This window comes from Desulfovibrio sp. Fe33 (genome assembly GCF_028532725.1).
GTDB lineage: Bacteria > Desulfobacterota > Desulfovibrionia > Desulfovibrionales > Desulfovibrionaceae > Pseudodesulfovibrio.
Genome location: NZ_JAQKGU010000006.1, coordinates 1 through 56,144 on the forward strand (window position 1 = coordinate 1; position 56,144 = coordinate 56,144).

52 protein-coding genes (1 of these 52 running past the window's edge) are annotated in these 56,144 nt (G+C 61.4%); 19 read left to right on the forward strand and 33 right to left on the reverse strand.

The genetic code is table 11. The annotated features are described in order from the left end of the window. Positions 1-208: 208 nt before the first annotated feature. The 4 genes from PSN43_RS09285 to icd all read right to left on the reverse strand — a co-directional run bounded on the left by PSN43_RS09285 (position 209) and on the right by icd (position 4,160). Positions 209-466, reverse strand: coding sequence for a HypC/HybG/HupF family hydrogenase formation chaperone (locus tag PSN43_RS09285; protein ID WP_272700440.1), 258 nt, complete (start codon positions 464-466; stop codon positions 209-211). Continuing rightward, positions 435-989: a HyaD/HybD family hydrogenase maturation endopeptidase gene (locus tag PSN43_RS09290; protein WP_272700441.1), complete on the reverse strand. Its 555-nt coding sequence runs from the start codon at positions 987-989 to the stop codon at positions 435-437. Before PSN43_RS09290 ends, PSN43_RS09285 begins: the two co-directional genes overlap by 32 nt. Positions 990-1,145: 156 nt before the next feature. Next, positions 1,146-2,735, reverse strand: coding sequence for an acetolactate synthase large subunit (locus tag PSN43_RS09295; RefSeq protein WP_272700442.1), 1,590 nt, complete (start codon positions 2,733-2,735; stop codon positions 1,146-1,148). Between the two features lie 282 nt (positions 2,736-3,017). After that, the gene (gene icd, locus PSN43_RS09300) at positions 3,018-4,160 is read right to left on the reverse strand and encodes an NADP-dependent isocitrate dehydrogenase (protein ID WP_272700443.1); all 1,143 of its coding nucleotides are present in this window, start codon (positions 4,158-4,160) and stop codon (positions 3,018-3,020) included. A 164-nt stretch (positions 4,161-4,324) separates the two neighbouring features. Between icd and PSN43_RS09305 the strand changes: the two genes are divergently transcribed. The 3 genes from PSN43_RS09305 (at position 4,325) to PSN43_RS09315 (ending at position 7,302) form a co-directional block, all read left to right on the forward strand. Beyond that, a complete protein-coding gene (locus PSN43_RS09305) occupies positions 4,325-5,056 on the forward strand; it encodes an SIR2 family NAD-dependent protein deacylase (RefSeq protein WP_272700444.1) in 732 nt (243 codons plus the stop codon). A gap of 301 nt (positions 5,057-5,357) precedes the next feature. Next, complete coding sequence (locus PSN43_RS09310; protein ID WP_272700445.1) at positions 5,358-6,704, forward strand: TrpB-like pyridoxal phosphate-dependent enzyme; 1,347 nt, start codon at positions 5,358-5,360, stop codon at positions 6,702-6,704. Positions 6,705-6,831: 127 nt separating this feature from the next. Beyond that, on the forward strand, positions 6,832-7,302 hold the full coding sequence (locus tag PSN43_RS09315; protein WP_272700446.1) for an META domain-containing protein: 471 nt from the start codon (positions 6,832-6,834) through the stop codon (positions 7,300-7,302). Positions 7,303-7,359: 57 nt separating this feature from the next. Here PSN43_RS09315 and PSN43_RS09320 read toward each other — a convergent pair whose 3' ends face one another. Continuing rightward, entirely contained in the window at positions 7,360-8,454 is a 1,095-nt protein-coding gene (locus PSN43_RS09320) for a glycoside hydrolase family 3 N-terminal domain-containing protein (protein ID WP_272700447.1), read from the reverse strand. 115 nt (positions 8,455-8,569) lie between these two features. On the opposite strand from PSN43_RS09320, the gene PSN43_RS09325 reads away from it, so the two are divergent. From PSN43_RS09325 to PSN43_RS09345, 5 genes are all read left to right on the forward strand, one after another. Continuing rightward, positions 8,570-9,595, forward strand: a complete 1,026-nt coding sequence (locus PSN43_RS09325; RefSeq protein WP_272700448.1) for a rhomboid family intramembrane serine protease — start codon at positions 8,570-8,572, stop codon at positions 9,593-9,595. Positions 9,596-9,666: 71 nt separating this feature from the next. After that, a complete protein-coding gene (locus PSN43_RS09330; RefSeq protein ID WP_272700449.1) occupies positions 9,667-10,491 on the forward strand; it encodes a metal ABC transporter ATP-binding protein in 825 nt (274 codons plus the stop codon). Further along, complete coding sequence (locus PSN43_RS09335) at positions 10,491-11,291, forward strand: metal ABC transporter permease (RefSeq protein WP_272700450.1); 801 nt, start codon at positions 10,491-10,493, stop codon at positions 11,289-11,291. Before PSN43_RS09330 ends, PSN43_RS09335 begins: the two co-directional genes overlap by 1 nt. A gap of 100 nt (positions 11,292-11,391) precedes the next feature. Then, on the forward strand, positions 11,392-11,604 hold the full coding sequence (locus PSN43_RS09340) for a DNA-binding protein (RefSeq protein WP_272700451.1): 213 nt from the start codon (positions 11,392-11,394) through the stop codon (positions 11,602-11,604). Positions 11,605-11,622: 18 nt separating this feature from the next. Next, positions 11,623-12,171 carry a hypothetical protein gene (locus tag PSN43_RS09345; RefSeq protein ID WP_272700452.1) on the forward strand — a complete coding sequence of 183 codons (549 nt, stop codon included), beginning with the start codon at positions 11,623-11,625 and terminating at the stop codon, positions 12,169-12,171. 108 nt (positions 12,172-12,279) lie between these two features. Here PSN43_RS09345 and PSN43_RS09350 read toward each other — a convergent pair whose 3' ends face one another. The 9 genes from PSN43_RS09350 to PSN43_RS09390 form a co-directional block, all read right to left on the reverse strand. Beyond that, positions 12,280-12,933 carry a GntR family transcriptional regulator gene (locus tag PSN43_RS09350; protein ID WP_272700453.1) on the reverse strand — a complete coding sequence of 218 codons (654 nt, stop codon included), beginning with the start codon at positions 12,931-12,933 and terminating at the stop codon, positions 12,280-12,282. Position 12,934: 1 nt separating this feature from the next. After that, positions 12,935-13,930 (reverse strand): asparaginase, encoded by a 996-nt coding sequence (locus tag PSN43_RS09355; protein WP_272700454.1) that lies wholly within the window; start codon positions 13,928-13,930, stop codon positions 12,935-12,937. Beyond that, the gene (locus tag PSN43_RS09360; RefSeq protein WP_272700455.1) at positions 13,914-14,666 is read right to left on the reverse strand and encodes a creatininase family protein; all 753 of its coding nucleotides are present in this window, start codon (positions 14,664-14,666) and stop codon (positions 13,914-13,916) included. Before PSN43_RS09360 ends, PSN43_RS09355 begins: the two co-directional genes overlap by 17 nt. 102 nt (positions 14,667-14,768) lie before the next feature. Beyond that, a complete protein-coding gene (locus PSN43_RS09365) occupies positions 14,769-15,917 on the reverse strand; it encodes an ABC transporter substrate-binding protein (protein WP_272700456.1) in 1,149 nt (382 codons plus the stop codon). Positions 15,918-15,927: 10 nt separating this feature from the next. Then, a complete protein-coding gene (locus PSN43_RS09370) occupies positions 15,928-16,917 on the reverse strand; it encodes a branched-chain amino acid ABC transporter permease (protein WP_272700457.1) in 990 nt (329 codons plus the stop codon). Continuing rightward, a complete protein-coding gene (locus tag PSN43_RS09375; RefSeq protein WP_272700458.1) occupies positions 16,917-17,813 on the reverse strand; it encodes a branched-chain amino acid ABC transporter permease in 897 nt (298 codons plus the stop codon). The genes PSN43_RS09370 and PSN43_RS09375 overlap by 1 nt, the downstream gene beginning before the upstream one ends. A gap of 2 nt (positions 17,814-17,815) precedes the next feature. Continuing rightward, positions 17,816-18,538 carry an ABC transporter ATP-binding protein gene (locus PSN43_RS09380; protein WP_272700608.1) on the reverse strand — a complete coding sequence of 241 codons (723 nt, stop codon included), beginning with the start codon at positions 18,536-18,538 and terminating at the stop codon, positions 17,816-17,818. 11 nt (positions 18,539-18,549) lie between these two features. Continuing rightward, entirely contained in the window at positions 18,550-19,341 is a 792-nt protein-coding gene (locus PSN43_RS09385; RefSeq protein WP_272700459.1) for an ABC transporter ATP-binding protein, read from the reverse strand. Positions 19,342-19,965: 624 nt separating this feature from the next. Further along, positions 19,966-20,277 carry a zinc ribbon domain-containing protein gene (locus PSN43_RS09390; RefSeq protein WP_272700460.1) on the reverse strand — a complete coding sequence of 104 codons (312 nt, stop codon included), beginning with the start codon at positions 20,275-20,277 and terminating at the stop codon, positions 19,966-19,968. 150 nt (positions 20,278-20,427) lie between these two features. On the opposite strand from PSN43_RS09390, the gene PSN43_RS09395 reads away from it, so the two are divergent. Further along, the gene (locus PSN43_RS09395) at positions 20,428-21,975 is read left to right on the forward strand and encodes a hypothetical protein (RefSeq protein ID WP_272700461.1); all 1,548 of its coding nucleotides are present in this window, start codon (positions 20,428-20,430) and stop codon (positions 21,973-21,975) included. A 53-nt stretch (positions 21,976-22,028) separates the two neighbouring features. Here the strand turns inward: PSN43_RS09395 and purU are convergent, their stop codons facing one another. Continuing rightward, on the reverse strand, positions 22,029-22,910 hold the full coding sequence (gene purU / locus PSN43_RS09400; protein ID WP_272700462.1) for a formyltetrahydrofolate deformylase: 882 nt from the start codon (positions 22,908-22,910) through the stop codon (positions 22,029-22,031). A gap of 206 nt (positions 22,911-23,116) precedes the next feature. Between purU and PSN43_RS09405 the strand changes: the two genes are divergently transcribed. Continuing rightward, on the forward strand, positions 23,117-23,740 hold the full coding sequence (locus PSN43_RS09405; RefSeq protein WP_272700463.1) for a D-sedoheptulose 7-phosphate isomerase: 624 nt from the start codon (positions 23,117-23,119) through the stop codon (positions 23,738-23,740). Positions 23,741-24,263: 523 nt separating this feature from the next. On the opposite strand, the gene PSN43_RS09410 is transcribed toward PSN43_RS09405, so the two are convergent. After that, on the reverse strand, positions 24,264-24,644 hold the full coding sequence (locus tag PSN43_RS09410) for a hypothetical protein (RefSeq protein WP_272700464.1): 381 nt from the start codon (positions 24,642-24,644) through the stop codon (positions 24,264-24,266). Between the two features lie 148 nt (positions 24,645-24,792). On the opposite strand from PSN43_RS09410, the gene PSN43_RS09415 reads away from it, so the two are divergent. Then, the gene (locus PSN43_RS09415) at positions 24,793-25,215 is read left to right on the forward strand and encodes a hypothetical protein (RefSeq protein ID WP_272700465.1); all 423 of its coding nucleotides are present in this window, start codon (positions 24,793-24,795) and stop codon (positions 25,213-25,215) included. 3 nt (positions 25,216-25,218) lie between these two features. Here the strand turns inward: PSN43_RS09415 and PSN43_RS09420 are convergent, their stop codons facing one another. From PSN43_RS09420 to PSN43_RS09435, 4 genes are all read right to left on the reverse strand, one after another. Next, a complete protein-coding gene (locus PSN43_RS09420) occupies positions 25,219-25,815 on the reverse strand; it encodes a hypothetical protein (RefSeq protein ID WP_272700466.1) in 597 nt (198 codons plus the stop codon). Between the two features lie 427 nt (positions 25,816-26,242). Continuing rightward, entirely contained in the window at positions 26,243-28,300 is a 2,058-nt protein-coding gene (locus PSN43_RS09425) for a ribonucleoside triphosphate reductase (protein ID WP_272700467.1), read from the reverse strand. Beyond that, positions 28,248-28,931 (reverse strand): anaerobic ribonucleoside-triphosphate reductase activating protein, encoded by a 684-nt coding sequence (locus PSN43_RS09430; protein WP_272700468.1) that lies wholly within the window; start codon positions 28,929-28,931, stop codon positions 28,248-28,250. Before PSN43_RS09430 ends, PSN43_RS09425 begins: the two co-directional genes overlap by 53 nt. Positions 28,932-29,625: 694 nt before the next feature. Beyond that, the gene (locus tag PSN43_RS09435; RefSeq protein ID WP_272700469.1) at positions 29,626-30,852 is read right to left on the reverse strand and encodes a mechanosensitive ion channel family protein; all 1,227 of its coding nucleotides are present in this window, start codon (positions 30,850-30,852) and stop codon (positions 29,626-29,628) included. 146 nt (positions 30,853-30,998) lie between these two features. On the opposite strand from PSN43_RS09435, the gene PSN43_RS09440 reads away from it, so the two are divergent. Beyond that, positions 30,999-32,192 (forward strand): metallophosphoesterase, encoded by a 1,194-nt coding sequence (locus tag PSN43_RS09440; protein WP_272700470.1) that lies wholly within the window; start codon positions 30,999-31,001, stop codon positions 32,190-32,192. 558 nt (positions 32,193-32,750) lie between these two features. Here the strand turns inward: PSN43_RS09440 and PSN43_RS09445 are convergent. Next, on the reverse strand, positions 32,751-34,100 hold the full coding sequence (locus PSN43_RS09445; protein WP_272700471.1) for an APC family permease: 1,350 nt from the start codon (positions 34,098-34,100) through the stop codon (positions 32,751-32,753). Positions 34,101-34,341: 241 nt separating this feature from the next. On the opposite strand from PSN43_RS09445, the gene PSN43_RS09450 reads away from it, so the two are divergent. The 3 genes from PSN43_RS09450 to PSN43_RS09460 are packed head-to-tail and all read left to right on the forward strand — an operon-like array spanning position 34,342 to position 36,890. Continuing rightward, positions 34,342-35,055, forward strand: a complete 714-nt coding sequence (locus tag PSN43_RS09450; RefSeq protein ID WP_272700472.1) for a FadR/GntR family transcriptional regulator — start codon at positions 34,342-34,344, stop codon at positions 35,053-35,055. Between the two features lie 2 nt (positions 35,056-35,057). Then, a complete protein-coding gene (locus PSN43_RS09455) occupies positions 35,058-36,074 on the forward strand; it encodes an alpha-hydroxy-acid oxidizing protein (RefSeq protein ID WP_272700473.1) in 1,017 nt (338 codons plus the stop codon). A 15-nt stretch (positions 36,075-36,089) separates the two neighbouring features. Further along, complete coding sequence (locus tag PSN43_RS09460) at positions 36,090-36,890, forward strand: sulfite exporter TauE/SafE family protein (protein WP_272700474.1); 801 nt, start codon at positions 36,090-36,092, stop codon at positions 36,888-36,890. A 105-nt stretch (positions 36,891-36,995) separates the two neighbouring features. On the opposite strand, the gene PSN43_RS09465 is transcribed toward PSN43_RS09460, so the two are convergent. The 3 genes from PSN43_RS09465 to lpxB are packed head-to-tail and all read right to left on the reverse strand — an operon-like array spanning position 36,996 to position 40,231. After that, a complete protein-coding gene (locus PSN43_RS09465) occupies positions 36,996-37,319 on the reverse strand; it encodes a hypothetical protein (RefSeq protein WP_272700475.1) in 324 nt (107 codons plus the stop codon). A gap of 35 nt (positions 37,320-37,354) precedes the next feature. After that, complete coding sequence (locus PSN43_RS09470) at positions 37,355-39,043, reverse strand: glycosyltransferase (RefSeq protein WP_272700476.1); 1,689 nt, start codon at positions 39,041-39,043, stop codon at positions 37,355-37,357. 39 nt (positions 39,044-39,082) lie between these two features. Further along, on the reverse strand, positions 39,083-40,231 hold the full coding sequence (lpxB, locus tag PSN43_RS09475; RefSeq protein WP_272700477.1) for a lipid-A-disaccharide synthase: 1,149 nt from the start codon (positions 40,229-40,231) through the stop codon (positions 39,083-39,085). 131 nt (positions 40,232-40,362) lie between these two features. Between lpxB and PSN43_RS09480 the strand changes: the two genes are divergently transcribed. Next, on the forward strand, positions 40,363-41,286 hold the full coding sequence (locus tag PSN43_RS09480) for a Gfo/Idh/MocA family protein (RefSeq protein ID WP_272700478.1): 924 nt from the start codon (positions 40,363-40,365) through the stop codon (positions 41,284-41,286). 128 nt (positions 41,287-41,414) lie between these two features. Here PSN43_RS09480 and PSN43_RS09485 read toward each other — a convergent pair whose 3' ends face one another. The 5 genes from PSN43_RS09485 to PSN43_RS09505 form a co-directional block, all read right to left on the reverse strand. Next, a complete protein-coding gene (locus PSN43_RS09485; RefSeq protein WP_272700479.1) occupies positions 41,415-42,077 on the reverse strand; it encodes a BON domain-containing protein in 663 nt (220 codons plus the stop codon). A gap of 53 nt (positions 42,078-42,130) precedes the next feature. Next, a complete protein-coding gene (locus PSN43_RS09490; RefSeq protein ID WP_272700480.1) occupies positions 42,131-43,750 on the reverse strand; it encodes a glycosyltransferase family 39 protein in 1,620 nt (539 codons plus the stop codon). A 1-nt stretch (position 43,751) separates the two neighbouring features. Then, on the reverse strand, positions 43,752-44,372 hold the full coding sequence (locus tag PSN43_RS09495) for a phosphatase PAP2 family protein (protein ID WP_272700481.1): 621 nt from the start codon (positions 44,370-44,372) through the stop codon (positions 43,752-43,754). Positions 44,373-44,422: 50 nt separating this feature from the next. Further along, positions 44,423-44,620 (reverse strand): hypothetical protein, encoded by a 198-nt coding sequence (locus PSN43_RS09500; RefSeq protein ID WP_272700482.1) that lies wholly within the window; start codon positions 44,618-44,620, stop codon positions 44,423-44,425. Positions 44,621-44,708: 88 nt separating this feature from the next. Next, positions 44,709-46,550, reverse strand: coding sequence for a motility associated factor glycosyltransferase family protein (locus tag PSN43_RS09505; protein WP_336314029.1), 1,842 nt, complete (start codon positions 46,548-46,550; stop codon positions 44,709-44,711). 67 nt (positions 46,551-46,617) lie between these two features. Here PSN43_RS09505 and PSN43_RS09510 point away from each other — a divergent pair, with 67 nt between their 5' ends. Together PSN43_RS09510 and PSN43_RS09515 are read left to right on the forward strand one after the other, a co-directional pair. After that, positions 46,618-48,897 carry a cysteine synthase gene (locus PSN43_RS09510; RefSeq protein WP_272700483.1) on the forward strand — a complete coding sequence of 760 codons (2,280 nt, stop codon included), beginning with the start codon at positions 46,618-46,620 and terminating at the stop codon, positions 48,895-48,897. A gap of 89 nt (positions 48,898-48,986) precedes the next feature. Further along, positions 48,987-50,861, forward strand: a complete 1,875-nt coding sequence (locus tag PSN43_RS09515; protein WP_272700484.1) for an acyltransferase family protein — start codon at positions 48,987-48,989, stop codon at positions 50,859-50,861. Between the two features lie 21 nt (positions 50,862-50,882). Here PSN43_RS09515 and catA read toward each other — a convergent pair whose 3' ends face one another. After that, complete coding sequence (gene catA / locus PSN43_RS09520) at positions 50,883-51,773, reverse strand: type A chloramphenicol O-acetyltransferase (protein WP_336314030.1); 891 nt, start codon at positions 51,771-51,773, stop codon at positions 50,883-50,885. Between the two features lie 112 nt (positions 51,774-51,885). Beyond that, on the reverse strand, positions 51,886-53,022 hold the full coding sequence (gene msrB / locus PSN43_RS09525; RefSeq protein WP_442874871.1) for a peptide-methionine (R)-S-oxide reductase MsrB: 1,137 nt from the start codon (positions 53,020-53,022) through the stop codon (positions 51,886-51,888). A 253-nt stretch (positions 53,023-53,275) separates the two neighbouring features. Here msrB and PSN43_RS09530 point away from each other — a divergent pair, with 253 nt between their 5' ends. Beyond that, complete coding sequence (locus tag PSN43_RS09530; protein WP_272700487.1) at positions 53,276-53,824, forward strand: hypothetical protein; 549 nt, start codon at positions 53,276-53,278, stop codon at positions 53,822-53,824. Positions 53,825-54,095: 271 nt separating this feature from the next. Here PSN43_RS09530 and PSN43_RS09535 read toward each other — a convergent pair whose 3' ends face one another. After that, complete coding sequence (locus PSN43_RS09535; protein WP_272700488.1) at positions 54,096-55,676, reverse strand: sigma-54-dependent Fis family transcriptional regulator; 1,581 nt, start codon at positions 55,674-55,676, stop codon at positions 54,096-54,098. 9 nt (positions 55,677-55,685) lie between these two features. Beyond that, positions 55,686-56,144: the 3' portion of an indolepyruvate oxidoreductase subunit beta gene (locus tag PSN43_RS09540; RefSeq protein ID WP_272700489.1), read on the reverse strand. Its footprint extends 138 nt past the window's final position; 459 of the gene's 597 nt are visible here — the last part of the coding sequence; its start codon lies beyond the right edge, outside the window; it ends in the stop codon at positions 55,686-55,688.

The following is a 56,144-nucleotide window of genomic DNA, read 5'->3' on the forward strand; positions in this document are numbered from 1 at the left end:
TTCACCTCTTTCCAGGGCATGTGCACCTCCAGGCTTCCATGCCCAAAGTGTTACCCATGTTCCCGGACTAATGTGTTACCTATGTACCCGGACTGTACCCTTTACAAAGGGTTCCCCTCTTCCCTTTCCCCCGGCCGCCGGAGGCAAAACAAAAACACGGCCCGAACGCAGTGCGCTACGGGCCGTGTTTGTTTGTCGGGCGAGAAGGCTAAAGCATCTCGTGCTGATAATTCTCGCCGCCGAGGAGGTCGACCATGTCGCGGAGAATTTTGAGTGTCTCCTGGGCCTCCTTGGGGTCGAGCTTGCGAAGGGCGAATCCGGCGTGGATGATGATATAGTCGCCGATGGCGGCTTCTTCGTCGAGGAGCATGATGGACGCCTGGACCGTGGTGTCGCCTTCACCCACTTTGCAGGTGGCGACGCCGTCATTTATTTCAAGAATTTCTGCAGGAATCGCGAGGCACATAAATCTTCTCCGTTGCGGGGTTTTTGTCCGTCCGAAGGGTATAGGAGCCGCCGGCAGCCTTCACTTCCTCAAGAACCAGAGCCTCCATTTGCGGGAGCCGAATTTCCAGTTCCGGGGACAGGGCGGCGGACATGTCCTTGAAGTTGACCGGCTCTATGCCGAAAAGGATGACGTTATCCGGCACGCTGCCAATGATGCTACACTGGGCAAGCGTGTCGAGCAAGTCCGTCTGGTGCATGGAATTCTTGAAGGCGCACGCCTTGTTCAGGTCTTCGCCCAGGAGACGGAAAATTTCGCCCGGCGTGCCGTCGTTGAGGACGATGTCCACAATGATGAGGTAGTCCGACTCCATGATCGGCCCCATGAGCTTGAGGCCCAGGGTGCCGCCGTCGAGCACGGTGACGTTGTCGGAAAACTCGTATTTCTGCTCGAGATCCTCAGCCACCCGGACGCCGAATCCCTCGTCGGTGAAGAGGATGTTTCCGACGCCAAGGATGAGAATGCGTTTATCTTTTTCAGGCATGGCTTTCACTTAGTAGAGAGCCAAGGTTTTCGCAAGGTCTAAAACGGAAAACCATGACAGAAACGATAGAAAGCGCGGCGGGAGGGCGCGGCGAGGCTGTCGCCCTTCGGGAGTCGGGCAGGCCGGATCGTTGGTCGACCTGCCCGGACAGTGGAATCAGATGACGGCCTCGATAAGCCTGGGGCCGGTCGCCTTGAGGGCCGCGCGCAGGGCGTCGGCAAAGGCTTGGGTCGTTTCCGTGCGAACGGCCGGGACGCCCATGCCTTCTGCGAGTTTGACCCAGTCCAGGGACGGATCTTGCAGGTCCAGGAGCGACAGGGCCTTGTCGCCCTTGGAGGCGGCGCGGACCAGTTTGAGTTCCTGATTGAGGACCGCGTAGGAACGGTTGGCGTACAGGACGGTGACCACGTCCAGGTTTTCCCTGGCCTGGGTCCAGAGGGCCTGTAGGGTGTACATGGCGCTGCCGTCGCCTTCCAGGCAGACGACCTTGCGGTCGGGTGCGGCCACGGCGGCCCCGGTGGAAAGGGGCAGGATGCCGCCGATGGAGCCGCCGGTCAGGGCCAGATAGTCGTGCGGCGCGGCCTGTGAGAGCAAGTTCGCATAGGGCAGAGTGGAAGTGATGCCCTCGTCGGCCACGATGGCGTTTTCCGGCAGCAGGGCTGCGACGATGCGCAGGGCGGCTTCGGCGGTGAGCGGACCGTCTCCGGGCAGGGCGGGAGGATCGAGCTGGACCGTGGGCGCATGGGATGGAGCGTCGATGGCCTCGGCCAATGCGAGGAGCGCGCCGTTTCCGTCCTCATCCGGCTGGGAAAGGGTCAGGATGTCGCAATGCGGCGGTGTCAGCCAGCCCTCCTGGCCTGGATAGGCGAAGAAGGATACCGGCGGCTGCGCCCCGACGAGCAGGATGCGGTCGAAATCGTTCAGACGGGCCAGAACCCCTTTGCCCCGATAGGGCAGCCGTTCCACAACGGGCGAGCCTGCGCCGGAACGCATACGCGGGGTGAATGTGTCGCAGAAGAGCGTGGACCCGGTCTTGGCGCAGATGCGGCCCGCAGCATCCAGGCCTTCGCCGTGGAGAACCGCCCCGCGCAGGAGAATGGCGGTTTTGCCGCTTGCGAGGGCCTTTGCGGCGGCGTCGATGGCGGTTTGGGAAACGGAAGCGGGAGCCGGGACCGCCAGGGCGGGCGCGGGGCGTTCCGCCGGAAGCCAGGCCGTGTCCGCAGGCAGGATCAGGGTGGCCACCTGTCCCGGCGCGATGCGCGCGGCGCGCACGGCGCGTGCGGCGTCTGCGGCCACGGCGCGTGCGCTTCGCGGACGGGCGACCCAATGGGAGATGGCCTCGGCGAAAGCTGTGACGTTGGATGTCAGGGGCGCGTTGTACCGTTCGTGGTAGGTCGCGTGGTCGCCGACGATGTTGATGACCGGAGATTGGCCCTTGCGCGCGTTGTGCAGGTTGGCCATGCCGTTGGCGAATCCGGGGCCGAGGTGGAGCAGGGTACAGGCGGGCTTGCCGGTCATGCGGGCATAGCCGTCGGCCGCGCCGGTGGCCACACCCTCGAACAGACAGAGCACCGGGCGTATGCCGGGAATGCGGTCCAGGGCGGAAACGAAGTGCATCTCCGAGGTGCCGGGGTTGGCGAAACAGACTTCCACTCCGCTTTCGACCAGGGTGGCGACAAGGCTGTCCGCGCCGTTGAGGCCGGTATCCTGCCCGGGCTGGGCGTTGGCAGCGGTATGTTGAGGCATGAATTGACTCCTTTCATCAGGATGTTGCGGAGCAGGGGGGCCTGGCAGGCCCGGGAATTTGAAGGGTCGGGCGTCCCGGCGAGGGAACGGGCGATCGATGGCGAACGTTGGGACCGGCGGCGAGCCGGACGGCCCGGCCGGGAAACGGTTCCCGCCATGTGAGAAGGTAGCCGAGCGGGCAATGCCGGTCAAGGCGGGCGCGGGAAACAGCCGGATGAAAAGGGAACGGCGGGCCGCGAAATCTGTTCGCGGCCCGCCGTTTGCTGTCGGTTTGTCGGATTCTTACAGGTTGGCCAGCAGGAGTTCGCCGAATTCCTTGCAGCCGACCCGTGTGGAGCCTTGGATTTGTGAGGCCAGGTCCACGGTGACCTTCTTGGCGGCCAGGGTCTTTTCCACCGAGGCGTGGATCAGAGCGGCGGCCTCATGCCAGCCGATGTGCTCCAGAAGCATGGCTCCGGACAGAATCAGGGAGCCGGGGTTGGCCATGTCCTTGCCCGCGATGGTCGGTGCGGTGCCGTGGGTCGGCTCGAAGAAGGCGAGCTTGTCGCCCATGTTCACGCCGGGAGCCAGGCCCAGTCCGCCCACCTGCGCGGCCAGGGCGTCGGAGATGTAATCGCCGTTGAGGTTGGTGGTGGCGAGGACCGAGTATTGCTCGGGGTACATGAGCACGTTCTGGAACATGGCGTCGGCGATGCGGTCCTTGATGATTACGCCCTCGCCGTCTTCGCCCTCGCGTACGACCCTGCCCTTGTACTCCTCGTCGGCCAACTCGTACCCCCAGGCGCGGAACCCGCCTTCGGTGGTCTTCATGATGTTGCCCTTGTGGATCAGGGTGACGGACGGCCGGTTTTCGGCGATGGCGAAGTCGATGGCCTTTTTGACCAGGCGCTTGGAACCCGCCGGAGTGATGGGCTTGATGCCGACGCTGGCGGTGGGATCGATCTTCGCGCCGAGCTCGTCCACGAGATAGTCGATCAATTTTCTGGCTTCCGGAGTGCCGGACTGATATTCAATACCGGCGTAGACGTCTTCGGTGTTCTCGCGGAAAACGACCATGTCCACCAGTTCGGGACGCTTGACGGGGGACTCTATCCCCTCGAAATACTTGATGGGCCGGATGCAGGCATAGAGGTCGAAGGTCTGGCGCATGGTCACGTTGAGGCTGCGGTACCCCTTGCCGACAGGCGTGTTCAGGGGGCCTTTCATGGCCAGGTCGGCCTTGGACAGGGCTTCCATGGTGGCCTGGGGCAGGTATTCGCCGGTCTCGGCAAAGCCCTTTTCGCCGGCAAGCAATTCCTGCCAGTCGAGTTTGTTGGCCCCGCCGTAGGCCATCTCAACGGCCTTGTTCAGGACGGGGCGTCCGGCGGCCCAGACTTCGGAGCCGATGCCGTCGCCTTCAATGTAATAGACAGTTCTGGTAGCCAATGGGTCCTCCTCGGCGCTGTGTCGGGATTTCGGGATTGTTTCGAGATGAAGAAGCGGACTATGACGTTTATTCGGCCGGATTGCAAGCGGGCGGGCGGCCGGAAAAGCCGCCGGGCCGCGTTGCTGTGGCCGATTTGAGAATGTAATAACTGTTTGGAGATATCGTGCTGGGTGAATTGGAAATGGTCAAGGCGATGCTGGGGGGCGAAAGGCGGGTGGTCGTCCTCACCGGGGCGGGCGTGTCCGCCGAGAGCGGGGTTCCCACCTTTCGCGGCCGCGACGGGCTGTGGAGGCACCATCGCGTCGAGGACCTCGCCAGGCCGGACGCTTTCGCCGCGCACCCGGAACGGGTCTGGGAGTTTTACAATTGGCGGCGCAGGCTGGTGGGAGGTTGCGAACCCAACCCGGCGCATATGGCCCTGGCGGCCATGGATCGTCAGATTCCGAATTTTCTTCTGATTACCCAGAACGTGGACGGACTGCATACCCGGGCGGGCAGCCTCAGGGTGCTGGAGATGCACGGCTCGCTGTGGCAGGTCAGGTGCACTGTCTGCACCCATGCGCGGGAGGATTTCTCCGAATTGCCGGATATGCCGGAATGTCCGGTCTGCGGCCACCTGCTTCGTCCCGGCGTGGTCTGGTTCGGGGAACCGCTCACGCCCGGCGTGCTCAGGCTGGCCGTCGCGGAAATCGGCAAGGCGGACGTTTTTCTTTCCGTGGGCACATCGGGTCTGGTGCAGCCCGCAGCGTCCTTCTGCCAACTGGCCAAGGAGCACGGAGCCGTGACTGTGGAGATCAACCGGGAGCCGACTCCGAACACGGGGCTTATGGATTTCGCGCTGCATGGTCCGGCCGGAGATATCCTGCCCGAGCTGGCGGTCGGGCTGGGCGAGTAGGATTTCTTGACTTCGCGGGGAGTTCGGGGGTAATCCTTCCTATTATGCAAACACCCATCTCATACAATTTCTTTTGTGGACGCGGGTGGCGCAACGTCAAGCGGCCCGATTCCTAGACGCGCGCCGAAGCCATTCCGCCGCCGGTCCTGGTGGCGGGTGCTTCCGTGCGCAGTTGGACATCGGAAAAGCCGCTGGATGTAACGCCAGTGGTTTTTTTTACGTCAACCCGCATGGACCGGATGGGAGCCGGGAAAGCTCCGAACCGCACCGGTCCACATGCCCAACTGTTCGGAGGAACACCATGTCAGTGAAGAAGATCTTTTTGTCCCAGGACCAGATGCCTACCCAGTGGTACAATCCCATGCCGGATTTGCCCACGCCCATGGCTCCGCCCCTCAACCCGCAGACCATGGAACCGCTCACCCCGGACATGCTCGCCCCGATATTCCCGGAATCCCTCATCGCCCAGGAAATGAGCACGGAACGGTTCATCGACATCCCCGAAGAGGTCCTGGACGTCTACAGGATATGGCGTCCCTCCCCCCTGGTCCGCGCCGACCGTCTGGAAAAGGCCATCGGCGCCAAGTGCAAGATATTCTACAAAGATGAATCCGTGTCTCCGGCGGGTTCCCACAAGCCGAACACCTCGGTTCCCCAGGCGTACTACAACAAGATCGAGGGCGTGAAGCGGCTGGCCACCGAGACCGGCGCGGGGCAGTGGGGCACGGCCCTGTCCTTTGCTTGCGCCCAGTACGGCATGGAGTGCGTGGTCTACATGGTCAAGGTTTCCTATGAGCAGAAGCCGTACCGCAAGATGATAATCAACACCTACGGCGGGACCATTTACGCCTCCCCTTCGGAGCAGACCCGGACCGGCCGCGAGATGCTGGCCAGGGACCCGGACTGCAAGGGCTCGCTGGGCCTGGCCATTTCCGAGGCGGTCGAGGATGCGGCCACCCATGACGACACCAAATACGCGTTGGGCTCCGTGCTCAACCATGTGCTCATTCACCAGACCATCACCGGCCTTGAAGTGCAGAAGCAGTTGGAGATGGTCGGCGAGAAGGCCACCCACTTGGTCGGCTGCGTGGGCGGCGGCTCCAATTTCGGCGGGCTGGTCCTGCCGTTCCTGCCGCAGAAGCTGGCGGGCGACCCGGTCCGGTTCATCCCGGTGGAGCCCAAGGCGTGCCCGACCCTGACCCGGGGCGAGTACCGCTACGACTTCGGCGATATGGCGCGGCTCACTCCGCTGGTCAAGATGCATACGCTGGGGCATGACTTCATGCCCGCGCCCATTCACGCTGGCGGCCTGCGCTACCACGGCGACGCGCCCATCGTCTGCAACATCGTCAACGAGGGGCTGTGCGAACCCGTTGCCTACTTCCAGACCGAGTGCTTCGAGGCGGCGAAGCTGTTCATGCAGACCGAGGGATTCCTGCCCGCGCCGGAGACGTCCCACGCCATCAAGGGGGCCATCGAGGCGGCAAAGACCGCCGGGCCGGATGACGTCATCGTCTTTTTGTACTCCGGCCACGGGATGCTCGACCTGGCTTCCTACGACGCCTTCAACCAGGGGCTTCTGACCAACTTCGAGTTGCCCCAGCGCGACATCGAGGAGGCGCTCAAGGCCTGTCCGGACATAAAATAGGCTGCCGCGCGGCGATTGACCTGCACGCCCCCGGCCCGGATTTCCGTGCCGGGGGTTCACGTTTCCTTGCATCGGGACGGAGGCCTTGCTACTCAATAAGGATAGACACCGATCAAGGAGACGAACGATGCTGACCATGTGGAAAAGAATCGGGTTCGCCGCGCTGCTTGTCGCCGTCCTGGCGGCGTTGGGCGCTTGCGGAACCCACAACGACGCCCCGACAATGAGCGAGGACGCCATCCGTCAGGCCCTGGTGGGCAAGACCTGGACCTTGCGCAAGATCGTGGCCCGCAGCTATGACGACGACCCCGCGCGGACCCTGAAGTTCAACGCCGACGGGACGGTCGAGGGATTCGGCGGCTGCAACGCTTTCAACGGCACGTATTCCCTGACGGGCGACCAGATTGAATTCAGCCCTATGGCCTCCACCCGCAAGTCCTGCGGTCCGGGCCTGGACGAGCAGGAGTATACCTTCCTGACGTTTCTGGCCGTGGTGCGCCATCTGCGGGTCGAAGAGGATGGAAGCGAACTGGTTTTGCTGACCGAGAGCCAGGGCGAGATGCTTTTCTCTTCCGGCTCGTCCGGGCTGTTCTGGTAGCCCTGTCCGAAATCCGCCTATCGCAGGCCGCCGGTCGTCCTTACGGACGGTCGGCGGCTATTGTTTCAGGGATTGTTTCAGGCGCATGATGCGGTTGTAGGACGTTTCGATGCGCGACAGGGGAATGATTCCGCCGTCCACCAGCTCATGGATGATGGCGTGGGCCTTTTCCGCGATGCGCCGGTCGTACGAGAGGTTGTTGCCGAAGAGGAGGATGTCCGCCCCGGCTTCAATGGCCCGTCGTATGGCTTCCTTCCTGCCGTATTCGTCGGCAATGGCACCCATGTCCATATCGTCGGTGATGACCACGCCGTCAAAGCCGAGTTTTTCCCGCAGCAGGCCGGTGACGACCTTTTTCGAGAGAGTGGCCGGATAGTCCGGGTCGAGTTTCGCGTTGAATATGTGGGCGGTCATTATCATGTCCGTCTTGCCGCTTCCGATCAGCTCCCTGTAGGGGATGAGTTCGGCCTCGGACCATGTCCCGGTCACGTCGGTCAACCCCGCGTGGGAGTCGGACCCGGCGGAGCCGTGCCCGGGAAAGTGCTTGAGGCAGGAGAGCACGCCCGCCCTGTGCAGCTCTTCCATGAACACCCGGGCGCAAAAGGCCGCTTGCCGTGGATCGCCGGAAAAGCTGCGTCCTAGCCCGCCTATGGCCGGACTGTCGGGATTGACGTTCACATCCACCACCGGGGCGAAGTCCAGGTTGAACCCGACAGAGGCGAGGGTGGAGCCGACCATGTATCCGGCGGTGCGCACGTTGAATTCTCCGGCCGCGCAGATGTCCGCTGCGGACGGGGTTTCGAGGAACCCGTATCCCCGCTTGAGCCGCTGCACGTTGCCACCTTCCTGGTCCACGGCCACGAACAGCGGGATTTCGGCATGGGACTGGAGGTCGCGGATGAGCTTTGCCACCTGTTCCTTCGAGCGGATGTTGCGCCGGCCGCTGCCGAGCAGCACGTCGCGGTCGAAGAGGATCACTCCGCCCAGGCCTCGGTCGCGGATGTCCCGGATGACGGCGCTGTCCTCGTTCACGGTGAAGCCCCGGAAACCGGCCATGAGCATCTGGCCGATCATGACATCCAGGTCGGCGGCGCGGGCCGGACCGGAAAGAAGGATGGAGAGCAGGGTCAGGGCGGCGAAGAAGGTGCGCATGGCGGGACTCGTCGGGCTGGAAGTTATGGGGACCGGACAAGTGTAGGTTGGAGCGCGACGCTCCGCAAGGGTGAAAGCGGTTTGCGCGCGGCCGGATTTCCTAATACATTGCGGCATGAACTTTTCAACCGGCCGCCCCGGATTTTTTCGCCGCGTCCTGCATCATGCCTGGACCGATCTCGTCCCTCTGGTTCGCGGAGAGGACGCCGCCCCCCTGTCGCACAAGGAGGCCCAGCTCTGGGCGCTGGTTCTGGCCTCGCGCCACGTCCCCCACAGGTTGCGCCGTCTGCCCGCCGAGCAGGGCGGGGGATATGCGGTCATGGTCCAGGAGTGGTATGCCGACCGGGGAGTAGGGGAAATCAGCCAGTATTTTGAGGAGAACCGGCCCGAGATGGCCCGGGTGGAGCTGGCGGACCTGCGGCCCGTGGGCGGGCTTGAGCCGACCCTGTTCGGGCTGGGCCTGCTCGTCCTCTTCTACTGGGTCTATTCCCGCACCTATCCTGCCCTGGGACTTTACTCCGATTTGTGGGTGCGTCTTGGCAGCGCGGACGCCGGGGCCATTCTGTCCGGCCAGTGGTGGAGGCTGTGCACGGCCCTGACTCTGCACGCGGACGGCCCGCACGTGGCCGGGAACGCGGTCATCGGCGGGGTGTTCATCTGGCTGGCCGCGCGTCGGCTCGGCTCCGGCGCGGCGTGGATGCTGACCATCCTGTCCGGGGTGCTCGGCAACCTTTTCAATTCACTCGTCCTCGGCGTGCATCACGACGCCATTGGCTTTTCCACGGCCACCTTCGGGGCGGCCGGAGTGCTCGCCGGAATCAGGCCGTTCGGCGTGGGCAGTGGGCTGCATGGTCTCGGCGAAGGCTCATCGTTCCGCCGTTTCCTGCGGTTTACGCGCACGGCGCTCATCCCATTCGGCGCGGGACTCGGCCTGTTGGCCATGCTGGGGGTCGGGGACGGAGAGGGCAATATCGATCTGGGCGCGCATCTTTTCGGTTTTTCGGCGGGGCTCGGACTGGGCGCGGCCACGGGACTTCTGGCGACCCGGTTCGGCCTGCCGGGCAAAGACACGGACTTCAGGCTCTACCTGGCGGCTCTCGCCATGCCAGCGGCAGCCTGGGTCTGGGCCTGGCTGGCGTGATATCAAGGCTTGTGCTACGCTGACTAGGTCTGTATGGATGTCCATCCAACGTGTTTCATTTGGAGTTTCGAGTGTCTGAGCCCGTTGTAGACATACAGGGTCTGAATTATGCGCCCGGCGGTTTGCCGGTGCTGCAGGATGTCGATCTGCGCATTGAGCGCGGCGACTATCTGGCCGTGCTCGGCCCCAACGGCGGCGGCAAATCCACGCTGCTCAAGCTCATTCTCGGGCTCATCAAGCCCGACAGCGGCACCATCCGCGTGCTCGGACTGCCTCCGGGCGAGGCGGGCGGACGCATCGGCTACCTGCCCCAGCATACCGTGGTGGCGGGTGCCTTTCCCATCACCGTGCTTGAAGCGGTCTGCATGGGCACGGTCCGGCCCGGCTTCAAGGGAATGTCCGGCCGCCACTCCAAGACGGATCACGAAAAGGCGCGCCGCGCTCTGGAAAAGGTGGACATGCTCGCCTTCGAGGGACGCGGTCTGGCCCGGTTGTCCGGCGGCCAGAAACAGCGCGTGTTCATCGCCCGCGCCCTGGTGGACTCCCCGGAGCTGCTCCTGCTCGACGAACCCACGGCCAGCGTGGACTCCGTCAGCCGGACGGCCCTGTTCGCCCTGCTTACCGAACTGAACAAGGACATGACCGTGATTATGGTCAGCCACGATATTTCTTCCCTGTCCTCGGGCGTCAAGTCCGTGGCCTGCGTCAATCGTTCGCTTCATTTCCACAAGGCCCCGGAAATTACCGACGACATGTTCACCATGGCCTACGGCGGGTCCGGAGACCATTGTTGCCCGGTTGAATTGGTCACCCACGGCCATGTGCCGCATCGGGTGCTCGCGCCTCACGATGGGAACGACGAGCCCAAAGGCTCTGCCGGGGACGGGGAGGCGTAATGGACGTCCTGAGCTTCGATTTCATGCAGAACGCCCTGGCCGCAGGGCTTCTCGCGAGCCTTATCTGCGGCGTCATCGGCACCCTGGTCGTCGTCAATCGTATCGTCTTCATCTCCGGCGGCATCGCCCACGCCTCTTACGGCGGAGTGGGATTGGCCTTTCTTTTGGGACTGCCCGTCCTGCCCGTGACCGCTGCCTTCACCGTGTGCATGGCCCTGATAATGGCCCTCGTCACCCTGCACGCCAGGGAGCGCGTGGATACGGTCATCGGCGTCATCTGGGCCGCAGGCATGGCGCTCGGCATTATTCTTCTGGATTTCACCCCCGGTTACAACGTGGACCTCATGAGCTACCTGTTCGGCTCCATCCTGGCCGTGCCGCGCGCCGATCTCTGGCTCATGGCCGTCATGGCCGCCGTAGTCATCGCCATGGTCCTCGTCTTTTACCGGGGCTTCACGGTCATGAGCTTCGACGAGGAATTCGCCCGTTCGCGCGGCGTGCCGGTGGATTTCCTCTATATCCTGCTCATCGTCATGGTAGGCCTGTGCGTGGTGATGATTATTCGCGTGGTCGGCCTGATCCTGGTCATCGCGCTCCTGACCATACCGCCTTTCATCGCCGAACGGCGCACCCGCTCCCTCAAGGTGATGATGCTGGTGTCGACCATCCTGTCCGCCGTTTTCTCCGTCTCGGGGCTTCTTTTTTCCTACGCCCTGGACCTCACCTCGGGCGCGTCCATTATCGCGGTGGCCGCCATCGGCTTTTTCGTTTCCCTGCTTATTCCCCAAAAAAACGCCTGACGCATAAGGGGTTGTTTTTTCCCATGGAATGCCTTTTGCAAATTGTTGACGGCCGGTGTACATCTTTTCCTGGCTCAAGGCCTGACGAACGGCCCGCCGCATGACCATGAACTGCAAGCAAAAGCTCATACAGGAAGGATACACCCGGTACCGGGGCGCAGTGGACGCCTCGGTGTACGAGTATTTCAACTGCGATTGTTCGTGGAAGGCCCAGTGGTACGTCAAAAAAGGCCAATACCGCTGCTGCGGCTGCAAGGAGCGCTGCGAAACCCGCGATCCGGAAGGGTTTCAGCTTTTCCTTGATCTCGGATAAGGCAACCAAGGAAGGACAATGCGACGCATTCTCATCGCCCTGAGTCTGGCTCTGTCCCTGGCCGTCGTCCCCGGCCCGGCCCGTGCTTCGGATTACATGGACATGGACCTCTGCCTCGGCAAACAGGTTCTTGGGCGCATCCTGTGCAAGGACCCCAGGGAGATCAACTTCGTCGCCAAGGTGCGGGACAACGTCTACCTCTTTTCCGTATTTTACGCCAAACAGATGGCCCGGTTCCTGGTCGGCATCTCCAACGACAAAATTCGTGTTCAGGGCCGGGAATTTCTCAAGCTGACCCGGACCATCCCGTACGAATTTGACGAGACCAGCAAATGCGCCGTGGTCGAATATTCCTCCTCGGAATGCAATTACAGCGAACCCATCGTTTGCTGCTCGGAAAAAACCGAAGAGGATAAACTCGACGACAAGTTCTGGGACCGGCCCATTCCCGAGTTGCTTGAGGAAGACCTGCGCAAGGCTCTCGAAGTGCTGCCGCCCGAAGAAGGGCAGCCCGCCCAGGGGCAACAGCAGCAAGGCCGGGAAACCTCGCCGCCCGCGGCGCAGTAATTCCACTGCGCACAAGATTATCCAAGCCCCCGAGTCCGCTCGGGGGCTTTTTGCGTTCTGGACGGGAAGGGGGCTGTGGAACGTCCTCAGTGACAGAGGACCGGAGGGTCAGTTCTCGTCGAGGCGTTCGATGAACCGTTCAACGTGCCTGCTCTGGATGGAGGCTGCCTTGTCCGGCTGGCGGCGGCTGACGGCGAGCGCGACCCGACGGTGCTCTTCCGCCTCGTCCGGGCCGGGCTTGTAGGTGTCGAGGGTAAGGAACCAGTATCGAAGACAAATGTTGTGCAGGAATTCCCGGGTCTGGCGGAGTATCATGTTCCCGGCGGCCTTGGCGAGCGTATCGTGGAACAGGCTGTCGGTGATCACGACCTGTTCGTATTCCCCGGCTGTTATATGCCGGGCCAGCTTCTCGGAGAGGCGGAGCAGGTTCTCGATGTCCTCATCCGAGGCGCGCTCTGCGGCGAGTCTGGCCACGGCGGTTTCAAGGGGGGCGCGCGTTTCGTATACCTGCCGGACCTTGTCGTCCTCGATGGGAGCCACGAACACGCCGTACCGGGGCTTGATGACCAGCAAACCCTGGTGGCAGAGCAGTTGCATGACCTCCCGCATGGGAGTTCTGGATACACCGAATTCATCGGCAAGCTCCCGCTCGCGGATGCGTTGGCCGGGTTTGAGCTTGGTGTAGAGAATCCAGTCCCTGAGGGAGGTGTAAATACGCATCTTGGCGTCATCGTTGGGGAACCAGAGCAGGGCGGTGGTCATATCAGAGTTCCTTGTAGAGTTCGGCCACCGCGTCGGGTGGTATGGAGCTTTCCAAGGCCAGGGCCAGCAACAACTGCGCCTTGGTCCCGCTGAGATATCTGGCCGAAATGACGCCTTTCGCCATCAGGCTCGCGGCTCCACCCGGGTATCCGTAGCAAGGCCATACCCCGCCTTTCAGGCAACGGGTGGTCAGGACGACGGTAACATTATTGTCCAGAGCGTTGGAAATGGCTTTTTCCAACTCCGGAGTGACGTTCCCGGCCCCGAATCCTTCGATGACCATACCGGCGGCCCCGTTCTCGACAGCCGCCCGGATCAGGGTGCCGTCCATGCCGGGATAGCATGTGATGAGCGGGACGAACAGCGAGGGAGGAGCAGGGTTCGCGGCCAACCGGGGCCGATGCACGCGGCTGGTGTGGACGAACTTCGCCCCTTCGTTGGTGAAGCGTCCCACACTGCCGAGGTTCTGGCCGATGAACGGCTCGACGGAAAGGGAATCCGCCTTCACGGCATCGGTGGCGGTGTAGAGCTTGTCCGCCATCTGGATGACGGTTTCACACGATTCGGGTAGGGCCAGGCAGGCCTGAATGCTGTTCTGGAGATTGCGCACGCCGTCGTAGCCCTGCTCGCCGAGATGGCGCATGGCCCCGGTGAGGACCACCGGTTTGGTAGAAACGAGGAGCTGGTCGAGCACGAAGGCGGTCTCCACGAGCAGATCCGTGCCGTGTAGGATTACGGCCCCGGCCATGCCGGGGTCGGCCAGGGCTGCGTCGACGTCCCGGCACAGCCGCATCATGTGACCGAGGTCCATGTGCGGGCTTGGAATATTGGACCAGAGCACAGGTTTGAGGGCGACGTCGTGGACGAGTGACATCCCGTCCAGCAGGCGGGTGAAATCGTCGCTCGGCTGCGCGCCGACGTCGCCCTCGCGGCGGTCCATGCTGATGGTCCCGCCCGTAAGGAAGACTGCTATGGTCTTTTTATCTCGGGACGACATACTTCCAGCTTTGCTCGTCCATGCGATTGACGAAGTCGACCAGGTAGTCCACGAGGACGGACCGCATGGCGTCGCCTTTTGCAGCGGTGGCCTTGGTGGGATCGCCGCTTGCGCCGAACTGGGTCAACTCTTCGAAGTTCCAGATGAGCTTCACGTTGTTGTCCATTTCAGGAATTTCACCCTTGGCGCGGCTCATGTCGCAGAGATCGGGGAAGATGGACAGGCCGATGGAGGTTTCGCCTTCGCCTCCGTGTCCCAGGCCGTCCCACACCTCGAAGGTGTCCTTGGGCAGCAGGTTGCCCGCAGTCACCCACCATGCGTCCAGCACGGCCAGGCCGAAATCGGGGTTCGCAACCTTGAAGTCGCGGGCCGCGATTTCGATGGGCGCGATGTTGCCGTCATGTCCGTTGACGATGAGCACCTTGTTGATGCCCCAGAATTTGGCGGAATCGAGCAACTCGCGCACCACGCGGATGACCGTGTCGCTGGACAGGGAGAGGCACATGGGCTTGTGGCGGTAATGCTGGCTCATGCCGAAGAACTGCGGCGGAGCGACCACGGTGTTCTCAAGGCGCTCGGCCAGGTCGATGCCGATCTGGTGGCAGACGAAGGAATCACAGCCATAGGGCAGATGCTCGCCGTGGGATTCGCATGAGCCGACAGGCAGGATCAACTTGTCGATCTTGGCTTCCTTGAAGCTGTGTTGATTCAACTCTTCAAGTCTGACTGTCTTCATAGAGGTCTCCTCAATTCAAAGGATATGGGTGTTGTTGAAGGCCCATACCCGCCCGGCAGGCCTGCCGGACGGGTATGGGAATTGTTCGGTTTCGGAGAGAAGCTACTGGGCCTTGGGGTACCAGATGTTCTCGACCTTGTAGTCGCCGCCCTGGACGCTGATGATGGCGACGCCCTTGACGGGGACGCCGGACGGGCGGGAGTAGGTGATCTTGCCGGTGACCGCGGGGTAGCCGTCGGTGGCGGCCAGGGCCTTCTTGATGTCGGCGGGTTCGGCGGAGCCGGCCTGCTTGATGGCGTTGGCGATCAGGCCGACGGCGTCGAAGCCCAGGGCCGCAAAGGCGTTCTCGGGCGGAGTATTGTAGGTCTCGGTGTAGGCTTTGACGAAGGCCAGGACTTCGGGGCGGGTGTCTTCACGGTAGGTGTGCGTGGAGAAGTACACGTTGTTGGCAAGCGTCTTGCCGGGAACCGTGGAGACCAGCTCGGTGTCGAAACCGTCGCCGGACAGGATGGGCAGGTCGAGACCGGCCTCGCGGATCTGCTTGACGGTCAGACCGGCTTCGTTCGGGATGGACGCGATGAACACGGCGTCGGCATTGGCGGCCTTGAGGCGGGCGATCTGCGCGGAGAAGTCCTTGTCGCCCATCATGAAGAAGTCTTCCAGGACGATTTCACCGCCGTTTTCCTTGATGCGCTGCTTGTAGAAGCGGGACATGGTCTTGGTGAAGTCCATGGAGTTGTCGGTCCAGACCGCGATCTTTTTCAGCTTCAGGGCGTTGGTGGAGTAGTCCGCGATGGCGAAGGACTGATCGTCGTCACCAAACGGGGTCATGAACATGCAGTCGCCGATCATCATGGGCAGGGTCGGCAGGGTGGCGCCGGAGGTGACGAAGGGGATGCCCTTTTTCTGGAACAGGGGGGCGGCGGGCAGGACGAACGCGGGATCGGAATAACCGATACCGGCGACAATGCCTTCGCTCAGGACCTTCTTCGCGCCGATGGCGGAATCCTTCTGGTCGGTCTTGGTGTCCACGCCGACGATTTCGATCATACGGCCGCCCAGCAGTCCGCCCGCGTCGTTGATCAGCTTGGCCTGAAGCTGTGCGCCGCGCAGGGACGGGGCGTCGATGGAGCTCATGCCGCCGGTCAGGTTGTACAGCGCGCCGATCTTGATCGGTTCGGCGGCTGCGGCCGGGAGGGCCAGGCCGAGGCAAAGGACGATCGCAGCGACCATTTGCATCATTTTTTTCATCGGTTCTCTCCTATTTTGTTAAAGTTTTCCGAGGAAGAAGCAATTTCGGCTCTGAATCGCCCATCAGCCCTTGCGGCCTGTAGATCAGGATAACGACAAGGACCAGGGCCATGAAGATCTCCCCGACTCCGTAAACGGAGTAGTTCTCTTCCAACGGCCGGAAAAACTCCTTCGCAATCGTGAACAAGATGGCGGTGATGACGGAGCCGGTAATGGAACCGCTTCCGCCGACCACGACCATGACGACGATGGAAAACGCCAGGGCCAGGGAAAACGACCCGGGCGTGAGCGCGGTGATGAGGTGTCCCCACAGGCCGCCGGCCACTCCGGCGAAGAATGCGCCGATGGCGAGGGCCTGCAATCGCGCAGGGAACAGGGAAATGCCGAGGCAGCTCGCGGCCATTTCATTATCCCGTATCGAGATGAGCGCGCGGCCGTATGATGAGAATTTTACCTTCCAGCAGACGTAGATGGAAACAGCCAGCCATCCGTATACCCACCAGACGTTGGTCAGTTCGTCCAGGCCGTTGAGGCCCAGGGGGCCTCGCGTGATGTTTTCCATGTTGGTGATGAGCACCTGCACGATGATAAGGAAGCCCATGGTGGCCACGGCCAGATAATGCCCTTTGAGGCGCAGGACCGGGATGCCGATGATTACGGCGGCGGCCATGGCCACGAGTCCGCCGAGGATCAGGGAGGGGAAGAATGGCAGGTGCAGGCTTGCCAGCCAGGACGGAAGTTCCGGCAGAAACAGGGGCTTCTTGACGGGCGAGAACGTGAGCAGGGCGCATGTGTAGCCGCCGATGGCCATGAAGGCCGGGTGCCCCAGTGAGAAAAGGCCGGTAAAGCCGTTGGTCAGGTTCAGGCTGGTGGCCAGAATGCCGAAGATGCCTACGAAACATACCAAGGAAAGCAGGTAGTCGTTGAAGAACGACTGCATGAGCGCAAGGGCCGCGACCGTGGCGGCGGCACCCCCTATGACGAGGTAACGTCTTTGCATTATGCGCGTTCCTCCACGTTTTTACCCAGGATGCCGTTGGGCATGATGAGCAGGATGACGATCAGGCTCCCGAACACGAAGGCGTCGCGGTAGGAGGAATAAATGGGCGGGAGCAGTCCCACGAACAAGACTTCGGCCATGCCGAGGATGTATCCGCCGAGGATGGCGCCGGGAATGGAGCCTACGCCGCCGATGACCGCGGCCACGAAGGATTTGAGGCCGGGCAGAAAGCCCATGAGCGGGTCGATCTGGCCGAACTTGCCACCCCACATCAGGCCGCCGATACCCGCCAGGGCGGAGCCGAGGGCAAAGGTGAAGGCTATGGTCCTGTTGATGTTCACGCCCATGAGCCGGGCCACGTCGAGGTTCTCCGCCGTGGCGCGCATGGCTACCCCCATCTTGGTGCGGTGCACGATATATAGCAGGGCCGCCATGAGCAGGGGGGTGACCAAAATGATGCTCAGGTCCACCACGCGGATGGAGAAGCCGCTCACGGACACGCTTTGCAGGAACGACGGCGGGAACGAAAAGTTCCGGGGCTGGGCCGAAAGAAGCAGGATGCCGAGGTTCTGGATGATGATGGAGATGCCGAGCGAGGCGATGAACCCGGTGACCTGCGGTGCGCCGCGCATGGGCCGGAAGGCGATCCGTTCGATGAGGATGCCGCAGAACGCGCCGACCGCGATGACGCCGATCATGACGGCCCAGATGGGCAGCCCGAGATGGGCAAGCAGTCCGAGCGTGGCGAATGCGCCGATCATGAGGATGTCGCCGTGCGCGAAGTTGATCAGGTTGATGATGCCGTAGATCATGGAAAAGCCGATGGCGACCAGAGCGTACATGGACCCCAGGATGAGACCGTTGAGCAGTTGTTGTGCGAGATATGCGGTATCCATGGCTATCCTCCGAGGTAGGCCTTGCGGACGTTGTCGTCGTTGGCAAGCTCGTTGCTGGGGCCTTCCATGACTACGCGGCCGGTTTCGATGACATAGGCCCGGTCCGCGAACTCAAGGGCCATGACCGCGTTTTGCTCGACCAGCAGGATGGTCACGCCGGTTTCGTTTACTTCCTGCAAAAGCTTGAAGATCTGCTCCACGATCAGGGGTGCCAATCCCAATGACGGCTCGTCGAGCATGAGCAGCTTGGGTCTGCTCATGAGCGCGCGGCCCACGGCCAGCATCATCTGCTCGCCGCCGGACAGGGAACCGGCCGCCTGGCCTCGCCGTTCCGCCAGGATGGGGAAGAGCGTCAGAATCTGGTCGAGATCCCGCTTGATGCCCTCGTTGTCGTTTCGCAGGAAGGCCCCGATGTTCAGGTTCTCAAGGACACTGAGCTGGCTGAATACGCCGCGCCCTTCCGGGCAGTGGGAAACACCTGCCGCCACGATGTCCTCGGTCTTCATGTTGTGGAGCGCGAGAGGGTCGGCGTCCGGCGACGGCCGGTAGGTGATGGTGCCGCCTCTCGGGGAGAGCAGCCCGGAAATGGTCCTGAGCGTGGACGTTTTGCCCGCGCCGTTGGCTCCGATGAGGGCCACGGACTCGCCTCGGCCGATTTGCAGGGAAATATCGTGCAGGACGTGGGTGCTGCCCCGGTATACGTCCAAGGATTGTATGTTCAGCATGATGTCTTTCGTCATTTGCGGCTCCCCGTTTCCGAACCGAGATACGCCTTGATGACATCCGGGTTGTTCTGCACCTCTTCGGGCGTGCCCTCGGTGAGCAGTTGTCCGTAGTTCAGTACCTGGAGGCGTTGGCACAGGTTCATCACGAACGGCATGTCGTGTTCCACGAGCAGGATGGCGAGTTCGAATTCCCGGTTGACGTGCCGAATTACCTGCATCAGGTCTTGGGTCTCCTGCGGGTTCATGCCTGCGGCGGGTTCGTCCAGGAGCAGCAACTTGGGCCGCAGGGCGAGCGCCCGGGCGATTTCGAGACGCCGCAGGTCGCCGTAGGAAAGGGTGGACGCGATGGTGCGCAAGTGTTGCTCAATGCCGAGGATGCCCGCCAGTTTTACGGCCTGCTCCTCGATTTCGCGTTCGGATTGCCGGAAGGCGGGAGTATGCAGCAGTGTTTGCCAAAATCCGCAACCCGCGCCGTTGTGAAAGCCGACCTTGATGTTGTCCAGGACGGTCATGCTCTGAAAGATGCGGATGTTCTGGAAGGTGCGGGCCATGCCGGAACGGGCTGTGTTCGTGGCTTTGCATCGGGTGATGTCCTTGCCGTCGAATACAATGGAGCCGTCCGTCGGAGGCAGGACGCCGGTAAGGAGGTTGAAGACAGTGGTTTTTCCCGCCCCGTTGGGGCCGATGAGTCCGACCAGTTCGCCCGGGGTCAGCGTCAGGGAATAGTCCGTGACCGCTTGGATTCCACCGAAGCGTTTCTGTAAATCGGTTGCTTCAAGAAGAGGTGTGTTTTGTGACCCCATGGATAATCCTGTAAGTTCCTGTTCTGGTATACCAGCTCTTTTACTGCCAATTGAAGAGAATTGTCAATTTAAACAAAAGATATTCTTACTTGCCTATTTATTTGGCATTTTCTTGTCTGTCGAAGCATGGAATCTTGCCCTGTTTGCCAATCGGTCCGTTCGGTTGTCCGATTTAACTCCATGGTATGAAAATAGTTCTGGTTTTACAACGTCTTGCAGTTGGTGGGTCGACATGGGGTTGCCGTGCCTCCACTCCACGTTCGGGGGGAAGGAACACGCTACATCGTATTTAAATTGTTGTCGAATATAGTCTGGAACTGGAAATTCGCTTTCCAGAATCGGGCCGATTTACCTGGGGCGCGGGGCGAGATTCGGTTGAAACGGCTTTACTCCACGGCTTGAAGTTGCCTTTTCTTACGTCTTTGTCGTGGAAGTTGGTCTTGAAGCCCTTCAAGGCACATGTGTCGGACGATTCGCCTGACGCCCGTTGTCCCGTTTCTTGCCCTGCCGGTTCGAGCGGATTGTCGAATTCATGCTTTTGGGGCAGGCCGCAAGGAAACAACCCCGTTCGCCTTGTTGGCGAGGTTGTTCAAAACAGCTCAGGAGCCGGGCGATAAAGGCAAGTTAATCTCTTCGAAACCAGAGGAGGAGGGCTATGATGGCCACGGTCGGGTAGAGTGGCCACCAGACCTTGTAGGCGATGGAGAATCCGGCCACAGTGCCGAGGACCAGGACGTAGGCCCAAGCTTCCAGCATACGTTTGACGGTTCGCATGAGGTCCCGGGGGAGGCCCTGGTGCCGGAAGGGTTCGAGGGGCGCGGCGGAATGGTCCGGGCGCGATGACGAGCGTCGGGAGGATTGGAGCTTGTTGCCGCATCGGGCGCAGGCCAGGGCGTCGTCGGAGTTTTTGCCTCCGCATTTCGTGCAGGTTATCACGGCTGTGTTATGGCCGCCCCGGGCGGTTGAGGTCAAGGGTGGAGCGGAAGCTTTTGTCCCGGTCCGGCCGGGGAAAATCCTTTTGCAGAAGCCGTGCTGATGGCATAGGGTTATGCTCGCGAAAAGCTGCATTGAGGATATTTTGAGGTCATGACGGAAGCATCCCCCGGAATCAGGACGCAAAGAGCGGATAAGGAAGAACGCCTTGCCGCCTACCAGAAGACGCTGCGCGCCTTGAAGGAACGTTCATCGTTGCGCGAGGTCACGGAGCGCGAGATGTTGTTGGCGATACTGGAGCAGAACGCCCCGGCCATCAACGAATACCCCATGCTCGACGCGCAGCGCAGCAGCGTCATGGAGCTTCTGTGCGGCCGGGTGGGCCATCCCGGATACGAATTCATTCACGGGCGGATCGGCCGGTTCATCGTCTTGCTGGCCCATCATGAGAAGGCGGTAAAGGCCGGGGACTCGGCGCGGCGCGGCGAACTTGAGGCCGCGTTGCTCAACGGCGAGGCCGTGCTCGTCAAATGCGCCCAGGGCATCGTCTACGCCATGGCCCTGGTTACGGACAATTTTGAGGAGCTGGTCCTGCGCTATTTCGGCCGGCAGAGCCTGGAGCAGTACGGCGCGCTTATCGAGAAGCATCGGATCGACCAGGTTTTCTGGAACGCCTTCGTGGAGGAATTCATCGCCAGCCGCGTGAAGGAAGCCCATCGCGAGATTCTGGACGGCGGAAAGTACGCCATTACCAAGGAGCGAAGCTTCCTGGTCATCCGATTCCTTTTTGACGATATCCTTTCGCGTCTCAATCCCACGGATCAGGAGATTTCCAAGACCCGTATCCAGAAGAGCTACATCGAGGCCCGGGAAAATTCCTCTCGCCGTGCGCGGGCAAAGCTGATTCAGGCCATGCTGCTCAAGGGGATCAAGCCCCTGTCACAATCCGGCGATCTTTCATCCGGCGAACTGCTTCACGCCGCGCGCATCGTTTGTATCGACCCCGTTGCCGAGGAGTTCGAGAACCAGTACCGGGCGCGGGTGGCGGAGGCTTCGGCGACCCCTGACGGCGATGCCGGAGCCAGGGACCCCGAGGAGCGGAAAAGGGAGCAGGTCTGGTTCAAGTTCGTGCTGGACCAGCTTGTGGGGCTCGGCGTCGGGGCGTCCATCGCCTTTGGCGTGACCGGCGACCATTTCTTCAAGGCGCTTGAAAACGTGATTCCGGATCAGATTCGGGGCATCCTGCCGCTCAAGAAGGATTTCAGTTTGCCCGTGCTGGAGAAGATTCTGTTTTTCCTGCTGGAAAACCACTTCATCCAGATTCTCAAGGAATGCGGCCGCGAGGAGGGGGGCAAAATCCAGGTCCGCAGCGGCCGGGCCAGGCGGGTGCCCGCCCAGGCCGTGGACGCGCTGCCCGGCATGTCCAAAATCCGCAAGAAGCAGCTCTTCGGCAACGATGTGACCAGGGATGACACCCTGCTGTTCAAGCTCAAGACCTCGAAGCAGATGACCGAAGCCATGTCCATGCTCTCCCTGGAGCCAGAACTGCGCGAGGGGCTGTCCCAGCTTTGGAAGCGGGCCGTGTTCCGCGTTGATATCATGGTCCTCATCAACCTGGAGCTGGTGGCCCGGACCACCACCAACCTGACGGCCCGCCTGACCGAAATCCTGCGAAAATACGGCGTAAAAAAGACCGCCTGACCCTTGGACGGGCGGCGGTCCTCATTTGCGTTTCTCTAGTCTTCGGGCGTCGGTTAGCGGCGGAAGACGATGGTCTTGTTGCCGTCCACGATGACCCTGTCCTCCAGGTGCCATTTGACGGCGCGGGACAGAACCTGGCGTTCGATGTCCCCGCCGAGTCTCTTCAGGTCGTCCACCGTGTGGCTGTGGGTCACGCGGATGACGTCCTGTTCGATGATCGGCCCCTCGTCCAGCTTTTCGGTGACGTAGTGAGCAGTGGCGCCAATCAGTTTGACCCCGCGTTCATAGGCCCTGCGGTACGGGTCAGCGCCCACGAAGGCGGGCAGGAACGAGTGGTGGATGTTGATGATCCGGTTGGGATAGCGGCTGACGAAATCGGAGGTCAGGATCTGCATGTAGCGGGCGAGCACGATGAGATCCGTCTGGCCGTTCATCAGCTCGATCATGGTGTCCTCGGCCGTGACCTTGTCGCGGAGGGAAGGGCCCACCGGCACGTGGTGGAAGGGCACCCCGAAGTTCTCCACCTCGCGTTGCAGCGTCGGATGGTTGGAAATGACCATGGATATTTCGGCGTCCAGTTCGCCGCGCTTCCAGCGCCAGAGAAGCTCCATGAGGGCGTGGTCGACCTTGGAGCAGAGAATGACCATCCGCTTGGGTGTCCAGACCGGGTTCAGTGACCAGCCCATGACGAAGTTGCCGGCTACTTCCTCGGCGAATTCCCGGCGCAGGTTGTCCAGGCCGTCCATGTCCAGGCCGGGCAGGAAGAACTCGTTGCGCATGAAGAACCGGCCGCCTTCTGGGTCGGTGGAGTGCTGGTCCGAGTGGATGATATTGGCGTTCTTGCTGTGCAGAAAACCGGAAACAGCGGCTACGATGCCCGGCTGGTCCGGGCAGGTGATGAGCAGCCGGACGGTGCTTTCCTTGGATTCGGTCATTGTCTTGGATGCCTTGATGCGTTCTGAATGGTGTATGATCCGGCGTGAAACGGCCCGCGCCGGGCGCAAGGTTGGGCTGTACCGCAAAAGAGGGCCGAATAAAAGTCTTTTCCTCGCCCCCGGACCGGTAAGGCTTGGCAAGCGTGGATTTCGGCAGTATAGGCAGGTCTGACTATTGTTGGACGACAACCATAAATGAGGAATGCATGTCTGAATCCGCTTTGCAGAAGGTGATGGATCACGCTTCGGCCGGTCTGGCCGTGCGCAAGGCCTTTTTCGATACCAAGGCTGAATTGGTGGTCGAGATCGCCCGGGCCATGGCCGTATGCCTGGCCGGGGGCGGCAAGGTCATGTTTTGCGGCAACGGCGGGTCCGCCGCCGACAGCCAGCATCTGGCCGCCGAGTTCACCAACCGGTTCCGCATGGAACGGCCGCCGCTGCCCGGTCTGGCCCTGACCACCGACACGTCTGCCCTGACCGCCATCGGCAACGACTACAGCTTCGACGAGATTTTTTCCAAGCAGCTCCTTGCCCTGGGGCGGTCCGGGGATATTCTCGTGGGCTTTTCCACCTCGGGCACCAGCACCAACGTCATCCGGGCCATGCGCGAAGCCAAGCGCAACAACATCGTCACCGTCGGCCTGACCGGCCAGAGCGGTGCTGAAATGGCCGCCGTGTCCGACTTTCTCGTGACCGTGCCCTCGGGCGATACCGCCATCATCCAGGAAATTCATATCGCCGCCGGGCACATGATGTGCCATCTCGTCGATCACTTCCTCTTCGAGGCCGTGACCGAACTCACCCCCTATCTGCCGGAATCCAGAGGCTAGAAGCCTCCGGCGGCCGGGGGGAAGGGGAAAGGGAAACCCTTTGAAAAGGGCTTTCCCTTTCCCCTTCCCCCCGGACCCCCTATCCTCTTTCCCTTCCTAAACTTTTTGTGCCGCTGCGCGGGAGACGCGAGCGCGGTAAGGTCTTTTGTTACGCCTACGCACTTCGCCGGAGGCGACATAAGAAGTGTGGGAGATTCTCAAGAACTCTTCTCAAAGGGACCCATATAATTAATTCCCAGCTTCCGCGTCAGGACGCCGTGGAGTCGAAAAAATCCGCGCCGAAGGCGCATACAGGGGATGCAAGGGTGCGTACCCTTGCCCGCCGGAGGCGAAATCACCCGACTATTACCGCGAAGCGGTTTCTACCGTCTGATTTTCGTCTTCAGGGTGTTAAAGGGATAGTTCCCTTTTCAAAGGGACCTTGGGCCGTCGAAGACGTCCGTCCGGCCCCTTCCTATAGTGGAAGCGAGTCCGGAAGACAGGCCCTGTCGGGGCATTCTTTACGCTGGAATGTGGGAAGCGCTTAGAAATCTTCGCGCTTGATGCGGATGATCAGCCCTTTTTCGCGGAGCTTCTGGGCCAGGATGTTCGCGCGCTGGATGGACGGCACGGTGCTGATGACCAGTTGCGCGGTGCCGTTGTCGTCCCAGACCCAGATGTTTTCGGGCAGGACGAGACCCGCCTTGCGGGTGGCGGCGAGCAGGCGTTCGCGAGCCTGTTCACGGTTGTCGAAAGAGGCTTTGTCCAAGGAGTCGCCGCACGCCAGTACCCACCAGCCGCGCGGCCGGAGTGTCGGATTGGGCTCTTCACCGAAGCTTTTGGCCGTCACGGCGGCCTGCCTGGCACGGACCACGGCGGTCATGCGCAGGATGCTTTCTTCCACTTGCCTGATTGCATTTTGCATGTATGTAGATTCCCCCCAAAGTGGCGGTGTTCATCCGCCAGGAAGTACAATTACTCCGGGGCTCAGGGAATGGCAAGCAAAGCTGGAGGGCGGCGCATGATTTTTCGATCGCTTGCGCAGGGGCGGGAGGGAATGTATCCTGCGCCGCATGGTCTATCTTTCCGGTTCCGCTCCCAGACGCACTCTTGCGCAACGGTTGGCCCGCATCCTGATCGGGGTGGCGGCGGTGGGGCTTATCTGCTGGGGGCTGGCCTCCATTCCCTACGATATCCTGCGGGCAGAGCGCGCCCGGCTGTTCGGCGAGGAAATGACATCCGGCCTGGTGCTCCACGCCCGCACGGTCGAGGACCCTGAGTATCCGCAGGCCAGCCTGGTTATAGAATACAAGTACGCGGACCCGGACGGGTTCACGCGGCGAGCAGAGGCGAGGCTGCCGAACAGCCTGTGGCGTCGTCACCGTCCCGGCGCAGTGGTCAAGGTCTTGTTGGTCAGGGGCCGCTCGGAGTTGTCTCGCCTGCCGGACGAGGTGGAACCGGCCTTTCAGGTCTGGCTGCGGGATTTGATGGACTGACGATCAGCCGCCGTACTGCTTGGGAAATTTTTCGCCCATGAGGTATTCCATGGCCTCGCGGTCGATGGTGCCCGAGGCGATGAGAAACTCCAGTCCCGCGACCATGGGATGGTATTCGATCCCGTGTCCAAGCTCGTCGGCCGGACCGTAGAGGTAACGTTCGGCGGGCACGGCTTCGTTCACTTCCATAAGTCCGTCGCCGGACAGCGCCGAAGGCAGGACGTGGTCCAGGATGATGCCGCCGGGCAGGGTGGTCCACAGATGATAGGTGCCCAATGCGTCCTCGCCCGATTCGTTTTCGACCATCTTCCGGAAATGCGCGGGCGTGACCGGAAAACGCATTTCGCCGTCAACCGACACGTTGCCCATGGTCAACACGCCGCCGGGAATATGGAATTTTTTGGTCAGCATATGGAACATGCCGAAGTTCACGGAAAGAGCCTGCACCGCCCGCTGTCGGAACGGAATGTGGCCCGTTTCCTCGATGGCGTTCAGCACGGCCTGATCCAACGGCATGGCCGTTTCATTGACCGCTGGTTCGCCCAGTCCCAGCTTCCGCGTCCGCGATACCGCGTTTTTGAATTCCTTGAGATATGACATGGCCGATTCCTCTACCACCTCGCCCGAGCCCCGGCAAGCGGTGAGGGCTGGGGGATGATGCCTCCGGCGGTCGGGGGAAGGGGAGAAAAAACCCTTTGAAAAGGGTTGTTTCCTCCCCTTCCCCCGAACCCCCATCCCCTTCTTTTCCCAAACTTTATATAGCCGCTTCGCGGGGGGGGGCTTCAGTTTTCTTTTTTTACGAATCGACGGGATCAATCTTGTGACTTGGAAAGAGACCGCTCTTTCCGACAATCTGCACCCGCGCGGATGCGCCTCCAAAAAGTTTCGGAGGGTGAGAGAGGATAGGGGGGCCAGGGGGAAAGGGGAGGCGAACCCTGAAAAAGCGTAATGCCCGCTGCCGGTGACAGCGGGCATTACATTCCACTATCCTCAGACCCCTATCCTCTTAGGGGTCTTCAGAACTCGATTAGTTGCACAGGCAGTCGCTGAAGACCACTCGGTCTGTGTATTCCGCCTGTTTGCCCTTGTTCCAGCGGGACACTGGGCGGTAGTAGCCCACGATCCGCGTATAGACCTCGGCCTCCTGGCCGCAGGTGGGGCATTCGAAGTGCTCGCCCAGGATGTAGCCGTGCTCCTTGCAGATAGAGAAGGTGGGCGTGATGGAGATGTAGGGAATCTTGGTCTTGGTGAACGCCTTGATGATGAAGTTCCTGAGGGACTTCGGGTCGGACACGGCCTCGCCTAGGAAGGTATGGAACACGGTTCCGCCGGTATAGAGGGGCTGGAGCTGGTTCTGGTGTTCCAGGGCGTAGAGGACGTCGTCGGAGATGCCCACGGGCAACTGCGTTGAGTTGGTGTAGTAGGGGGTGCCGTTGCCCTGGGTCTTGATGTCGGCGTAGAGCGACTTGTCGATCTTGGCCAGCCGGTAGCTGGTGCCCTCGGCCGGAGTGGCCTCAAGGTTGTAGAGGTTGCCGGTCTCCTCCTGGAAGCGGGCCGTGATGCGGCGGAGGTGGTTGAGGGTGCGGCGCATGAGGCGCACGCCGCCCTCGGTCTCGATGCCTTTGCCTATGAGGTTGAGGCAGGCGTCGTGGCCGCCGAGCAGGCCGATGGTGGAGAAGTGGCCCTTGTAGCCGTTCTTGAGGTAGCGTCTGGACCAGGGGAACATGCCCGCCTCAAGGTTGGCGTTGATGACCTTGCGCTTGTATTCCAGGGAGTCCTTGGCCAGCTCGGCGTATTCCTCGACCAGATCGAGGAAATCGTCCTCGCTCTGGGCCAGATAGGCGAGCTTGGGCAGGTTGAGCGTGACCACGCCGATGGAACCGGTCAGGTCGCCCGCGCCGAACAGTCCGCCGGTCTTGTTGCGCAGCTCGCGGAGATCCATCTGGAGGCGGCAGCACATGGAGCGGACGTCTTCGGGGTTGAGGTCGGAGCTGATGAAGTTCTGGAAGTAGGGCACGCCGTACTTGGCGGTGAGCTTCATGAGCAGGTCGCCGATCTCGGATTCCCAGGGGAAGTCCTCGGTGACGTTGTAGGTCGGGATGGGGAAGGAGAAAATGCGGTCGCTGTAGTCGCCTTCGAGCATGACCTCGATGTACGCCTTGTTGACCATGTCCATTTCTTCCTGGAAATCGCCGTAGGTCAGCTCTTCGTCGTACTTGCCGCCGACGATGATCGGTTCGGTGGCGATGTGCTTGGGAGCCACCAGGTCGAAGGAAAGGTTGGTGAACGGCGACTGGCCGCCCCAGCGCGAGGTGGTGTTCAGGTTGAAGACGAACTTCTGCATGCACTGGCGCACCTGTTCGTAGTCCAGTCCGTCGACGCGGATGAATGGGGCCAGATAGGTGTCGACGTTGTTGAACGCCTGGGCTCCGGCCCACTCGTTCTGGAGGGTGCCGAGAAAGTTGTTCATCTGCCCGAGGGCCGTGTCGAAATGCCTGGCCGGACCCGCGGACGCGCGTCCCGCGAGGTTGAAGCCTTCGAGGAGCAGATCGCGCAGGGACCAGCCCGCGCAGTAACCGGCCAATCCGAAAGAGAGGTCGTGAATGTGGAAATAGCCGTGCTCGTGCGCCAGGCGGATCTCCTCGGGGTACTTCTCCAGGGCGTAGCGGGCCTGGACCGTGCCGGAAAGGTGCAGCATGAGCCCCTGGAAGGAGTGGGTCATGTTGGCGTTCTCGTTCACGCGCCAGTCGGCCTGGTCAAGGTAGGTGTCTATGACTTCCTTGATGTCCAGGTAGGCTTCCTTCTGGGAGCGGAGCTGACGGCGCTTTTCGCGGTACAGGATGTACTTCTTGGCGATGTCGTACTGCCGTCCCTCCATGAGGACCTGTTCGACCATGTTCTGGACGTGTTCCTGCTCGGGGATGTCCATGTCGTCGAGTTTCTTCTCGACCTTGCGGGCCAGGCGCTTGGCAAGGAGCGGGTCTTTGATTCCGCTGGCGCTGAGCGCCTTGAAAATGGCCTGTGAGATGCGGTCAGTCGACCATGTTTCCAGCCGGCCGTCTCTCTTCATGATTTGACTTGGCATTCTCCGGCGTCCTCCTTGGGGGCACAAATTTCTGGATTTTCAGTTCATGTTTCGGGGGCAGATAGCTTTGCGCGACGGCGACGTCGGCTTTGGTCAGGCCGGGCACCTGGGTGATCCGGAAGTAGAAGGCGTCAGGCATGGCCGCGGCCATCTCGAAGATGCGGGTCATGTTGGCGCGGGCGGCGATTTCGGAAACCGCCTTGCCGGTCAGCGCCGGATACTTTGCATAGGGGCCTTTGACGTCCACGGCGAAGGTGTCGACGAGCTTGGCTTGGAGGAGGTCGGCGACCACCTCGGGGCGCATACCGTTGGTGTCCATCTTGACGGGCAGACCGGCCTTACGGATTTCGTAGACCAGTTCGCCCACGCCGGGCACCGTGGTGGGTTCGCCTCCGGTGATGGTCACGCCGTCCAGCCATCCGGCCCGGTCGCGCAGGTAGGCCCTGACGCGCTGGGGGTCGATGGCGGGCAGGGAGTGCATGTCCCAGGCGAGCTGAAAATTATGGCAGGTTGGGCAGCGCAGGTTGCAGCCTCCCAAAAATATGATGCATGAGGTCTTTCCGGGCCAATCGCACAGGCTCAGATTTTCGAACCCGCGAACATAATTCCAGACCCCAATGGGCTCGCTCATCTCGACTCCTCGCAATGGCGCAACCCCTTTTGGGCGGCTGCACCCGACGTAAGTAACGTAAGTAGTGATAATGTCCGGGGATGCCTTTACCGTCACCATTCCCCGGGGCGGACGCGGCCCGATTCCGATGGGAAAAAGGGCTTGAACGCGTGAGGGTCAATCTATCCCACGAAACAAATTTTGTACAGGGGGGATTCTGAAAATATTTGACTACCTGACCAGGATTTCCAAGTTATAGGCGATTATCTGCGATTAATGAAAAATAGAAAAAGTTTTCAACTGTTGTCGAAAAATGAACACGGCAATATAGTTAACTTTTTTCTAGAGTAAGTTTAGAAAAAAATTGTTTCGATTTCGACGGGATTTGTTTTCGACAGAAGCTCGTGGGGCGGGCGAAAAAAGAATGGTCTCGTTCCGTGAAAGACTGCTTACCACAAGGGCTGGCGGATGGGAACAGCCGATTTTAGGTATTCCACAAGAAAAAAAACAATCTATTTGGGAGTTTTTCCCGAATTCCGGCAAGCGTCCGCAGGCCGGGAGTCAGCGCGTGTCAACCGTATTATTGGACGTTTTCAGGGTGTTTTTCCGGCACGAGTCTTGCCCGCCCGGCCGTTTCAGCAGGAATCATTATCGTTGATATTGTCCTGATGACATCATCCAGGCGTTGAATCTCCCCGCGCAGCCTGATGATCCGCTAGATCGCCGCCCGGCTGTCCACCAGGGCGTTGCGCTGGTAGGCGCGCAGGTCGAACTCGGGCAGGGCGGCCAGGAGGTGGTCCATGATGTCCGATAGGATGTCCTCGTGCAGGGCCCAGGCCGTTTCGCTGGTGAAGCAGTATATCTCCAGCGGCAGTCCGTCATCGGCGTGGGGTTGCAGTTGGCGCACGAGCAGGGTCATGTCCTGGCGGATCTTGGGATGGCAGCGCAGGTATTCCAGGGCATAGCGGCGGAACAGGCCGATATTGGTCATGCGGCGGCCGTTGAGAGGCGAGGCCGGGTCCGCGCCGGACGCGGCGTTTGCGGCGTCGATTTCCTTCTGGCGCATTTCGATGAACGGGGCCAGGTGTTGGACCGTCATGAGCCGCTTCTTGAGCGACGGGTCCGCGAACCGGATGGACGACTGGTCGATCATGATGGCGCGCTTGATTCTGCGTCCGCCGCTTTTGGTCATGCTTTCCCAGTTCTTGAAGGGCGTGTCCAGGAACTTGAAGGTCGGAACGGCCGTCACGGTCATATCCCAGTTCTGGATTTTGACCGTGTTCAGGGCGATGTCGATGACGGTGCCGTCCGCGTTCATAGCGGGCATTTCGATCCAGTCGCCGGTGTGCAGCAGGTCGTTGGCCGATATCTGGATGCCCGCCACCAGGGAAAGAAGGGTGTCGCGGAAGACGAGCATGAGCACCGCGGTCATGGCACCAATGCCGGAAAGCAGTCCCCACGGCGATTCGCCGAGGAGGATGGCGACCACGGAGACCGCGCAGATCATGTATATGAACAGTTTGACCAACTGCACGTATCCCTTGATGGGGCGGCGGTTGGACACCTCGAAGGTCCTGTACAGTCCGGACAGCGCGTCGAGGAGTTTGGCCAGGATAAGGACCACGCTCACGGCCAGATAGGCGTGGATGAGGCGGTCGAGGACTCCCGTCAGCCCGGAGAAGAACTCCAGCCCCCAGAAGAAGACCAAGGCAGGGGCCAGGAGCGCGGCGCGGGAAAAGAAACCGGCTTCCAGCAGGAAGTCGTCGAAGCTGTTTTGGGTGCGGTGGGAGAACACGCGGGCCCCCCGCAGCAGCAGCGCCCGTGTCAGGAGGAAGGCGAGGAGCCCGGCCAGCACCAGGATGCCGGTCTTGGCCACAAGGTCCAGGATCGGGTTGGCCTCGATGAGTGTTACGGGCAGGTCCGGTTGCAGGTCCAGGTTCACGGGGAGCGGCTCCTTGTCGCTTGGTTTGATTGCTTCTAGCAGATTCCCCCCCGCTTGAGAACCGGGGAGGATGGGGGGAACCCGGTTTGACATAGCCCGCGATGTCCTCCATGCTTATGATGAAAACGTCCTGAGGGAATCCCGTCATGAGCTATTGGTTCATTATTGTCATGGCCGTTTCCACCCTGTTGGTCCTCTATTTGGGGTGGCGGTTGATAAATCCTTTGCAAATGGCCCGCAGCCGCAAGATCACGCTTTGGGCCCTGCTGGCCTTGCTTCTGTTCGGCCATCGGTTGACCTGGATGCTGCACCGGACCAACCGATATGAAATGGTGGCCTGCGATTCCATCGACTGGGTCGGATTCACCTTTCTCGGATTTGTTTCCATCCTGATTGTGTTCATGTTGGCCCGGGATATCCCGAGCCTGTTCGGAGCCGTGGCTTCCGGTCTGAAAAGGCTGTTTATCCGGCGCAGCAAGCGGCCCTATTTCATCGGTCCAAACCATGCCCGCCGCCGGTTCCTGCTCAACGCTTCCAATGGGCTGTTCCTGGCCGCCGCCTTGCCCATGACCGGATTCGGCGTATACAACGCCCGGCGCAAGCCTTCGGTGCTGAAGAACGATTTTTTCGTGCTTGATCTTCCCGCCGGTCTGGACGGATTCACCATCGCGCAGATATCCGACACCCATATAGGCCCGACCATTCGGGCTGGATGGGCGCGCAAGGTCGTGGACGCGGTCAACAGCCTCGCCCCCGATCTTATCGTGCACACCGGCGACATGGTGGATGGGGCCGTGGACGGGCTCAAGACGGACGTTATGCCCTTCGGCGGCCTGTCTGCCCCGCACGGGGTGTGGTTCTGCACCGGCAATCACGAGTATTATTCCGGCGTTTTCGAGTGGCTGTCCGAGGCGCGCAGGCTGGGCTTTCGGCCTCTGGTCAACGAACATGCGCTCATAGACACGGGGAACGGCAGGCTCCTGCTGGCGGGGGTTACGGACCTGCGCGCCGGGCGGATTGTCCCGGGTCATGCCTCCTCGCCGTCGAAGGCCATGGCGGGAGCGCCTGTCCATGACGTGTCCGTGCTGTTGGCCCACCAGCCCGATTCCGTGTACGCCGCTTCCGAGGCGGGCTTCGACATTCAGCTTTCCGGGCATACGCACGGCGGACAGTATTTCCCGTACAACTATGTCATTCATCTGTTTCAGACCTTTGTGCGCGGGGCGTACATGCATGACGGCACGCAGCTCTATGTGAACATGGGTACCGGCTATTGGGGGCCGCCCATGCGCATCGGCACCGTGCCCGAAATAACCCTTCACACCCTGCGCCGCGCCTAAACCCGTTCATCCCAAAACCGCCCTCCGCCCGTCAGGGCGGTAACGGGGATGCAAGGGGGCGCTCCCCTTGCCCGCCGGAGGCGAAATCCTTCGACAATCTCGCCGCAGGCGGCTTCAACCCTGATTTCTCCACCGCCCAACCACCGCCCAACCGCCGCGCCTCCCGCAATAAACCGAACGCCGGACACTCCGCCCGTTAGGGCGGCAACGGGGATGCAAGGGGCGTTCCCCTTGCCCGCCGGAGGCGAAATCCTTCGACAATCCCGCCGCAGGCGGCTTCAAAACCTGATTTTTTCATCGTTCCATCCCAAAAAAGGAACCACCCTTTAACTTTCTGAAAAGGATAATCAGGAGTTGAAAGCCGCTTCGCGGCAATAATCGGGTGATTTCGCCTCCGGCGGGCAAGGATTCGCACCCTTGCATCCCGTGTAAGCGCCTTCGGCGCGGGCTTTTTCGCAGTGTGATGTTCTGCTGCGAAAGGTAAATATATAAGTCCAAAAAAAGGGCCGACGCCCGCAGTATGCGCGCGTCGGCCTGATGGTTTCGGTCCGCTTCCGGCTATGCTTTTTGCCGTTTGCGGTTTTTCGGTCTGCGTCCGTGCATGAGCCAGACGCCCGACATCAGGATGAGCAGGGAGACGACCAGGAAGTGCAGGAACATGGCCTTCTGGATGGCGCCCCAGATGATGTAGATCGAACCGGCTCCGGCCAGGACCGGACAGAGGTAGCGGCTGGCGTTGCCCAGATCGGTGAAGGTTTTCATGACCCAGATGTAGAGGGAGATGTAAATGACGTACAGGAAGGCGATGGGCAGCTCGGAAATGTCCATGAAGTTGCCCCACCAGCCCGCGAAGTTGCCATACCAGACCAGCAGCCAGAAACAGGACAGTGCGTAGCCCAGAACGGCGGAATGGGTGGTGCTGTTGGTCACGGGATTGACCCGGCAGAAGAAGTCGGGTTTCGGGCCGAGCCCACGGGAGGCGATGGAGAACATGCCGCGCGCCGATCCCATGATGAGGCCGTTGAGGGTGCCCAGGCAGGAGATGATGACGAAGACCGTGAGCAGGGTGCCGCCCAGGCGTCCGAAGATGAGCGAAATGACCCGCACCGGGGCTGCGTCGCCCTCGGCCAGGACTTGTTCGTTGGTCAGAACGCCGGAAATGCCTATGTAGTAGAGCATGTAGATGCAGACCACGGCGATGGTTCCGACCACTAGGGCGCGGGGGAGGGTCCGCTTGGCGTCCCGAAGTTCGGCGTTGATGACGGTGGCGATGATCCAGCCCTCGTAGGCGAAGGCCGTGGACAGGGTGGCCAGGGCCAGGCCGCCGCCTTCGCCGGAGACGGTCTTTGCCGCGGTGGTGAAGTTCTCCACGGTCATGCCGTTGCTCAGTCCGGCGATGGTTCCGACCACGGCCACCAGGGCCAGGGGAATCAGTTTGACCACGGTGGACGTTACCTGCCATCGCCCGGCCAGGACGGGCGAGAAATAGTTGAGCAGGAAGAAAAGGGTCATGTAGACCCAGGACAGGGGCCACAGGATGTTTTCCGCGCCGAAAAGTCCCTGCGTGTAGTTGGCCGAGACCCAGGCCAGCACGGCCACCAGGGTGGGGTAGTAGATGAATGTCATGAACCAGGCCACCAGGTATCCGGCGGTTTTGCCGTAGGCCTGTTCGAAGTAGTCCACCACGCCGTTGACCCGTTCGATGCGGGTGGCGATCTTGGAGAAAACATAGGCGGTCACGACCATGATCGCGCCGCCGATGAGCCAGGCCAGCAGGGCCGTGGGCAGACTTCCGGCAGAGGCCTCAAGCACGTTGTCCGCCTTGAAGAATACGCCGGAGCCGATGACGATGCCCACGACCATGGCGGTCGCGGTCCAGAATCCGTACTTTTTCTGTAGAGTTTTCATGATGATATGGAGTCGCCTCTCAAAAGGCAGTATAGGGGGTTGCAACCTCGGCCCGTTCTTCCGTTCAACCGCACCTCCTGCGGCGACAGGCCTAGGACCCCTTAACGCCGGGAGCGGGGTTACGTCCAGCCATTTCCCCTTTTTAGGGCTGTATTTCGGCCTTGTTTTTTCATTCCCCCTTGACTCGACGGTCAACATGGCCTAAACCTGATTGGTCCAACCAATTTACAAGAGGCGGAGTATGGAAGCCAGGCCAGTGACCAGAAGAAGCATGTCCGACGAGATCGTCAACCAGATCAAGGAGATGATCGACCACGGACGATTGCAGCCCGGAGACCGGCTGCCGGCCGAGCGGAAGCTGGCGGAGCAGTTCGGCGTGTCCCGCACCACGGTGCGCGAGGGCATCAAGATATTGTCCGAGTCCGGTCTCCTGACCAGCCGCCAGGGGGCGGGCACCTTTGTCAGCCGCCCCGACGAGGGAAGCCGGGAAGGATCGCTCATCGAGGCGGTCCTGGCGGGTGATTACGATCTTCAGGACGTGTTCGAGGTGCGGAAGATGCTTGAGCCGGAAATAGCGGCCCTGGCGGCGCGCAACGGCTCGCCGGACGCCAAGATGCGGCTTGAGGCCATCATCATGGAGCAGGAACAGGCCATCCGGAGCGGCGAAAGCGGGGCGGGAATCGATCACCAGTTCCACCAGGCCCTGGCCGAAGCCTCGGGCAACCCGGTGTTGCGTGAAATGGTCTCGGCCCTGCACGAGGGGTTTTCCCGGAGCCGGTCCGAAGAGGTCCAGTCTCCCCAGCGGCAGAAGGCGTCGCTGGCCGCGCATCGGGCCATTGTGGAAGCGGTCAGAAACGGTCACGCCATGCGCGCCGAGCGGGCCATGCGCGAGCACCTCGATGAAGTGGAAAGAATCATCTTTGATAATCAAAGAGAAGTATACTCAAGGAGATAGCGATGAAGGAGATTAAGGAGAAGGCTCGGGAACTGATGAAAGGCTTCTGCCGGGTGTGCAAGGTCTGCGACGGACGGGCCTGCGCGGGCGAGGTCCCGGGAATGGGCGGTCTGGGGACGGCCGCGTCCTTCAAGGCCAACGTGGAGGCCCTGGAAGGTTTCCGTCTGAATATGCGGCTTTTGCACGACGCGGCTGAACCCGATACGTCCGCGACGTTGCTGGGTATCGACATGTCCATGCCGGTCATGGCCGCGCCCATCGGCGGCGTGTCCTTCAACATGGGCGGCGGCGTGTCCGAGGAAGATTACATCGACGCGGTCGTCGGCGGTTGCCGGGCGGCCGGGGTCATCGGCTGCACCGGCGACGGCGTGCCGCCCGTTATCCACGAGGCCGGTTTCGCCGCCATCGCGAAGAACGACGGCCACGGCATCCCGTTCATCAAGCCCTGGGAAGGCGTGGAGCTCGACGAGAAGTTGGAGAAGGCCCGCGCCGCCGGCTGTGCCGTGTTCGGCATGGACGTGGACGCCGCCGGGCTGATTACCCTGCGTCAGATGGGGCGCCCCGTGGCCCCGAAGCCCGTTGCCGAATTGGTCAAGATCATCGACAAGGTGCACGGCTGGGGCGCGAAGTTCATTCTCAAGGGGATCATGACCCCGGACGAGGCCGCATTGGCCGTGGAGGCGGGCGCGGACGCCATCGTGGTCTCCAACCACGGCGGCCGCGTGCTCGATCACACCCCCGGCACGGCCGAGGCCCTGCCCGACGTGGTCGAGAAGGTGCACGGCGACATCACCATCCTGGTGGACGGCGGCATCCGGACCGGCGCGGACATACTCAAGATGCTTGCGCTGGGCGCGAACGGTGTGCTCATCGGCCGTCCCGTGTCCGTGGCGGCTGTCGGCGGCTTGCAGGATGGGGTCGAGAAATACTTCGCGACCCTCAAGAGCCAGCTTTCCGGCGCCATGGTCCTGACCGGCTGCAAGGATATCGCTTCCATAGACGCGAACGTGCTGTTCTAAAGGAGATTTCGACCCGTGATTACCACCTACATACTCTACATATGCCTCGGCGCGGTCGCCGGGGTCCTGGCCGGATTGCTCGGCATCGGCGGGGGCCTGGTCATCGTGCCCATGCTCAACTTCGCCTTCGAATGGCAGAACTTCCCGGTGGAGCACATTCAGCACGTGGCGCTCGGCACGTCCATGGCGACGATCATCTTCACCTCCATCTCGTCCATGCGCGCCCATCACAAGCGCGGGGCCATCAACTACAGCGCCTTCTGGCGGCTGGCTCCCGGCATCATCGTCGGAACGTACCTCGGCTCCTGGGTCGCCTCCCTGCTGTCCACCTTGTTCCTGAAGGTATTCTTCGGTCTGTTCCTCTATTACGTGGCCACCCAGATGCTTCTGAACATCAAGCCCAAGGGCGAGCGCGAACTGCCCGGCCATGCTGGCACCTTCGTGGCGGGCAGCGGCATCGGCGTCTTCTCTGCCCTGGTCGGCATCGGCGGCGGCACGCTGACCGTGCCCTTCCTGTCCTGGTGCAACCAGACCATGCACACGGCCATCGCCACGGCTGCGGCCGTGGGCCTGCCCATCGCCCTGGCCGGGACGGCGGGATACGTGGTCAATGGCTGGTCCGTGGCGGGCATTCCCGGTCCGCACATCGGCTATGTGTACCTTCCGGCCCTGCTCGGCATCATCGTGACCAGCACGCTGACCGCGCCTTTCGGTGCCAAGCTGGCGCACAGCCTGCCCGTGACCAAGCTCAAGAAGATTTTCGCGATCCTCCTGTTCCTGGTCGGCACGCGTATGCTTTGGAACGCCTTGGCGTAATCCTGGGTTTCCTGCGGCGGGCCGCCGCCTCCGAACTGTCTTGAATCAGGCAAAAAGAAAGGGACTGCGTTGCAGTCCCTTTTTCATTGTGCGTGGGTAAGCGGATTACAGGCCGTGGTCCCTTTGGTGCGCGTCCAGCACGTTGTCCACGCGGACGAGCTTCTCCTCGATTTTTCCGGGCTTGATCGTATAGCGGGTGACGGTCCATTCGAGCTGGTCGATGAACTCCACGTGCCCGTAGCCGTTTTCGGGCAGGTTGTCGCGTACGGCTTCGATGAAGTCGTCGATGAGGATGTAGTGGCCCTCGTGGTCGACGCGCAGGACGTCGCCGTTGTAGTCCACCTGTTCGAAGGGCATCAGGTCCTTTATTTTCTCGAATATTTCAGGACTGATGCGGTGAAAGTCGCCATAGACGCGGACATCTTCCATGCTCTTGCTCCATTGGGGAATGTGATGGGCAGGAATTAGGCATTCAGGCCCAGGCGGTCAACCAGGAAGCGGGATTTTTCTTCGAGATCGGCCCAGAGCATGGCCCGGTTCTCCCGGCCCAGACGGTCCAGTTCCTCGTCCGAGTATTTGGTGTCCAGTTTGAGCTTGTTGCCCATGACCTGGCCGATTTGCCTGGCCGTTTTGGACTTGGCCAGGGAGGAGTGCTGTACGTGGCGCACGGCCAGGCCGCCCACATACAGGGCCGGGGTGCCGTCGAGGCTCGCGCGCAGGTCGCGGTCCAGATCGTCGAACTGGGACGGCGTGTAGCGCAGGTCGAAGGGGCCGGTCCGCCCGATGGAGCGCATGTTGACCAGGTGGCAGCAGCCCGACACGGAAAGGCAGGGCCGGGTATAGGTGAACATCCCTGTGTCCGGGCTGCCCGCGCAGTTATCGTGGACAGGCACGCGGTTGGGCAGTGCGTCGGGTTCTCCCTCGGGCGGCCGCACGGGAAAGATGTTGTAGTCCGCGGATTGCAGTCCGAAAGGCGGGACCGCGGCGGTGATCCGGCAGCCCACGGCCCCTAGGTCGTCGCGCCCCTGCGCCGGTCCGAGCAATCGCGGCAGCCAGTCTTCGGGGAGGATGATGTCGTCATCCAGAAATGCGGCCCATCGCGCCTTGCGCACTGCGGGCAGGGACAGAAGCCAGTTGCGCGCGGCGGGCGCGCCCACGTTGACCGGGAGGGTTTCGATGTGGAATCGGTCCGCGCCGAACCTTTGCGCTGCCTGGGCGAGGACCTCGCCGGTATGGTCGGAGGACCCGTTGTTCAGTGCGAAGATTCCGGCCCGGCCGATTTCGCTTCGCAGGAGGGATTCCAGGGTCTCGGCCAGGAGGTCGGCCTTGTTCCAGGAGTAGAGCAGCACGGCGGCTTCCTCGCACTGCGCGGGGGACGCCACGGGCGCGGGGCGGAAAAGGTCGTGGAGCTTGAGCGTCAGGTTGACGTGCCAGGGGATGGCCTGCCACAGCCCTGCGAGCGCGCCCTTGGCCTCGCCGGTTCGTCCCATACGCAACAGCAGCTCGCCGCCCGCATAGGCCCGCCATAACCCCCAGAGATTCGGGTCGAGGCTTTCGATGATCGGCAGGGCCTCATCGGGCGGCAGGCAGTGGAAGGCCCGGTCCGCTTCGAAGCGCGCCCGCAGGGGAAGGGCGGCCTCGGGCCATCGGACCATGTCGAGGGCGGCCTTGGCGATCTCCGGCCTTCCCATGTGGATGAGGTCACGCCAGATGTGGCGCAGCCAGCCGAGCCCCTTGGCCGGGTCGTTCAGGACCACGGCCAGGAAGCGCAGGATCAGGCTTCGGTCGTCCTGTCGGGCCAGCTCGTACCATGCGTCCGCGGCCTCGCCTTCACCCGGTTGCGCGGATTCGGCGGCCAGGATCATGAGCCGGGCCAGGGTGCGGTCCGTCTTGAGCCCGAGATTGACGGCCTTGACCGCCCAACGGGCCAGGTCGGGATGCAGCGGGTAAGCCTGCATTCCCCACAGCGCCATGCCCATGGCCGCGCTTTTGCAGCCGGGATTCTCCTCGCTCAGGAGGAACAGGCCGGGCAGGAGTCCGGCCAGGGACTCGGGCAGGCCCATGCCCAGTTGCCAGCCGGAAAAATGACGCGCGAATGCGGGCTGGACGGGGGCGCAGGGCGGCAGGGTGCGGGGGAAGGCGAAGCGGTTCATTATGGCTGCCGTTTAACAGAAATGGCGGGCAGGCGCCAGTCAGCCGGTCGGCGATGCGAGTTTTCCGAGGTCGTCGAGAATGATCCGGGCGGCGCGAAGGGGCGCGCCTGGGTCGCCGACCATGGTGCGCAGGACGTTGAGCCCGTCCTTCACTTCCCGGTAGGCTTCGGGATCGTCCAGCCAGTTCCGGGCCGTTCGGGCCAGGTTCTCCGGCGAGGCTTTCTTGCCGATGAATTCCGGGTAGATTTCGCGGCCGAGGATGAGATTGGGCAGGGAAATGAATTCGACGTTGACGAGCAGCCGCCCGATCAGTTCGGACAGGGGAGAGACCTTGTAGGCCACCAGGACCGGGGTGCCGATGAGCGCGGTTTCCAGCGTGACGGTGCCCGAGGCAGCCAGGATGAACTTGCACGACCTGAAGGTCTCGTAACGGTCGTCCGGTGAGACGAAGGAAACCGGGATGTCGTCGGGCCACAGGGCGCGCAGCAGGGATTCGTCCATGCCCGGCGCACGGACCAGGACGTATTCCAGGCCGGGATGGTCGGCGGCGAGCAGCCGGGCCGTGTCCGCGAACACCGGGAGCAGGGACGAGACCTCCTTTGTCCGGCTGCCGGGCAGCAGGCCCACGCGGTTCTCGTCCGGTTGCGCGGCGTCCAGCCTGTCCAAAGGCAGCACATCCATGAGCGGATGCCCCACGTAGTCCACATCCATGCCGTATTTCGCGTAGAAATCCCTTTCGAAGGGCAGGATGCAGATGACCTTGCGGACGAATTCGCGCAGGAATTCGGCCCTGCCCGAACGCCACGCCCATATCTGCGGGCTGATGTAGTAGTAGACAGGGATGCCGAGCTTCCTGGCTATCCGGGCTATGCGGAAATTGAATTCCGGGCAGTCCACCAGGATGATGGCCCTGGGCCGGATGGCCTCAAGCTCGCCCCTGATGACCCTGAGCAGTTTGAGAATGCGCGGCAGGCCGCCGAGGATTTCGGTGATTCCCACCAGGGAAATTTCACGCATGGAATGGCGGGGCCGAAGTCCCTCCGCCTCCATGGCCGGGCCTCCCATGCCGGTGAAGGATACGCCCGGGTCCGCCTGCCGGAGCGCCTTCATGAGCTCCGCGCCGTGCAAATCGCCGGAAGCCTCGCCCACGCTGAACCAGATGGGGCCTGATGGATTGCCTTTCTGCATGGACAGTTAGTAGCCCATGTGCGGTCCGGCCGCAAGACGAACCGGGGAATGCGTCTCTACGGGGTTGCCATAGGGGCCGTTGCCCTGTACTACTCACACGCACACGCGAACCCTAGAACGAGGTTACATATATGATAAAAGTCGGAGTCGTCGGCCTGGGTTGGATGGGCAGAGTGCATCTGCGCAACTATACCGAGATGGCGGGCGTGGAAGTTGTCGGAGTGGTCGATGTCGATCCGAAGGCCCGCGAAGAGGTCGAAGCCCAGTTCGGAGTGAAGGCCTTCGCCTCGCTGGACGAACTGCTCAAGCTCGACCTGGACGCCATGTCCATCTGCGTGCCCACCAGCCTGCACCATGAAACCGGTCTCAAGGTCATGGACAAGGGCATCAACGCCATCATCGAGAAGCCCCTTGCCGCGACGGCGGCCGAGGGCGAGGAACTTGTCGCCAAGGCCAGGGAAAAGGGCGTGGCCCTCATGGTCGGACACGTGGAACGCTTCAACCCCGCGGTCTCCCGGGTCAAGGAGCTCGTCGGGGACGACGTCATCTCCATCCAGATCGAGCGCGTGGGTCCGTATCCGCCGCGTATTCAGGATGTGGGCGTCATCAAGGATCTCGGTTCCCACGATATCGATCTCATCCGCTACCTGACCGGCTCCGAGTTCAAGACCGTGTACGCGGTTTCCTCCACCTCCCTGGGCAAGCACGAGGACTCCGCCCTCATCACCTGCGAGATGGAAAACGGCGTGCTCGCCAACATCACCACCAACTGGGTCACTCCCTACAAGGGACGCAAGATCAACGTCGCCTGCGAGTCCAAGTACATCGCCGCCAACCTGATTACCCAGGAGGTCAAGGAATACTCGGCCTTCTCCACCTACGACAAATCCTATTCCGTGCGCGAGTGGCCGCTTATGTTCCGCGAGCCGGTCAAGGCCGAACTGACCGCCTTCCTCGACGCCCTGCGCAACGGCACTCCGGTTCCCATCACCGGCGAAGACGGCCTCGAAGTGCTCAAGACCTTCGAACGCATCTTCGACTGCCTCGACAAATAACGTCGGCGGCACATGCAACAAAAAAGCGCCCGCTTCATGGAAGCGGGCGCTTTTTTGTCGTCGGGGGCCTGCCGTCGGCGAGCGGGTTTTCCGGGGTGCGGATGAACGGTCGCGCGCCGCTGCCCGGGCTATTTCCCGGCCACGGAATCCTTGTCCGGGGAAACTGGCTCGGCGGGCGTATTGACCGTGATGTAGTCCACCACATCCGCGAGTCCGTTGACTTCGGAGGCGATGGCCAGGGCGGCGGTTTTCTGGTGGTAGTCCCGTGCGCTGCCGATGAGAACCGCGTGTCCCCGGATAACCTCCACGCGGAGGTCCGCTCCTTCGAGTCGTTTGGTCTCGTCGAACCGGCCGCGCAGTTCCTTGAGCAGAAGTTCGTCGCGGGCCGCGTCCCGGGCGGCCGTCCTGGGCGGTGCCGCCGGGTAGAATTTGCAGGTGATGGTCTTGACGCCGTCCACGGTGGCCGCCGTGCGTATGGCGTAATCCGCCACGTTGCGGCTTTGCACCTGGCCAACGAGATAGGCCTTGCCGTTGAAGACGTGCGCGGAGAGATGGAGTCCGTTCAGTTCGAGCCGTTCGCGCAGCCGCCGTTCGGTCTGGACGTCGCGGACGATGCGCAGGCTGCCGCCGTCAACGTTGTCGCGCGGCAGGTATTCGTCGGCCATGACCACGGCGTCGTAGCCGGTCATGGCCCCTCCGGCCACCTGCACGGCGGGGTAGAGCGCGCATCCGGCGAGGAGCGCGGAGAGGAGGACGGCCAAAGCCGCCATGTACGTTTTTTCGGGCAGCATTGACCCGAAAGTATAGTCGAACGTCTAGAGATTGTCTAACACAATCGCCGCAATCAACCTTTGATGGCCAGGATGTGGACCAGCCCGGCAATGGACTGCCGGTCTATGACGTGGAATTCCGGCAGCCTGTCCTCGATGTCTTCCCAATGGCTGGCGCGGATGACCAGGATAACCTTGTCGCGCGCGTTCATGTCTTCGATGAGCTTGTCGTAGTTGTCGTATTCGGCGTAGTCGTGTCCGGCGTAGTATGTGTAGATGCCGGAGTAGACCCGGGCGGAGAACGGCGTGTAGCCGTGTTCGATGTAGTCGCCCAGGATCAGGGCCTGGCGGCGGGGGCTCATGGCGTCGTCAAGAGAGGGCGCGGCGAGCAGGCCCACCGGGTATATCCAGAGGATCATGGCCAGGGCGCAGGTCATGAGCGCGGCGCGGTATTCCCTGGCCCGCATGGAGACGATGGCCGCGCCGCCGAGAATGAGGACTCCGGCGCAGATGCCCATGCCGCGCACCGGCACCGGGATGGGGATGAGGTCGCCGACAAGGAGCAGAACCGCGCCGAGCACGATCCACAGGCCGCCCACCAGCGTCCAGAGTCTGGCGGCCCGGGCCGCGGCCATGGTTCGCAGGTCGTCGGCGATGAGGATGGCGAGCGGCGGGAACATGGGCAGGACGTAGATGAACACCTTGCCGCTCAGGCTCGAAAGAAAGATGAAGGTGGCCGCGAACATGATCCAGAGCATGGTTTTCGCTCCGGCCTGACGTCGCCCGCCCCACAGCGTTCCCCAGAACGAGAGGGAGAAGAGCCGCTTCACCGGCGCGGTGAACAGGGCCAGGGTCCACGGCATCCAGGCCAGGGGGAAGGCCGCGAAGTACCACCAGAACGGTTCCCTGTGGTGAAAGGTGTGGGTGGCCCTTTCGAGGATCTGCTTGCCGAGAACGGTGTTTATCAGGAAGGCCGGTCCTTCCGCCAGGACAACGCCCGCCACCCAGGCGGCGAGCATGCCGAGCATGACCAGCACGCCGAGGCCCGTGCGCCGCGAGAGCAGCCGCTTGGCTTCGCCCTTGAAGAGCAGGAACAGGGAGATGTTGACCAGGGGGAACAGGAAGCCGAGCGGTCCCTTGACCAAGGTGGCCGCGCCGGCCAGGGCGAATCCCAGGACCGGCCACCATCCTTCGTTCTTGCCGGTGTATGCTCGGTAGAAGACGGCGTGGCTGAGGACGATCAGGGCCGCGAACAGCAGGTCCATGCGGGAGTAATGCAGCAGGGCGGCAACCACGAAGGTGGACAGCAGGATCAGGGTGGATGCCAGGGACGTGGTCTTGTCGAATTTGAGCATCCGGGCCAGGGCGTAGGCGGCGAACAGGAAGAATAGGCCCGACAGGGCGGCGCCGAGGAAGAAGACCGCCGGGGCGTCGAACGGGGTGAGCTTGTCCAGCACCCAGAGGAACCAGAAATAGACCGGGGGCTTGTCGGGGTACGCCTGGCCGTTGAGAGCCAGGACCATCCACTTACCGTTGACGGCCAGGTTGTTGTAGGCGTCGGCGTAGCGGACTTCGTCCGAGAACCACAGGGCGCGGTTGTTCAGGGCGAACCATGTCTGGGCCAGCACGGCCAGGGTCATGGTCAGCCAGGGGTGGTTTTCAAGCCGGGTCCAGACGGTGCGAAGGACGCTCATTTCATGATCTCCTGAAAAGCGAGGATTCGGCGATGATTACGGCGGCGAATCCGCCCAGGCTGCCGAGCAGCCAGCCGAAGAAAACGTCGGTGGGATGGTGCCAGCCTAGATAGATGCGCGAAAATCCGGCCAGGCCTACGAACAGGCCGAGCAGGACGGGGACCGCCTGTTTCGACGCGCGCAACGCCAGCGGCAAGGTCCAGCCGGTGATCTCGGTGGTGTGTCCCGAAGGCAGGGAGGCATGGGAATACTCCCCGGACAGGGGCGCGAACCAGCGGCCGCCGTCGGGGCGGGGCCTGCCGATGACGTATTTGGTGAAATGCACGGCCAGACCGGCGACCAGTCCCTGCACCACGAGCAGGACGAGCACGAAGCGCAGCCGTTCGCGGTCGCCCGACCTCCAGGCGATGAAGAGCATCGCCGCGTAATACACGTAGAAGACGGGGTTGCACCAGTTGGTGACGAAACGCATGAACGCGGCGAATCCCGCGTGGGCGGCGCGATGGTCCTTGAAGAACACGATCACGTCCCGTTCGTTGTCGAAACCGAACCAGAGGGCTGCCAGGATGAGCAGGAGGGGCGCGGAGTAAAGCGCCCAATGTTTCAGGGAAGTACAGCTCATGCGAGTTTATAAGCCATCGGGAGAACCCGGGCAAGTCGGGCGGCGGGGCGTTACGACTCGCTGTCTCCGTCGGAGGGATAGGGTTTGTGCGTGTAGCGGGCCCAGATTTCCGGACTCGCGTTCAGTTCCTTGAGGATGTCGGTCATGTCCTTGCCTTCCTGTTTCCAATATTTGTCGGCATTGTCGGAACACTCGAAGGGGATGACCAAGGTGCCGTCCTCGGTCAGGAAGGGTTTCTTTTCGTCCATGGCGAGGGACTATTTCATGGAACCGGCGCAATGACAAGCGTCGGTTGATTCATCCGTGTTTGCGGGAAGTTGGAACGCCGCGTCCGGATCAGGCGACGGCCTGATCGTCCGGGGGCAGGCAGACCTTGCGGTCGATCTCCCGGACCTTTTTGAGGATGCATCTGCCGATGCGTTTGAGTTCGCCCAGATCCTTTGCCTCGTAAGCGAACTTGGCCCGCGTCAGTCCGGCGAGGTCCACGATCTCGTTGAACAGGTACGGGGCATAGAGCGGGTCCTGCTTGATGAACAGCTCCATGCGGTTGAGCGCCTCATGCACGCTCTTCTGATTCGCCTTGAGATTTTTGAAGAGCTTGCCGAGGTGCTTTTCCATATTATGGAGGGAGGTGGTCCACATGGGCGAGCGCGGGTCCATGCGCAGGGGCGGGGCGTTGTGCCGGCAGGCGCGGAGGTCGCCCAGGAAACGCTCGACCGCGCCCGGCGCAGAGGCCAGAACGCCCTGCGCATAGGCCGTCTCCACGTCCACGACCTTGGTTCCCTCGATGGGGACGCCGCCGCCGTAGAGATTGTACACGGGAAATTCGGATTGCTTGAGGTCTCCCTCCAGCTCGCGTTTTGCGGTCATGTACTGCACCGTGGTCAGGATTTCCTCGCCGTCCATGTTTTTGGTGGTCTGGTGCCAGGACTTGAGGCGCATGTTGGTGGTTTGGTTGTGATGGCCGCCAGAGTGGGAGCGTCCGTTGATCCAGGCGTAGTCCTGCCCGGCCAGGAGCAGGTGGGAAACGCCGCAATAGCGCAGGAAGCGCGACAGGGTGACGGACACGTTGCCGCCCGCGTCCAGAACCAGGTCCCGTTCCTTGAGGACGTAGGTGCCCACGCCGCCCACCGTCCACAGGGGCAGGGTGGGGCCGGGGTACCGTTTGAGGATCATGGGGTCGATTTTCGTGGAATAGATAAGCGGCACATCCTGGACGAAGTCGGGGTCCAGTCTTTCGAACACCTTGAGCATGGACGAGTCGTAGTCGATGGCCGCGCACAGGTGCGGCCTGATGCCGAGCGTCTGGAGGGACGGAAGGGTTTGCAGGGCGCAGGTGTAGAGCACATGCCCCGTTTTTTCCTTGAGCAGGGGGGCCATGATTTCCAGGGACGGCCCCGCGCCGAGGATGACCGCGCCCACGCCCGCGCCCTTGCCTTCCATGGGCTTGAGGCTGCCGTCGCGCATGGCCTTGGCGAAGTTGTCGATCTCGTTGCCGACCATGACGTCCTGCCGGTGGCGCAGGGTGGACAGCTCCAGGGAGAAATTTTCGAGCGAGTTTTTCAGCCAGGTGGACCAGCGGGCGTATTCCGGCCCGAGTTGGCGGCTGGGAATGTCGTTCTTGAGGTGAATACGGCCGTAGATGAATTGCAGGTCGAGGTTGCGGACCACTTCCGACAGGAAGCGCTCGTCCGGAATCATGATGTGGAGTTTTTTGCGTTCGAAGAAGGGGCGGTAATCGGTCTGACCCAGGCAGGCCAGGAGCATTTCCGGCCGGGGTTCGAGAAGCATGACCTTGTGCGTGTCCGGCGTGTTGCCGAGCACGTGGTTCACGCCGTACCCCAGATTGGAGCCGACGATGAACGTGGCCGAGGTCACGGCTTTTTCCGGCGTCACCCAGTTGCCGTACAATCCTTGGGGCGGGAGGGATTCGAGGATTCCCTTGCCGCTATCCATACGCCAGTCGAGCAGCCCGAATTCGTTGACGAACAGGCCGCTTCGCAGTTTGTCTTCATCGAACGGCCGGGAGGAGAGCCACTGGAAGATGGGATTCCCAGTGCGTTGCAGGTATTCGATGTTGTCTTTCAGAAACGGGTACGGATTCATGGCGCGGCCTCTCATGCTCAAAAAATGGACGGTGACGAGGAGAAAATGCAGATTGTATGCCAGTTGCGTCATGCCTTTTTTTGCCCTAGGGTGCGGGCATCCATTTCCAATCCAAACCGCATGATTTCAGGGCGCTGCGATGAACAAGAACCTGCTCGAACTGATCGGCGACACGCCGCTGGTGGAGATACGCCGCCTCAACCCCAATCCGAACGTCAGGATTTTGGCCAAGATCGAGAGCCGCAATCCCGGCGGGTCCATCAAGGACCGCGTGGCCGCGGCCATGATCGAGGCCGCGGAAAAGTCGGGTGAGCTGACCGGAGACAAGATCATCATCGAGGCCACCTCGGGCAATACCGGCGTGGGGCTGGCCATGGTTGCGGCCATCAAGGGCTATCGCATCAAGCTCATCATGCCCGAGACGGCCAGCGAAGAACGCAAGATGATCATGGCCGCCTACGGCGCGGAGCTGGAACTGACCCCCGGCCATCTGGCCACCGACGGGGCCATCGAGCAGGCCTACCGCTACGCCCGCGAGGAACCGGAAAAGTATGTGCTCATGGACCAGTACAACAACCTGGCCTCCATACAGGCGCACTACATGGGCACCGGGCTGGAAATCTGGAACCAGACCGGCGGCGCGGTGACGCACTGCGTCATGACCCTCGGCACCTCGGGCACGGCCATGGGCATCGCCAAGAGGCTGCACGAGATGGGCGACGTCTACGTGGCCGCAGTGGAGCCCTATGCGGGCCACAAGATCCAGGGCCTCAAGAACATGCTCGAATCCTATCCGCCGGGCATCTATGACAAGACCGCCCTGGACGAGGTCCTGCACGTCGAGGACGAGGTCGCCTTCGAGAACTGCCGCAGACTCGCCCGCGAGGAGGGCATTTTCGCGGGCATGAGTTCGGGCGCGGCTCTCGGCGGCGCCTTGCAGTTGGCCGAACGTCTGGACAAGGGGCTCATCGTGGTCATCTTCCCCGACTCCGGCGAGCGGTATCTGTCCACCCACCTGTACCGTCGGCGGTCCGGCAGCGGCGTGACGATTTTCGACATGGCGTCCAACGCCGGGAAGATGCTCAACACCGGCAACGGGCTGGGCGCGTACACCATGGGGCCGAGCCTGGACAATCCTGACGGCCTGGATTCCTGGCGCAGGCTGGTGCTGCTCGACGTGTTCATCCGTCACCTGGCCGGGCGCGGCGTGGAGGCCGTGGGCGTGGCAGGGCTGACCGACATGGACGACCGCACCCTGGCGGCCGCCCGCGAAACGGGCATGGACCGGGCCTCCCTAGCCGAAGCCCGGCGAGAGACGATTCTGGAGCGCGGCCGTGTCATGGGGTTGTCGGATTCCCTGAAATTTCCCCTGTCCTCGGCGAGTAACGAGACCGCCCTGAATTTGTGCCGCAAGCTTCTGGGCAAGGGGTTGGCCTACGAGAAGTTGCGTTCCGTGTATTTCGACGTGTTCCGCGACAAGCGGTACGGCGAGATCGGCACCGTGGACATGGACAAGGTGTCCGGCGGCCGCACCGTGGACCTGGACGCCTACGTCAAGGACAACCCCCTCGATTTCACGCTGCTCAAGCGTGCCTCGCTCATGGACCTGAAACGCGGTGAAGTGCTGGAGACCCCGTGGGGCAACGTGCGTCCGAGCTGGTTCCTGCAACATGCGGCCATGGCCCTGGACGGGGCGGATCGCACGGATGTGATGATCGGCTCTGACAAGCATCGTTTTCCCCATCTGGAGAACCTGCGGGCCATCTGGTCCACGGCCGGGCGTGAGGTCCAGGCGTGGATGGCTTGCCAGCAGACTTCCGAGGGTGAGGGCGAGACCTTGGCGAGCGTGGCCGAAAAGCTGGGCGGCTACCGTGCGGCCCGGCTCTGGCTGCTGTCGGTGTCCCCCCGCAAGCAGTTGTGCGCGTCCGACGACAATCTGGCCATGTGGGCGCGCAACTGGCGGCGTATTCAGGAGGGCGCGGCGGCTCTCACGCTTTCACTGAGCGCGCGCGGCGACACCGTGTCCAGCAATGTGAACCAGGCCGTTTTCGATCTCAAGGCGGCCTTCAAAACGGCCATGGACGACGGCCTCAAGCTCCATACGTTCTGGCCCGCCCTGTTCAAGTTCGTCAAACAGGTCAACCATTGGGCCGCCAACGACGAACTCACCGGCGCGTCCGCTGCGGTCTGCCTCGACGAACTCAAGGCCGTCGACGTCATCCTGGCCATCCTCGATCCCGCCCAGATGCCCATTCCCTTTTCAGACCTCCCCGCCGAGGTCCAGGGCATGGTCGCCGACCGTCAGAAGGCGCGAGAAGCCAAGGACTTCGCCCTGTCGGACGAACTGCGCGACAAGATCGCGGCGGCGGGCTTCCGCGTGGAAGACACCGGCGGCGCGCCGAGGGTGTTCAAGGGGTAAGGGCGCCACGCGCAACGGTCTTTTTTTGTTGATACGCGCGGCCAACCGGATGGCGAAGGTTTTTCTTAAGGCAATACAGGTTAAGTTGAGTGAAATATCGTCCTGAAATTGACGGGTTGAGAGCGCTGGCCGTTCTGGGAGTCCTTTTTTATCATCTTGAATGGACGGTCGTACGCGGGGGATGGCTCGGCGTAGACATTTTTTTTGTCATATCCGGTTATCTCATTTCTTCAGTCCTGCTCAGCGAGTTGCAGGCAAAGGGAAAGGTCTCCATTTCCCATTTTTATCTTCGGCGCATCCGGAGAATAGCTCCGGCGCTGCTGGTTTGCCTGACGGGTTCGTTTTTTCTGGTTCTCCCGCTGACCGGAACCGAGGCTTTTTCCCAATACCTCAAATCCGCCGTCGCAGCGCTATTCTCTGTCTCCAATATCTTCTTCTGGCAACACTCTGGGTATTTTGCCTTGGACGCCAAGTTCGTTCCCCTGCTGCATACTTGGACGCTGGGCATCGAGGAACAATTCTATATCATCATACCGGCTGTCTTCGCGGTTCTCTCCCGTTGCGCCGTGCGGCGCAGGCGGTGGGTCTGGCTTGTCTTCGGTCTGATGACAGCGATTTCGTACGTCTTTTGCAGGTACGGCCGTGGCCTAGTTTCTCCGGAGTTTTTGTTTTACATGCTCCCTTCGCGTATGTGGGAGCTGGCCCTCGGCACAATGACGGCCTTGCTGCTTGTTAAGCATCCACGCATAGGTGAAACAACTCTTGCGGGCAACATCCTCAGTTCGGCTGGGGCGTTGTTTCTGATATTTGCCCTGGCCTTGTATACCGGGAGTACTTTTTTTGCGGAAAAGGCATTGTTTGTTTGTATAGGGACAGTCCTTTTTATAATTTGTGCCCGCGAGGGCACTTTGGCTCATAAGTTCTTTGCAATTACTCCGGTTCGATTTATCGGGAAAATTTCTTATTCATTATATCTATGGCATTGGCCGGTCATAGTGTTTTGGAATATTTTAGTATTCAAGTGTTCGATTCAAAAGACCTTTTTATTTGATTTTGGAATTATACTCGTATCGACGGGCTTGGCGACCCTTTCGTGGAAGTACATTGAGCAGCCTTTCCGCCGAAAAGAGAACTGGGTATCCTGTCTGCAGCGCATGTCTCCTTATGTAGTGAGTTCTGCTGCTCTTGTGATGGTCGGATTTTTCTTTTTCCCTGCCCCTGCGAACCAGGCGATATTGGATTTGAGCCTTTATCCCGAGTCCTCGTACAACGATATGACGAAGGGAAAATACCCCGCATTGGGAGAGGGGGATACTCCCATGTTTATGGTCGTCGGCGATAGCCATGCGCGAGCTTTGGCTTACGCCTTTGACGCTTTTGCGGAGCAATATGGTGTATCGGGTGTTTTGGGAACCCATGGCTCCACCGCGCCGATTCCCACCACTAAAAAAGAAAATCCTTATGCCGAACTTTGGTTGCAGTACATAAATGAGCGTAAAGTGCAGCACGTAGTCCTGGTGGGGAATTGGAGAGGCTATCTCGATTACCGGAAATTGGGGAACAGAAGCGCTTGGGCTACACAGGATTTCGCTATAGCATTCCGTCGGACGGTCAAGAAATTGATACGGACTGGCCATCATGTGTGGATTGTTGAAGATGTGCCTCGGTTTCGACGCAATCCCGTGTTCGCCGTGCGGCTCATTACGGAGGGGTATAGAGAAACCGTTGACCGTCGCAGGCAATATGCCATCTCCAGCCTGTTCCGGGATTTTTCCTCTCCACGTCTGCATATCTTGGATCCGTGGCCAGCGTTGGTCCAAGATGAAGTCATTCGTGCCGTGAGGGACGGTTATCTGCTCTACCGTGACGGGAACCACCTGACCCCGCAGGGGGCGCAGCTCGTTAAAAACGTTTTTACTCCTCTTTTTGAAACGATCATCGGGAGTGAAAAAAAACGGAGCTGAGTGGGCATTGCCGCCAACCTGTCATTTGCGAGACGCCAGACAGTGTGTGTGGCCTTCTCCGTCTCCTAAGTATAAATCATCGCTGGTGCTGTACCGGCCGTCTCTCATTCCCCGATCAAGCAGGTCCTGAAGCTGTTCCAGCAGGCGAGACGCGTGGAATCCGTCGCAGACGGCGTGATGCGCCTGGATCGCCAGGGGGAGTTGGACGCTTGCTCCCTGCTCGAAGAATTTGCCCATGGTGAAGATGGGCAGGAGGTACTTTTCGGCCCGGGGCAGGTTGAGGTTGAAGCCGGTGAAGCTCGTCCAGGGGATGGCGGAGATGTTGAACAGATTCTCCGGCGGGTCGGGCTTTGGGCAATACCGCCTGGTGCCGCCGTATCGCGCCATGTCGTCGAGGACGGCTTCGTACATGGCGTTGCGATTGCCGTCGAATTCCGTCCATATGGCGGAAAACAGCTCGGATTCCTTGTCGAAGACGGTGTACGAAGGGTGGAGGATGTCGTGAATAACGAGTTCACCGGATTCGCGGTAGGCGGTCCTGAACTCGGGCATGGTGTTCACGGCCCCGGCGATCAGGCAGATGAGCATCGGGTACAGCTTGAGGCCGTTCGCTTTCTGCGTCGCGCGAAAACGGGTTATGTCGAGATTGGCGGTCATGCTGAAAGAACAAGGCGCGACTTCCGTGAAATGTCTGAAGAGTTCTCGTCGTTTCCACGTATCCATGTCTATGCGGGTGAAGGGCATTGCATTCCTCGGCGATTGCGGTTTGGGGAGATTTCGTCCCTGAGTCGCCGCGCTATCTTGGTACGGGGAGACTGTCAATCCCTGGGGCGGCAATTCGTGGCCGGTTCGCGTCAAAGACACAAAGCGGGATGGAAGGGGCGAATCCTTCCCCGCCGGAGGCCAAGTCATTCGACAATTGCCGCGCAGCGGACTTCAAATCTTGATTTCCTCCTCCTCTCCGCAGTCAAAAAAAGAGCCGCCCCATTTGGAACGGCTCCTTTGCGTTTTGCGAAATGCGTGGCTAGTCAAACAGGTACAGGAATTCACCATACCCCTCGGCTTCCATTTTATCCTTGGGGATAAAGCGCAGGGCGGCGGAGTTCATGCAGTAGCGTTGGCCCGTGGGCTGCGGGCCGTCCGGGAAGACATGGCCCAGATGGGAGTCGGCGGCCTTGCTGCGCACCTCGGTGCGGGGCTGGAAGAGACGCCGGTCCACCTTTTCAACGAGGTTTTCCGGGACCAGCGGCTTGCTGAAACTCGGCCACCCCGTGCCGGAATCGTATTTGTCCCGGCTTGAGAAGAGCGGTTCGCCGCTGACCACGTCCACGTAGATGCCTTCAGCGTGGTTGTCCCAGTATTCGTTGTTGAAGGGCGCTTCTGTGCCTTCGTGCTGCGTGACCTGGTACTGAAGGGGCGTCAGGGCCCGCTTGAGCTCGGCGTCGCCGGGCTTGGTGAACGTGCCGTCCGGGGCCGGCGGTTCGGGCGTGTCCTGCCGGGCCGCTTCGATGACGTCGTCGGCCTCGTCGCCCCAGAACTCGTTCACGAACCTGTCGCGGCCCGAAAAGCGGCGGTAGGTCTTGTAACGCATCGGGTTGAGGCCGGAGTATCCCTGGTGGTAGTCCTCGGCGGGGTAGAAAGTGGTGTACTCGATTACAGGCGTGACCACCGGGCTGTCGAACCGGCCGGATTCGTCGAGAGCCAGTTTGGACGCTTCTGCGATCTCCCGTTGTTGTTCGCTGTGATAGAAGACGGCCGAGGTGTATTGGAACCCCCGGTCGCCGAAGGAACCGCCGTCGTCGGTGGGATCGAAATGACGCCAGTAATGGTCGAGCACCTGGGCGTAGCTGATCCGCGACGGGTCGAAAGTGACCTGTACCGCTTCGCGGTGGCTGGTGAGGCCGGTGGCCACCTGCTCGTAGCTGGGATCGGCTTCGACGCCGCCCGCATAGCCGGAAACGGCCTTTATCACGCCGGGTAATTTTTCCATGTCCGATTCGACGCACCAGAAGCACCCGCCCGCCAGGGTGGCCGTTTCCAGTTTCAACATGCCGTTATCTGCCATTTTCACTTCCTCCGATGAAAAGGATGGGGGAGTTCCGAAGCCGAGCGAAAGCGCTATGGCCCCCATTAGAATGATGAATGCGAATTGACGCTTCATGGGTTGTCTCCTGAATTGGGAGTAGTAGCCATTATCGCTTATATGTATGCATACTTCCCGGCAAGTCAATGGCGAGGTGTAAGCGCATTGAAAGAACAGGGCGGCGAGAACCATTATTTTTGCCAGAAAAAGATGGATTTTTGGCTTGTTTTGGGGCAGTGCCATTGCTTCGTGGCGACAGGATGTGCATAGTGGGCGTGTCAGGCCGTCGGCCGCGACCGAATTTCGCATTCAATCACATCAAGGAGAGACCATGCCTTACCAGAACTACACTCTTTTCAGCGGCGGCGCCCAGGGTGCCGAGAATCAGTTCGGCAAGCTCGCCGAGTATTACGGCCTGTCCGAAGTGAACTACACCTTTGAAGGCCACCGCATCGAACGCACCCGCGGCGTGCGCGTTCTGACCGATGAGGAGCTGACCCAGAAGGACGTCAGCCTGACCTACGTTTCCAAGCTCCTGAACCGCAAGTTCACCAACGCCGAGAAGATGCGCAAGGTCCTTCAGACCATCATGTGGCAGGTGGATTCCAGCCAGCAGATTTTCGTTGTCGGCACCATTCTGGAAGACGGCACGGTCAAGGGCGGCACCGGCTGGGGAGCCGAGTTCGCCAAGATCTGCAACAAGGAGCTGTACGTCTTCGATCAGGCCAAGGACGCCTGGTCCGAGTGGCAGCACGGTGCCTGGGTCGAGGTCGAGGCTCCGGTCGTCACCGCTGGCCATTTCACCGGCACCGGCACCCGCTTCCTGGAGGAAAACGGCAAGAAGGCTCTTGAGGAGCTGTTCTCCCGTTCCTTCAAATAGAGCCTTTCAGACGAGTATGAAAAAGGCGGTCCGGATAGTCCGGACCGCCTTTTTTTATGGAATCCATGTTGTTGACTCCCCGCTTTTGCCGCAGAACGACGCGGAGCGAAAAAGCCCGCGCCGAGGGCGCTTGCTGGGGGATGCAAGGGCGCGCATCCTTGCCCGCCGGAGGCGAAATCATCCGACTATTGCCGCGAAGCGGCTATCAACGCCTGATTTCCCTCTTCAGGGAGTTGAGGGGGAGTCACCTTTTCAACACGTTCGACTCGGATTACATTTCGAGTTTCTTTTTGCTCTTCTTCTTGGTTTGCGAGTACTTCTTCACGTCGATGTTGTACTTCTTCACCTTGTAGTTGACGATCCGGTAGGACACGCGCAGGTCGCGGGCTGATTGCAGCATGTTGCCGCCGGTCTTCTTCAGCGAGTCGACCAGCAGTTCCTGCTCGAACTTGGCCACGGCCTCGCCGAAGGAGAGGTTGGTGCCCGTGGCGGAGCTTTCCGCCGACTGGAGGGTGGGCGGCAGGTGGTAGGTGCGGATGACCTGTTCCTCGCAGAGCAGGACCGCGCGTTCCATGCAGTTCTTCAACTCGCGCACGTTGCCTGGCCAGTGGTACATGACCAGCAGCTCGATGGCGGGCGTGGAGATGCGTTTGACCTCCTTGCCGTATTCATCGGTGAATTCGGCCAGGAAGTGTTCGGCCAGGGGCAGGATGTCCTCCCGCCGCTCCTTGAGGGGCGGAATGAAGATGGGGAAGACGTTGATGCGATAGTACAGGTCTTCGCGGAACAGGCCCTTTTCCAGCAGCTCTTCCAGCGGCTGGTGGGTGGCGCAGATGAGGCGCACATCCACCGTGATGGTCTGCTCGCTGCCGACCCGCTGGATTTCCTTTTCCTGGATGGCCCGGAGCACCTTGGCCTGGGCGTCCATGGACAGCTCGCCGATTTCATCCAGGAACAGGGTGCCCTGGTCGGCGACCTCGAACAGGCCTCGCTTGGTCTGGAAAGCTCCGGTGAAAGCGCCTTTCTGGTGGCCGAACAGCTCGGACTCGATGAGCTCGGACGGCAGGGCCGCGCAGTTGAGCTTGATGAGCGGCTTGTCCGCGCGCGGGCTGGCCTGGTGGATGGCCTCGGCCAGCAGTTCCTTGCCGGTGCCGGATTCGCCGCGCAACAACGCGGTGGCGCGGCTCGGGGCCACCTGTGCGGACTGGCGCAGAACCAGCCGCATGGCCTTGGAGGCGGCCACGAAGTCCTTGGGCGGAGTCGCCTCGGCTCCTCCGGCCATCAGCCCTTGAGAGAGCAGGTGGTTCTGGGTGGCCATCTCCTCCTGCAACTGCGCCACATGCCCGGCGATGATGCCCGCCACCACTTCCAGGAAGTCGCGGTGGGCGGCCATGTCGTCGGCCGGGATGAGAGGCACGTCCACGGACAGCGCGCCGATGACCTCGGATTCGTCCGAACGGATGTTGATGACCGGGACACAGATGAAGCCGAGTTTCCTCAGCTCTTCTTCGCTGCGGCCGAACGCCTTGTTCAGGAACTCGGGATCGTCGGACATGCGGGGCACGCTGATGGATTGCCCGGAATTGAAGACCCTGCCGATGATGCCCCGGCCCGGCGAGTAGGTGACGTCGTCGGATTGCGCGGGGCTGTAGGTCAGCGAGAGCTTCAGGTTTTCTGTCTTGGGGTCCATGATGACCATGAACGCCCGGACGTATTCCATGTCCAGGGCCAGAGTTTTCAGGAGCGCGTTGAGCGCTTCCTCAAGGGTTTGTTCCTGCCTTAAGGATTCCTGAATGGTCTTCAGCGTATTCAGATAGCCGAGATCGGAGTGGTCCTGCGTGTAGGTTGCCATTTGTATTCTCTAAGCGTTTAGCGCTTTGACGCCGAGCTCCAGCGCTTTGAGGTTCACGGCCTGAAGCTTTGCGGGGAGGTTGGCCTTGATGGCGGCCTCCAGGGCCTCGGGACCGAAGGGCAGTTCGCCTGCCGCGCAGAGCGCGCCGAGCATGGCGATGTTTCCGGACTGCACCGCGCCCGCTTCGAGGCCGATGGACTGGTTGGCCATGAAGTACGCCTTGCTCGTGCAGGCCTGAACGGCCTTTTTGATGTCGTCGATGGTCGGGCATTCCTGCTTGCCCATGGCGACGGCCAGGGGCGGCATGAACTCGGTGGACGAGACCACCAGGCCGCCCTGGCGCAGGTACGGCAGGGCGCGCATGGTCTCCATGGGCTCGAAGCCGAGGAGAATGTCGGCCTCGCCGTGGCCTATCTTGGGCGACTTGCAGCCTATGAGGACGGTAGATTCGACCACGCCGCCGCGCTG

Bases quoted from the DNA above. Each gene is read 5' to 3' on its own strand.
- PSN43_RS09530 (WP_272700487.1), top strand. From the start codon at position 53,276: ATGCCTTACCAGAACTACACTCTTTTCAGCGGCGGCGCCCAGGGTGCC.
- PSN43_RS09440 (WP_272700470.1), top strand. From the start codon at position 30,999: ATGAGCTATTGGTTCATTATTGTCATGGCCGTTTCCACCCTGTTGGTC.
- PSN43_RS09450 (WP_272700472.1), top strand. From the start codon at position 34,342: ATGGAAGCCAGGCCAGTGACCAGAAGAAGCATGTCCGACGAGATCGTC.
- PSN43_RS09470 (WP_272700476.1), bottom strand. From the start codon at position 39,043: ATGAACCGCTTCGCCTTCCCCCGCACCCTGCCGCCCTGCGCCCCCGTC.
- PSN43_RS09315 (WP_272700446.1), top strand. From the start codon at position 6,832: ATGCTGACCATGTGGAAAAGAATCGGGTTCGCCGCGCTGCTTGTCGCC.
- PSN43_RS09325 (WP_272700448.1), top strand. From the start codon at position 8,570: ATGAACTTTTCAACCGGCCGCCCCGGATTTTTTCGCCGCGTCCTGCAT.
- PSN43_RS09480 (WP_272700478.1), top strand. From the start codon at position 40,363: ATGATAAAAGTCGGAGTCGTCGGCCTGGGTTGGATGGGCAGAGTGCAT.
- PSN43_RS09535 (WP_272700488.1), bottom strand. From the start codon at position 55,676: ATGGCAACCTACACGCAGGACCACTCCGATCTCGGCTATCTGAATACG.
- PSN43_RS09430 (WP_272700468.1), bottom strand. From the start codon at position 28,931: ATGAGCGAGCCCATTGGGGTCTGGAATTATGTTCGCGGGTTCGAAAAT.
- PSN43_RS09340 (WP_272700451.1), top strand. From the start codon at position 11,392: ATGACCATGAACTGCAAGCAAAAGCTCATACAGGAAGGATACACCCGG.
- PSN43_RS09385 (WP_272700459.1), bottom strand. From the start codon at position 19,341: ATGGGGTCACAAAACACACCTCTTCTTGAAGCAACCGATTTACAGAAA.
- PSN43_RS09455 (WP_272700473.1), top strand. From the start codon at position 35,058: ATGAAGGAGATTAAGGAGAAGGCTCGGGAACTGATGAAAGGCTTCTGC.
- PSN43_RS09370 (WP_272700457.1), bottom strand. From the start codon at position 16,917: ATGCAAAGACGTTACCTCGTCATAGGGGGTGCCGCCGCCACGGTCGCG.
- PSN43_RS09380 (WP_272700608.1), bottom strand. From the start codon at position 18,538: ATGCTGAACATACAATCCTTGGACGTATACCGGGGCAGCACCCACGTC.
- lpxB (WP_272700477.1), bottom strand. From the start codon at position 40,231: ATGCAGAAAGGCAATCCATCAGGCCCCATCTGGTTCAGCGTGGGCGAG.
- PSN43_RS09415 (WP_272700465.1), top strand. From the start codon at position 24,793: ATGGTCTATCTTTCCGGTTCCGCTCCCAGACGCACTCTTGCGCAACGG.
- PSN43_RS09350 (WP_272700453.1), bottom strand. From the start codon at position 12,933: ATGACCACCGCCCTGCTCTGGTTCCCCAACGATGACGCCAAGATGCGT.
- PSN43_RS09320 (WP_272700447.1), bottom strand. From the start codon at position 8,454: ATGCGCACCTTCTTCGCCGCCCTGACCCTGCTCTCCATCCTTCTTTCC.
- PSN43_RS09420 (WP_272700466.1), bottom strand. From the start codon at position 25,815: ATGTCATATCTCAAGGAATTCAAAAACGCGGTATCGCGGACGCGGAAG.
- msrB (WP_442874871.1), bottom strand. From the start codon at position 53,022: ATGAAGCGTCAATTCGCATTCATCATTCTAATGGGGGCCATAGCGCTT.
- PSN43_RS09345 (WP_272700452.1), top strand. From the start codon at position 11,623: ATGCGACGCATTCTCATCGCCCTGAGTCTGGCTCTGTCCCTGGCCGTC.
- PSN43_RS09490 (WP_272700480.1), bottom strand. From the start codon at position 43,750: ATGAGCGTCCTTCGCACCGTCTGGACCCGGCTTGAAAACCACCCCTGG.
- PSN43_RS09375 (WP_272700458.1), bottom strand. From the start codon at position 17,813: ATGGATACCGCATATCTCGCACAACAACTGCTCAACGGTCTCATCCTG.
- PSN43_RS09445 (WP_272700471.1), bottom strand. From the start codon at position 34,100: ATGAAAACTCTACAGAAAAAGTACGGATTCTGGACCGCGACCGCCATG.
- PSN43_RS09360 (WP_272700455.1), bottom strand. From the start codon at position 14,666: ATGAAGACAGTCAGACTTGAAGAGTTGAATCAACACAGCTTCAAGGAA.
- PSN43_RS09500 (WP_272700482.1), bottom strand. From the start codon at position 44,620: ATGGACGAAAAGAAACCCTTCCTGACCGAGGACGGCACCTTGGTCATC.
- purU (WP_272700462.1), bottom strand. From the start codon at position 22,910: ATGACCGAATCCAAGGAAAGCACCGTCCGGCTGCTCATCACCTGCCCG.
- PSN43_RS09410 (WP_272700464.1), bottom strand. From the start codon at position 24,644: ATGCAAAATGCAATCAGGCAAGTGGAAGAAAGCATCCTGCGCATGACC.
- PSN43_RS09495 (WP_272700481.1), bottom strand. From the start codon at position 44,372: ATGAGCTGTACTTCCCTGAAACATTGGGCGCTTTACTCCGCGCCCCTC.
- PSN43_RS09425 (WP_272700467.1), bottom strand. From the start codon at position 28,300: ATGCCAAGTCAAATCATGAAGAGAGACGGCCGGCTGGAAACATGGTCG.
- PSN43_RS09405 (WP_272700463.1), top strand. From the start codon at position 23,117: ATGTCTGAATCCGCTTTGCAGAAGGTGATGGATCACGCTTCGGCCGGT.
- PSN43_RS09310 (WP_272700445.1), top strand. From the start codon at position 5,358: ATGTCAGTGAAGAAGATCTTTTTGTCCCAGGACCAGATGCCTACCCAG.
- PSN43_RS09505 (WP_336314029.1), bottom strand. From the start codon at position 46,550: ATGACGCAACTGGCATACAATCTGCATTTTCTCCTCGTCACCGTCCAT.
- PSN43_RS09290 (WP_272700441.1), bottom strand. From the start codon at position 989: ATGCCTGAAAAAGATAAACGCATTCTCATCCTTGGCGTCGGAAACATC.
- PSN43_RS09335 (WP_272700450.1), top strand. From the start codon at position 10,491: ATGGACGTCCTGAGCTTCGATTTCATGCAGAACGCCCTGGCCGCAGGG.
- PSN43_RS09395 (WP_272700461.1), top strand. From the start codon at position 20,428: ATGACGGAAGCATCCCCCGGAATCAGGACGCAAAGAGCGGATAAGGAA.
- PSN43_RS09355 (WP_272700454.1), bottom strand. From the start codon at position 13,930: ATGTCGTCCCGAGATAAAAAGACCATAGCAGTCTTCCTTACGGGCGGG.
- PSN43_RS09485 (WP_272700479.1), bottom strand. From the start codon at position 42,077: ATGCTGCCCGAAAAAACGTACATGGCGGCTTTGGCCGTCCTCCTCTCC.
- PSN43_RS09465 (WP_272700475.1), bottom strand. From the start codon at position 37,319: ATGGAAGATGTCCGCGTCTATGGCGACTTTCACCGCATCAGTCCTGAA.
- catA (WP_336314030.1), bottom strand. From the start codon at position 51,773: ATGACTTGGCCTCCGGCGGGGAAGGATTCGCCCCTTCCATCCCGCTTT.
- PSN43_RS09295 (WP_272700442.1), bottom strand. From the start codon at position 2,735: ATGCCTCAACATACCGCTGCCAACGCCCAGCCCGGGCAGGATACCGGC.
- PSN43_RS09285 (WP_272700440.1), bottom strand. From the start codon at position 466: ATGTGCCTCGCGATTCCTGCAGAAATTCTTGAAATAAATGACGGCGTC.
- PSN43_RS09510 (WP_272700483.1), top strand. From the start codon at position 46,618: ATGAACAAGAACCTGCTCGAACTGATCGGCGACACGCCGCTGGTGGAG.
- PSN43_RS09365 (WP_272700456.1), bottom strand. From the start codon at position 15,917: ATGAAAAAAATGATGCAAATGGTCGCTGCGATCGTCCTTTGCCTCGGC.